We start from the raw sequence: 57,671 nt of genomic DNA, 5'->3' as shown, positions 1-57,671 counted from the left end.
GTTTTGATATTCATCAACGAGTGCCCACACAGATTGATAGGTTTAAATTATTAAAGAGCGCTAGCGTTTTGTGATTCACATCTCAGTCGCTAGGGGTGCGTACTATACCTGCACCACTTAGAGAGTCAAGGGTTATTTTCAACTCCTTTTTCTCTACCGATTTCGCTGTGTGACTTTCGTCTCACTCCGTGTCGGTGAGGCGGCATTATAGAGAGATCGACATAGAGCACAAGGGCTTTTTTGAATAAAAGTTTTGTTCGCCTAAAAAGCCACCAGATCCGCATTTTTCGAATAAAAACTAAACATTTGAGACGTATCACAGCAATACATTGGCAAAATGGAAACCATGAACGTAAGATTCATGTATCTATTTTGTTAAGAGTAGATGCGTCTATTTCGTTTATTAATATGTAGTATTCCGATATGAACTCAAAAAAATCGATGTTGTTAATTGTCGCACTAGCTGTTCTAGGTGGCATTGTTTTCTCTCAGGTAGATATATCGCCTGCAATTACCTTTATCCTTGGTGTCTTGGCTTCCGCTTTTGTTGTTAACTTTTCAAGCACCGACTCAAAATCAGATTCAGAACCTAAGGCATCAACAAAAACACTTTATGTAGGTAACCTTCCATACAAAGCGAATGAATCACACGTACGTGAATTATTCTCAGAGTATGGTGAAGTATTTGCTGTACGCTTAATGAAAGACAAACGTACTGGTAAAAGAAGAGGCTTTGGATTTGTCGTAATGGCTAGCAATGATGTGAATCATGCTATTTCAGAACTTAACGATAAAGATTACATGCAACGAACTTTAAAAGTGCGAGTTGCAAATGATCCTAAACATCCAGAAACGGACGAAGCTGAACTGAGCTAAATCCTAACTGCTTTAACATGCTATTTAGTGCACTTTCTTTCTTAGGAAGTGCACTACAAAAAACCTCGCGCACTCCCCCTTCTCTATTACCACTTTCCAAATCCAATAAATCTTGAACTCGCTTCGCAATCGCTTTACCGGAATCAACCAATAAAACACTCTTACCTAAGACTTGTTGAATCTCAGATTTTATCAGCGGGAAATGTGTGCATCCTAAAACGGCCACATCAATTGTATTGATCATCGGTTGAAGGATTTGCTGCAACTCTTCAAGGTTAATCGCCTCACCTCTGAGTTTATCTTCGGCCATATCCACCAGCCGAGTAGAACCTAAAAGCTCGACTCTTTTATTACTCGAGAAGTTTTTGATGAGCTCGTGTGTGTATTCACGAGTAATCGTTGCAGGTGTTGCAATAAGACCAACGGCTTTATTGGCAAGTAGGGATGCAGGCTTGATTGCCGGAACAACCCCGACAATTGGGACTAGATTATTAGCACGAAGTGTAGGCAAGACTATCGTACTGGCCGTATTACAAGCTATCACCACAATATCAATAGCGTGGCTAGCAACAAAACTGGTGACGATGCTTTGAACTCTGTGGATAAGGACTTGCTGGTCGAGCTCACCGTATGGGTAAGCCTCGTTATCGAATACATAAGTATAGTTATGATTCGGTAGTAACTGGCTTATCTCTTTATATACGGATAGACCACCCACCCCAGAATCAAAGACCAATATGTTTTTTTGTAGACTATCCGACACAACGATTACCTGTAATAAGTTTCGCTGCAATGATACCCCTTCGCTTAGTTTTCGCCAATCCTCACTCTATATAATGCAAGCTTGATAACGTTGATGCACAAAGCGCTCACCTTGCTCTACATTTTCTAGATCTACCTTGAGCTTTCCTTTAAAGCATGGCGCTGACGTTACTAAGGTATGGAACTCACCATCTTCGCCACATGGATCGACATGATTCGGTAAGCTGTCTATTAGGTCAAGCGTGTATTCTTTCCCGCAATAGCTCATGTCTAATGCATCGCTATCGACTGTGACGAGAAAGGTTTCAATTCCTCTGTCTATTATTTCACTCGCAAGTGCCTGACTACTCTCTCCCATTAGAGGGAACACACACTCCCAACCGGCTGGTTCTATATAGCTTCTTCGATAATCTGCAATGCCATTACAAAACATGTCTCCAAACGCGACCGCATCAATTGATAAGCCAGAACCTTTAAGTACGGAGACAATAGTACTTTGATAAATCTCATTACTAGGGAACACTTCTGGAAGCTCAATCGTAACTAATGGCAACCCGACTAACTTAGCTTGCATAGCAACCACATCAATCGGAGTCACTTGGAAAGGAACTTCATCTCCAACATACGTCGTATAGAGAGCTACAACTTCATATTCGGAGCTTTCAAGTAGACGCTCCAGCGTTAATGTCGAATCTTTGCCTGATGACCAACTTATGATGACTTTCTTTTTCATTGATATACCCAATAAGAAAAAACCGCCCGAAGGCGGTTTAGATGTAAATTAGAATTGGTAAGCTAGATTAGCAAAGTACCTGCGTTCAGGAGCGTTATATCCTAGCGTTGTTTGGTATTTCTCGTTAGTTAAGTTATCAACTCGACCACGAACAACTAGCTCAGGGGAAATCCAATACCCCACAGAAACATCCCACAAGCTCACTGATGGCAAAATATTATCTGGATCGGTTGTTTCTTTTGGATTACCCGCTCTATCACCCGTGTATGTATAAGTAAGGTTCACATCAAAATCTTCATATGAAGCATCCATCAACCACTTGTAGTTTTCATCAGCACGCTTCGCTAATTTGTTGCCCGCAGAGTCTTTATGATCTTTAAACTCAGCAACAACCGTGTGATGGATAAACCACGTGTCAAAATTACCTGTGATTTCTAAACCTTTAAGTTTTGCATCTACGTTTTGAGGATACCAAAATGGGCTACCTTCATACCAAATAATTAAGTTATCGACTTCATTATCGTATGCAGTCACATCCAGCTTGAATAAATCGAATTCACCGGTGTATCCAATTTCGCGATTTTCGGCCTCTTCAGGCTTTAGGTCTGAGTTTGTTGTTAGATCAGAATAGCTCGGAGCTTTAAATGATGTACCTGCGGCAGCTCTTAACGAGTGTTTCTCCGTTAGGTAATAGCGAGTCCCTAAAGACCAAGTCGTATGATTATCGTATGTATCGTGTTTATCGTTACGCACACTACCTACGATTTGAACATCACCGAATCTAAGTTCAGAAGAAGCGTAAACACCCGTCGTATCGCGAGACTCACCAGCTAGAGCATCAGGAGATCCATATGACAAAGCATCATCATCAAGCTTTTCTCTACGCCAATCTGCGCCAGCACCAACAGAAACGTTCTCGTTGATGTAATACTGATTTAAGAACTGTAAGTTCGTTAGGTCTATTTTCTTTTTAGTACCAGCATTATCTTTACCCTGAGCTTGAGAATAGTCTAGGTTCTCGATCGCTTGTTGATTAGCCCTAAGAGTCGAGCTTAAGTTATCACCTTTATAATCAAGAGCAGCTGTAACACTCAGATTCTCAGAGTAGCCATAGTTCTTACCACCAGAATCGTACTCAGTTAAACTATCGAACCAGCGAACTGAAGCACTACCTGAAAAGACCTCATTAATAGGTTGAGAATACGATGCAAAAAGATTTTGGCTTTCATACCCATAATTAAGTCCAGTAGCAGGATCTTTGATATCGTAACCTTCAGTCTCATCAAAACCACCAGCGAGCTTTAATGTTCCGCCATTAGACAAATTACGGGTCGTTGAAAAGTTAGCTTCCTTTTGAGCGTCGCTACCAGCTCCAACGGAAATCATTGTCGATTCAGTTGAACTACCAGAGGCTGTAATAACATTAATTACACCCGCTACAGCATCAGAACCATAAAGAGCTCCGCCAGAACCACGAATCACTTCAACTCTCTCAATAATGCCTACTGGGATATGATTAAAATTAATACCGCCAGCAGCAGAGTCAATACGGACACCATCAACTAGAAACAATACTTGATCACTATTATAGCCGCGCATAAAAACAGATGCGCTATGTCCACGTCCGCCACTTTGAGAAACTTCAACGCCAGGTACTCGTTTCAATACATCCACTAGAGATTTAGCTTGGGTTTCTTCGATTTCTTGTTTAGAAACAACCGTTGTTGATGCAATAACATCACTTAAAGGCTGTTCAAAACGGTTAGCCGTAACCACCATGGTTTCGTCAGTAGATACTTCTTGTGCGTGTAAATTGGAGATAGGTGAAAGTAGCGATGCTACAGCAACCGCTAAAAGGGATTTGTTCATGTTGTGATCCTAAATCGCGTAAAGTCCTACCAAGCCACATTGTATGGCTTAGCCGCTGGCAGGTATTCGGACTCAAGAGCACAACCTTATGGTTTACCTCATATTCGACTTCCCACAAAAAGCTATTTGCAGTGTCTTTGAATACTCGTTCTCTCTTACCGCTGCGCGTCAGTTCTGGATTTACACCAGATTCCCTCTTCAGCCATCTATACATCCAAATGGCACCAGCTTGCGGGAGATAGTATTAACCTATAAATCATTTGTCTAGTCTAAGATAGTTATAAGCTATAGTTTTCATGCTCGATTTACATTGAATAGCTCTCAACACTGGACAAGCGCCTGTGATTGAATAAAATCTGCGCTCTTGATTTAAAAGCACGACAGCAAAAAGGCATAACAATGGCGAATTTAGATGTAAACCCGCAACGCTACCAAGAACAACTAGCAGAAAAGACTGAACGTCTTACTGAGATGTTCTCACAATACGATGTGCCTGAGTTGGAAGTGTATGAATCTCCAGAACAACACTACCGCATGCGTGCTGAATTTCGCGTGTGGCATGAAGGTGACGATATGTATTACGTCATGTTCAATCAAGAGACCAAAGAAAAATACCGTGTAGACCAGTTCCCAGCGGCTAGTCGTCTTATCAACGACTTAATGCCTCTACTAACAGATGCAATGAAAGACAACCACTCTCTACGCCATAAGCTATTCCAAGTAGATTTTCTTTCTACGTTGAGTGGTGATATTTTGGTATCACTGCTTTACCACCGTCAATTGGGTGAGCAATGGATTCAAGATGCTAAAGCACTGAAGCAGCAATTGAATGATGAAGGTTTTAACCTAAACCTGATTGGCCGTGCGCGTAAGATGAAAATCGTCCTTGATCGCGACTACGTAATTGAAAAGCTAGATGTGAATGGTGATAGCTATATATACCAGCAAGTAGAGAACAGCTTTACTCAACCAAACGGCAAAGTAGCAGAGAAAATGCTGGAATGGGCTGTCGACTGCACTCAAGACAGCAAAGGTGACTTATTAGAGCTTTACTGTGGCAACGGTAACTTCTCATTAGCTCTGGCACAAAACTTTGAGCGTGTACTTGCAACTGAGCTAGCGAAGCCATCTGTTGAGTCTGCTCAATACAACATTGCGGCGAACAAGATTGATAATGTTCAGATTATCCGTATGTCTGCGGAAGATTTTACCGTAGCAATGGAAGGTAAGCGTGAATTCCGCCGCCTACAACAAGCAAACATCGATCTGAAGAGCTACAACTGCAACACTATCTTTGTTGATCCACCGCGTTCAGGTATGGACGTTGATACTTGTAAGATGGTTCAAGGCTACGAGCGTATCATGTACATCTCTTGTAACCCTGAGACATTGAAAGAGAACCTAGACATTCTAAGCGAAACACACGACATCACTCGTTTTGCTCTATTTGACCAGTTCCCTTATACGCACCACATGGAAGCCGGTGTATTCCTAGAGCGTAAAGCGTAAGTCTCGCTATCTAGGTCGAAGTCGAAGCTAAACAGCAGATACAAAAAAACGAGCCAATTGGCTCGTTTTTTTATTTATACGTTGGTTTAAGCGGTTTTACCGATAAAGCCTAGTTTCTTACCTACCCAAGCGAGCAGTAGCATCGCGACGATAATCGCGAAGAAGTTTGATCCTGCATCAGGGTGTTGTGCTTTCACAAAAGCCGAATGGCCAAATGCACCTACAAAGAAACAAGCTAAACCCACTAATGGAATATCTTCAGATACTGGATTAGTTAGGTATTCTTGGTAAAGCGCTTGTACAGCCAAAACTAAAGCAATCAATGGGAAAATAGAGAAGCCCACTTCGCTCATTGTTACCCAAGATAACAGTGCATCACCACACACACCTGCAACAACAGCAAGTACGAGTGTCTTTCTTTCAGAACCACGGTTTACAGTATTATTTTCATTCGACATTATTCAATCCCGCCTTTTAATCGGTTACGTTCACGTTCTTTACGATACCAAAAAGCACCTTTGGCCATCATTCGCAATTGCATGATCAAGCGATCAGCCAATTCATCTCGCTGACGTCGATCTAAATCTAATGCTTCTGCCCCTGAGTTGAAGACCAAAATGACGGAGGCTTCAGCTTGAGTAAAAGCTTCATCTCGTGTCATGCCAGTCGTTATCAAATATTCGGTTAACTCAGCAGAGAAGTGCTGTATCTCACGAGCTACCGCAGCACGAAACTCAAAAGAGGTTCCTGAGCGCTCTCGCAATAACAGTCTGAATACGTTTGGGCTGCTTTCAATGAATTCCATAAAGGTTTCAACCGAGGTACGAATCACACTGCCTTCTTTTACTATGCGTTGCCTAGCTTGACGCATTAGCTGACGCAACAGTAAGCCACCTTCATCAACCATGGTTAAGCCAAGCTCATCCATGTCTTTGAAATGACGATAAAAGGAAGTCGGCGCTATTCCAGCCTCACGAGCAACTTCTCTCAAGCTTAAGTTGGAAAAGCTACGATCGGCACTGAGCTGGCTAAATGCTGCGTCGATTAAGCTGCGACGAGTTTTTTCTTTTTGCTGCGCGCGAATGCCCATTGGTTTCATACTTTATCAAACTCTTCTTTTACAGCCTAAACAGGCATGCCTAATACTCTGTTCAATATAACGCGAATCACATATTTATATAAGGCACTCTGGTTATATAAGACACTAAACACACCTCTTTGTTCACGTACCGAAGTAAATACGTTCGAAGAAAAAATTTCAATATCCACACTGTCATTTGGAGACATACGACATACCAAATATTATTTTTTCGATAACACTGCGTGATCCCACCGACTCTCTGATGCCCTTTTCATGTACCCAAGAACAGAATCAGTTAAAATCTCGCTAAAGCAATGTTAATCAAATATAACAAGGAAGATATCTATGCCGCACTCCAACCACTTTGATGTAATCGTAATTGGTAGTGGCCCCGGAGGAGAAGGGGCAGCGATGGGATTAACCAAAGCCGGGTTGAACGTTGCAATCATTGAAAAAGAGAGCAGCGTTGGTGGTGGTTGTACCCACTGGGGAACGATTCCTTCAAAAGCACTGCGTCATGCAGTAAGCCGCATCATTGAATTCAATAGCAACCCGCTGTTTTGTCAGAACAATAAAAGCATTCACTCAACCTTCTCCAACATTCTGGGTCATGCTAAATCAGTCATCGACAAACAAACTCGATTGCGCCAAGGCTTCTACGACCGTAACCAGTGCACATTGGTGTTTGGTACTGCGCGTTTTATCGATACTAACACTATCTCTGTCATGCAGAGCGATGGTACTGAAGAACATTACAGCGCAGACAAATTTGTTATCGCGACAGGTTCTCGCCCTTATCAGCCAGACAACGTCGACTTTCTGCATGAACGTATCTACGACAGCGACTCGATCCTTTCTCTTAAACACGACCCTCAACACATCATCATCTATGGTGCTGGCGTTATTGGTTGTGAATACGCTTCAATCTTCCGTGGTTTAGGCGTTAAAACCGATCTTATTAATACTCGCGATCGCCTGTTGTCATTCTTAGACAATGAAACCTCGGATGCTCTGTCTTATCACTTCTGGAACAGCGGCGTTGTTATTCGTAACGATGAAACCTTTGAGAAAATTGAAGGTACTGACGATGGCGTGATCATTCACTTAGAGTCTGGTAAGAAAATGCGTGCCGACTGTCTACTGTATGCCAATGGCCGAACGGGTAATACTGACAAGCTGAATCTTGGTGCCGTTGGCTTAGAAGCGGACTCTCGAGGACAAGTATCAGTCAACAGCAACTACCAAACCAGTGTTGAACATGTTTACGCTGTTGGTGATGTGATTGGTTATCCTAGCCTAGCAAGTGCTGCTTATGACCAAGGTCGATTCGTAGCCCAAGCAGTGGTGAAAGGTGAAGCAGAACGACACCTTATCGAAGATATCCCAACAGGTATCTATACCATTCCTGAGATCAGCTCTGTCGGTAAAACAGAACAAGAGCTTACCGCTGCTAAAGTACCTTATGAAGTGGGACGATCTTCATTCAAGCACTTAGCTCGTGCTCAAATCGCAGGTAAAGATATTGGTAGCTTGAAGATACTTTTCCATCGTGAAACTAAAGAGATTTTAGGTATCCACGTTTTTGGTGAGCGTGCTGCTGAGATCATCCACATCGGTCAGGCGATCATGGAACAGAAAGGCGAAGCCAATACCATCGAGTACTTTGTGAATACGACCTTCAACTATCCAACAATGGCCGAAGCGTATCGCGTCGCAGCGCTGAACGGACTTAACCGTTTGTTCTAAACAAAGAACCAATAGGACTATTTGACCACCTGTAGGCCAAATACATAAACAGCAAGCCATGAGCTTGCTGTTTTCATTTAAACTACTGATTTATATAGTTATGCAGGCAATTAGATCATGATGTTCTAAATGCTAATTTACCTGCACAGATTCTCTTTTTCGCTCCCTGAACTAATCTATCTAATCTAAGCTAAGCGAGAAACTCCCCTTTCTTCCACTGAGAGATAAATAGAACACCAAGACCAATGCCGCGCATTGCCATAAAGCTCAACATTGCTAGCCACAGCGCATGGTTCTCTAAACCTGATGCTAAGTAGAAAATCGCAAAGAAACTGCAGGTGGCCACAAACATACTGTTACGCATATCTTTGCCTTTGGTAGCGCCCACGAAAATCCCGTCTAGCAAGAAGCACCACATAGAAATGAGCGGCATCGCAATCAGCCATGGCAGATACACCTCAGCCTGACTCTTAACCTCTGGAATTGTAGTAATCATATTAATCAAACTAGACCCAGCAATCGCGAACGCTATGGTCAGTACCAAACAAATATTGAAGCTCCAGAAGAAAGTGCCAATCAAAGACTGATTTAACTCTTCTTTATCTTTCGCGCCAATCGCCTTTCCGACCATAGCTTCCATTGCATAAGCAAAACCATCCATCCCATAAGAGATGATCATCAAGAAGCTCATCAATACCGCATTGGCCGCCACCACATCATCACCAAAGCTTGCACCTTGGAAGGTCATAAAAGTGAAAGTCGCTTGCAGACAAAGCGAGCGCAGAAAGATATCGCGATTCAGTTTTACGAAACGACTCAAACCTTGGCTGGTTTTCTTAAGCAGCTCCCATGGAGATGGCAGTTGCCTCTTCATCCAGATTCGATAAACACAAATTAAGCCAAACGTTAGACCCGCATAGTCCGCTATCACCGATGCCAATGCCGCACCTTCAACTTGCCAGCCGAGGCCAATCACAAATACGATATCTAAAACAATGTTGGTGATATTAGTGATAATCACCATCCACATTGGCGCTTTAGCATTTTGGGTTCCGAGCAACCAACCTAAAATTACAAAGTTAGTTAGCGCAGCAGGCGCACTCCAGGCACGGATAGAGAAGTACTGCAGGCCATAATGTTTGACTTGCTCGCTGGCACTGCTCAATGAGAAAACCGCATCCGCAACAAAGCTGTGTAAAAGCAAAAAGACACCAGCAAACCCTAAGGCCATAGTCACGCCTTGCACAAAGACTAAACCAAGCTGCTTACCATCATTCGCACCATAAGATTGCGCGGCCAATCCAGTCGTCGACATACGCAGGAAACCAAGCAACCAGAAGGTCACACTGATCATGGTGCCGCCTAAGGCCACACCACCTAAATACCAAGAATGCTCTAGGTGACCGATAACCGCAGCATCGACTAAGCCCAGCAGTGGAACCGTAATATTAGAGAGAACCATCGGGATAGCGAGCAATAGCACTTTTTTGTGCATCGCCTGATTGGATAGCGTTTGAAAAATAGTTTGGGGATTAAATAGCTTCACGATCACCTCTTTAATTAGAGGCGATAGTTTAACCTAGTGGGTGGGCTTTCACTATGTTGTGGGGTTTTACTTATCTTGATACGTCTATTCAGCTACCTGCAAACAAAGTCGCTAGCACTACCACTTAACAAGCACTAACTGTGGCGTTAAGCGCTTTTTGACCTGAGAGATCTTACACAGTAATCGCTGCCACAATTTCCAACGATTGCATTGTTGATCAAGTGGAGAAAACGCTTTTACCCATTGCGCCCATGGCAGCCAATTAAGAACACTGTCTACTGGGGAAGATAAGCCATGTGCATATTTCCCTGAACCAAGCTTTTGCCCCAGAGCACTAGAGCTTTTGTCTCCAGCTAACACTAAACACGCGTGTGCATGAGTAAAGTAACGACTCAATGACTGAATAAAATATGCGGTTTGTTGTTCATTGCAATCAAGCAAAGCATGTTCGCACACCACCATCACTGAGGCTTGTTCTGGGATGTTGAGCTCATCCAACCAAGTCAGATCATCAACCGAACCACACTCCAAACGGTAGCGTTCATTCTTGTGGAACAGGCGTTGGCGCCAAACTAGATTTTCAGTTACATCCAATTCAACCCAATGACAGCGGCCATTATCTAAACGGTAGAAACGAGTATCGAGGCCTGCCCCAACATTGATAATCCAAGCATCTGGGTTATGAGATAGAAATTGTTGAACTTGAGAGTCACAAAGCTGAGTCAATGTTGCGTAGAGAAGTTGTTGTTGGTCGAGTTCACCAGTAAGACATTCTGGTGCTAATTGGCAGCGCTTGCAGGCTTGAGCTGCGATAGGGTCATAGACTAGGCCGTCATCGGCAAGGCTTTCGCGGCTGCGAAACCAAAGATGTTGAACGAGATCCGTCGGAACTTGGAATTCCTGATGTGCAGACCCTTGATCAAAAGGAGCCTTTTGAACAGAAGAGCGCGGCTTAGGAATAAGCGGCTTTATTTGAGGTTTGGTTGGATTTGGCATCATCATCTTCCTTGTATCTCGACAAAGAAGATGATAATGAATATCAATTATAATAACAAGTTATTGAGAATAAATATCAATAAGCTGTTTGTACTGATTACATCCAGTCAGTGTTGCGGATAATACCAACAGCCAGTCCTTCAATAGACAAGTGTTGAGATTCTAGATCGACATGGATTGGAGAAAACTCTTCATTTTCAGCGTGTAACAGCACCGTTGAACCTTTACGTTCTAGGCGTTTTACCGTTACATCATCATCGACACGGGCCACGACAACCTGACCATCGCGGACATCTTGTGTTTTATGAACAGCTAATAGATCACCGTCCATAATGCCGATGTCTTTCATACTTTCGCCATTTACACGAAGTAAGAAGTCAGCTTGTGGTTTAAACATGCCTGGATCAACTTGATAATGCATTTCTACATGCTCTTGAGCCAAAATAGGCTCACCAGCGGCAACCTGACCGATTAGTGGTAAACCTTGCTCTTCATTCGCTGCATCTTCAAGCAAAATACGAATACCACGAGACGCACCCGGGATAATCTCAATCGCTTCTTTACGAGCAAGAGCTTTTAAATGTTCTTCTGCAGCATTAGCAGAACGGAAACCAAGTTCGCGCGCGATTTCTGCACGTGTCGGTGGCATACCGAAATCTTCGATCTTACTTTTGATAAGGTCAAAAACTTGTTGCTGGCGGGGCGTTAACGGCTTCATGATTCACCTGTCTTTTTATACAGTTGACTGTGAGTATATCCAGTAACTGAACAAAAGCAAAGCAATTGGTTGTTTTTAGTTCATTTTTAGCGAATTACAAAAACAAGATCTCTAGCCACACGTAACCCGCTAATACTAAACAGATAAAAACTGCAGCTGAGCCAACATCTTTCGCCATCCCAGAAAGCTCATGATGTTCACTACCGATTCGGTCAACGACCGCTTCAATCGCGGTATTGATCAACTCGACAACCATCACCAACACAACGGCTGAAATCATCAAGATTCTCTCAACTTGGCTTACATCTAAGTAAAACGCCAACGGAATAAGCACTGCGGCCATGAATACTTCTTGTCGAAATGCCGCCTCGTTTTTAAACGAGCTCGTGATGCCTTGCCATGAAAAGCCCGCCGCTTTCACGATACGTTTGAATCCAGTGTTTGATTTTTTGGTCATTTTTAACCCTATACTCAATCAGTCGATGAATGATTTTCCACAAACTTAACGGCAATATGACTATTTCCATTAAAAGGTTAGACCAGTTTCTGGTATTCTTGCATCGACTAAATTTACGCCTAGGCTTATCCCTATTTCACTCACAGGATTTATCCTTTTCATCATAGAAATAGAGATACGCTTGAGCACATTGAAATAACTATTGAGGCAGTGAACCTATATGTCTTCTGGACAATCTTTTTCACGTTCATTAATGAAGCTACCTTTATCCGTATTGGTAAAGGGCACATCAATTCCTTCAAACCCTGTTGAGGAATTGAACATTGATTTGAGCAAACCGATTGTATACGCCTTACCGTTTCGCTCAAGTGTAGACATTCTTACATTGCAAAAACATGCACTTGAATTAGGGTTACCTGATCCGTTGAGCAAGCTTGAAATCAATGGCAAATCACTGCAACGCTACGTTTTTATCTCTTCTCGCAAAACTCTACTGCAAGACGATGATTATGTACCAAGCTCATCAATTGAAGTCTTCTCTGAGCTGCTTTCACTGCATGCTGAAGACTCTGAGCTCGACGTTCAAGTTATCCCTGCCACTGTATTGTGGGGGCGTAAGCCTGGTAAAGAGAATAACCAGAAACCTTACCTACAAGCAATGAACGGCTTAGAGAAATCAAAAGCAGTATTACTGGCAGGTCGTGACTGCTTGGTTCGCTTTAGTCCTGTGGTTTCTCTGCGTTACATGGCTAACTCACACGGCACAGACAACACCATCGCACACAAACTGGCGCGCGTGGCACGTATTCACTTTTCTCGCCAAAAACTGGCAGCATCAGGTCCTAACCTGCCAAGTCGCCAAGCTCTGTTTGACCGCCTACTAAAATCTGAAGCGATCAAGAAAGCGATTGAAGATGAAGCACAAGCAAAGAACATCTCGATCGAGAAAGCGAGCAAAGAAGCTCAAGACATCATGGACGAGATTGCTGCGAACTTCTCTTACTCGCTAATCAAACGCGGTGAGAAGATTCTTGGTTGGTTGTGGAATAAGTTGTACCAAGGCCTGCATATCAGCAACGCTTCAACCGTTCGTAAGCTGGCTCAAGATGGTCACGAGATTGTTTATGTGCCTTGTCATCGTAGTCACATGGATTACTTACTGCTTTCTTACGTGCTTTACCACGAAGGCATGGTGCCGCCGCATATCGCTGCGGGTATCAATCTGAATTTCTTCCCTGCCGGTCCTATTTTCCGTCATGGTGGTGCGTTCTTTATTCGTCGTAGCTTCAAAGGCAACAAGCTGTACTCAACTATTTTCCGTGAATATCTGGCGGAATTGTTCGCCAAAGGTTACTCGGTCGAGTATTTCAGTGAAGGTGGTCGCTCTCGTACGGGTCGCCTGCTGCAAGCTAAAACCGGCATGTTGGCGATGACTATTCAGGCTATGCTGCGTGGCATGAACCGTCCAGTGACGTTAGTACCTGTGTACATCGGCTATGAGCACGTAATGGAAGTGGCGACCTACGCAAAAGAACTTCGTGGTAAGCGCAAAGAAAAAGAAAATGCGAGCCTAGTGATTCGTACGCTCCGTAAACTGCGCAATTTTGGTAAAGGCTACGTGAACTTTGGTGAGCCGATTCAGCTTAACCAATATCTGAACGAGCACGCTCCAGAGTGGACTAAAGATATCGATCCAATGGGAACCAGCAAGCCACAATGGATGAATCCAGTGGTCAATGATCTGGCAACCAAAATGATGACACACATTAACGATGCGGCAGCGACCAACGCACTAACACTTTGTGCAACGGCGTTACTGGCTTCAAGACAACGTGCATTGTCTCGTGATTCTTTGGTTTCTCAGATCAACTGTTACCTATCTCTGCTTAAGAACGTACCTTACTCTGATACATTTACGGTACCAAAAGACAGTGCTGAAGATCTGGTAAAACACGCTGAATCGCTGAACAAGTTCCTAATTGAATCAGACTCAATGGGCGACATCATTTCGCTAGACCGTCACCAGTCAATTCTGATGACCTACTACCGTAATAACATCATTCATTTGTTTGCTCTACCATCATTAATTGCTCAGATGACCATTCGTCAGCACGGCCTAACCATTGACACGATTCAAGAGAACGTTGCTGCTATCTACCCGTTATTGAAGAAAGAGTTGTTCTTAAGCTACGACGAAGATCAGCTTGAAAGCGTGGTGGCGAACATCATTGAAGAGCTTGTTGGCCAAGGTATGCTTGTGGTGTCGGACAACCAAGTCACCATCAACCAGTCAAACAGCCAAGCACTGATGCTGTTAGGCCGTACGATTTCAGAAACGCTACAGCGCTACTCTATTGCTCTGAACCTATTGGCAGAGAACCCTGATCTGGATAAATCTGATCTTGAGCAGAAGAGCCAAGACATCGCACAACGACTGGGGCGTCTACAAGGCATTAATGCACCAGAGTTCTTCGATAAAGGTGTGTTTGCGTCGATGTTCGCAACTTTGAAACAGCAGCAATATTTGGATAACGATGGTAACTGCGATTTAGAAAAGACTCAGCAATTCGCTAAGCTTCTTTACTCAATGCTTTACCCAGAGGTCCGTCTGACGATTCAAGAGAGTATCCACCAAGCAGAGTAATCGCTTGGTTAGCAATTGCTTTAATCACTAGACTGAACACGATCAAAAAAGGCACCCATTGGGTGCCTTTTTATTGAGCGTTCGTTTAGCAAAAAACTCATGCTTACCAGAAGGTAATGAATAAGCCAGCTGTCACTGCCATTCCAACATAATTGTTGTTTAGGAAAGCTTGGAAACATAAGTCTCGATCACGGTGGCGCATCAGATGTTGTTGATACACAAACAAGCCTCCCGCAACCAGCAGTGCCCAATAAAAGGTATCTCCTAATTGGTAATGCATGCCTAACGCTATTAACATCGCCAGTGTCACTAGCTGTAAGAAGCCAACGATAAGCTTATCGAAACGACCAAATAGAATAGCCGTCGATTTGATGCCAATTTTTAAATCGTCATCTCGGTCAACCATTGCATATTGTGTGTCGTAGGCAATCGTCCACAGCGCATTGATAATGAAAATAAACCAGACCACACTAGGTAGCTCATTAGTTTGCGCCGCCCAAGCCATTGGAATTGCCCAACTAAACGCTAAGCCGAGGAACAACTGTGGAAGGTGCGTAAAACGCTTCATAAAAGGATAAATGAAAGCTAAGCCAACACCGATAACAGAAAGCTTAATCGTCAGCGAATTCATGGTTAGCACCAGTAAGAACGAAACCATGGCTAGCATTAAAAAGAGCAGAATAGCTTCCTTACTGGAAACCAAACCGGAAGGTAATGGACGCTGCTTGGTGCGTTTTACATGACCATCCACTTTACGGTCAGCAAAATCATTGATCACACAGCCAGCTGAACGCATCAATACCACGCCGAGTACGAAAACAACCAAGACATCAAAATCAGGCATGCCTTGCGCGGCGATAATCAACGACCATAAGGTCGGCCAAAGGAGTAACAGGGTACCAATCGGGCGATTCATTCGCGTTAATTGCCAATACGCCTTCGCTTTGGTGGCAAACATTTACACACTCTCCTTAGAGTAAATGGGTGATGTTGGCAAAAATAGTTCTGCCACAAGCATCGGTTTATGGTTCATCCATAATCGAGAACGACGCGCGAGCAGTCGCTCATCGCCAGCGATAACCCAACCGACTTGCAGCGCATCTCGCTCCACGTTCTCAGCGCTGAACACGGTTAAACCAAGTGGGACATTACCTTGTTGAGAAAGGTCAGAGTGCTGATGATCTTCTAATGTGACTCGAGGAATCAAGGTTCGCCCTAACACCCACGGCTCATCATCACCCTTCAAAATCACTTTACGCAGTAAGCAATCAAACGATGATAAAAGAAGTTCCTCGTCCTGTTGTAGCATTGAGCGCTCTACAACTTGATTATGAAGCAACTCAACAGACAGGTGCTGACAGCTCTTGCCCAACTTGCGGGAAAGAGAACCTTGCTCCAAAAGCCACTCTCTGGTGATTTTATTAGGAAAATCAAATGTTTCTGTACTTTGCCAATCTACATTCATTAACGAATTAAGATACAGCGATATTGGCTGATTCATACTAGTATTCAATAGGTGACTTTACACGTACAATAAAGCTTCAACTTTCGAACAAAATTAAAGCGTTCTTCGAATTGTAAACGTATTTAGATTTAGACCGCTCATTGTAACAAGACTAATGCGTTTCGAATATCGCGAATAAACTAAAGAAAAGTCACAAATATGCACAAACGTTATGTAGCCCAAATATTTCTTGCGATTACCCTACTCTTTTCAGCATCAAGTTTCGCTGAAGAGGAATCGGCACCCAAACTAGCCTACTTCACGCTAGAGCCTGACCTGACCACCAATTTTTACACTAAAGGTAAAAAACTGGGCTACATTCAGGTTCGCCTCGATATTATGGTTGCGAATAGTAACGACTTGGCAGCCATTGAGCACCACCAACCACTGATTCGTGATGCTGTGATTGAATTGCTCGGTAAACAAAACGAAGAAACCATTAAGTCTCTATCTGGTCGTGAAGATTTAAGAAAAACCTTAGTTGAACATCTCAACAAGGTATTGCTTCCTGAAACAGGCAAAACCCTCATTGCTGACCTACTGTTTACCAAATACCTTTATCAGTAATAATGATGTAAAAACGAATCCAAATAAAAAAGCGGCTCATCTGGCCGCTTTTTTGTCTCTATTATTTAACTACTGCCAAAAAGCATCTACTCGCTTCGTGCTGAACTCGGTGCTTTCATAGCATCAATCCAACCAATAATGACACCAGCGGCTAAGCCGGCCAAATGCGCGGTGTTTGCAATGGCCATGAATGGTTGCATGTACCCAAGCACTAGCCACACCAACATAAAGCCGACGATCTGTCTTGGAATACCTAAACCAAGCTGAGGGGCTTTTGCACCCACCACCCATAGATAGCCAACCAAGGCATACACAACACCAGACAAACCACCGAAATTCGCCCCTTCAACCCAGTACTGCCCTGCACCTGAAAGCGCAGAAGAGACAGCAAAGATCTGAAGTAGCTTGAGGCTACCTAGTTTTTTCTCAATATCCCCACCTAACTGCCACCACCACAAAATATTAAATGCGATATGCATAACAGAGAAGTGCAGAACAGCATGGCTTAACCAACGCCACAATTGCCATTGTTGTCCGTCAACCGCAGGGAAATGTAGGGCGTTGAAAATAGCTTGACCAAAACCGACTTGCTGCAGTGCAAAAATCACCACACACACCAACATCAGGCTGAGTGTCACGGGGCCCGCTTTGGCTTTTATCATGCCCATAAAACTTGGCGTGTGATAATGAAAGTTGCTCTTTCTGGTCTCTGCCATGTCCCAAGATGCTGCTTGATAGCGCTTATGATTGGGTTCCGACAGGAAACGATTGAGCTCGGCCTCGGTTTCGACCTGATATTGACCATCAAGAAGCCAAAGAGCAAAACGCCCTTCTCCCTCAGGTGACATCTGAATAGGGATCTGACGAGAGGCCATATAATCAATAAACGCTTGAGCAAGACGTGGATTGTCTAACACCATCAATCTAATCATTGTTACTTCCTATTCATGCTATGAAAGATGCTTGAAGCTGTTCAAGTGATAAAGGCTATTAACCCGCGATCACTGGAAGTTCAGCACGATGCCAAGCTTCAAATCCACCATCAACACTATATACCTCTTCAAAGCCTTGGTTCACTAAATATTGTGCCGCACCTTGGCTACTAATACCGTGATAACACATCACTAAGATTGGCTGTTCGAACTCAACCTCATCCATGAACGACACCATGGTATCGTTAGTAAGATGGTAAGCGGTTTTTGAGTGAGCTACCGCAAAAGACTGCGGGTCACGTATATCGACAAGTCGAGCTTCGCCTTGTTCAATAAGGGCTTGAGCACCTTTAACATCGATATGTTTAAACTGGTCCATGACTTTCTCTTTTATACTGATTTACTTTGCTGCCATTGTAACCTATCCCAAGGCTAACAATCACATCCACTTAATAAGGTTATCCACCAGCGATCACTTTTACACCATTTGTGGATAAACCTGTGAATTGCGTGAATAAAGTGCTTTTTTAAAAATAGATCCACAACATGTAGTAATGATCCTGATCTAACTGTGGGTTAACTGAAACATATCCCCACTCGAAAAACCCCTTCAAAGCCTTACTACACCCTGCTTTTAGACAGCTGACGAATAAACTTCTCACAGAGTTATCCACAAAATCACTTTGCAAATTTCGATCGCAAAAATTGAGAAATCGATCCAAAACAAAAAGGCCGAGATCTCTCGATCTCGGCCTTTTCAAAAATTCAGCTATTTGTTAGCTCTACTATTAGATAGAAACTAGATGCTATTAGAAATCGCCAACGGCTTGTTTCAATTTCTTCATCGCATTCTTTTCTAACTGGCGAACACGTTCTGCAGAAATGCTGTAGGTATCCGCTAAGTCTTGCAGTGTCGACTTGTTATCATCCAACCAACGTGAGCGAACAATGTGTTGGCTGCGTTCGTCTAAGCTCTTCAATGCGAGTCCTAAGCGATTATTGGTATGAGATTCCCAGTTAGCCGCTTCAACCGTTTCAGCAACGTCTGATGCTTTGTCTTCTAGGTAGTAAACTGGAGCCGTGTAAGCAGAACCACCGTCATCGTCATCCATCGGGGCTTCAAACGTAGCGTCTTGTGCCGCTAAGCGAGATTCCATTTCACGAACTTCTGAAGGCTCAACACCCAACTCACGTGCAACCGTCTCAACTTCGCCGTTATTGAACCAACCTAAACGCTTTTTAGACTTACGAAGGTTAAAGAACAATTTACGTTGTGCTTTCGTTGTTGCGATCTTAACGATACGCCAGTTACGCAAAACGTACTCATGAATCTCAGCTTTGATCCAGTGAACAGCAAAAGAAACTAGACGAACACCAACTTCTGGATTGAAGCGCTTAACAGCCTTCATCAAGCCGATGTTACCTTCTTGGACGAGATCAGCCATTGGTAGCCCGTAGCCAGAGTAGCCTCTTGCAACGTGTACCACGAATCTTAGGTGGGAAAGGATCAAGCCTTTCGCAGCGTCGATCTCACCTTTGTAATGTAATCGCTCTGCAAGTCCACGTTCCTCTTCAGGAGTCAGCATAGGGTAGCTGTTCGCTGAGCGGATATAGCTATCTAAACTATCTTGTGTGACTAAAGCCATTTGATACGCTTGGTTTGCCATTCGGTTCCTCATCAATCTCTGATCTGGAGTAATACATCTATTAAAACCCGACAATCTTGAACCTAAAATGAACAGGTTTCAAGGAGGGGGAAGTAATTATGCATAATCAATTCTTCTATACAAGGCAAAAACTGGTTAAGAACTGCCTATTTTTCGTATAAATATGACTCTATTCACCTAAACTGGTTCAATTTCTTTTAGATGACGCTGTGCAGAAAGCTTCGCAGCCACACTACCAAGCAGGGTTCCGACGATCAAAAGTAATAAAGATTCATCCCAACTCAGGCCAATTAAGCGAAAATGACTATCATAAAGCTGAGCCAAATCATCCACTGCACTGTTGAGCAATACGGTAATCAATGCCGTCATTACCCAAGCACTAATCGAACCTAAAACGCCAAACCACATCCCAGCATAAAGGTATGGTCGAAGAATATAGCTGTCGGTAGCACCAATCAGCTTCATGGTTTGAATCTCGTCTTTATGCGCCAGCACATTAAAGCGTAATGTATTGCCAATAATCAAAAATACCGCGCCCAACATCAATACCGTTAGGGTAATAACGATGACCGCTGCTAATGCTTTGATCGCATCCAATCGAGCTAACCAATCTTCGTCTAAACGAACATCGGTCACTAGCTCTTGCTTTTTAACGTTGCTTGCTAATTCTTTGATTAAGACATCACTGTGCACGCTTGGCGTAATCACCAACACACCTGGCAATGAATAATCGTCTAGGATAGTCAGGGCATCTTCAAAACCAGAATACTGGCTTAGATCCGCAAGCCCTTGTTGCGGTGAAATGTATTCCACCAGCTCGACTTGATCCCAACTTTCAATTTCATCCTTAAGCACCATTACTCTCGGCTCAGGAATACCATCCTCTACATAAGCACTTATTTGTGACGGGCTGGTGACATCTTGAGCCACTTCACCAACGTTCTTACCCAGTAGGTACAAACAAGCTGGCATCGCCAAAGCCATTGAGATCACCGCAAGGGTCAACAAGTTGCCCAACGGACGTTGCCACATTTGCGAGAACGATGACTTAGCTTGTTTCCAATGAACAACAAAGAAGCCGTCGCTTGAAGCCCGGTTTGCTGCTCGATTGGATTGAGGTTTCTTGATGCGCTTATTCGAGGCCATAGTCTTCAACCTCACTCAAAAAGCCTTGGTTTAATTCAAGATGACGGTACTGAGGGCGAGTGTTCACTAACCCGATATCGTGCGTCGCTAGGATGATCGTGACACCTGCGCGGTTGAACTCTTCAAACAAACGTAATACACGGTTAGATAATTCAGGATCGAGGTTACCGGTCGGCTCATCCGCTAAAAGCAGAGTTGGACGGTTAACCACAGCGCGAGCGATACCCACGCGTTGCTGCTCACCACCAGAAAGCTGGCTTGGCAAACAACGGGCTTTGTCGAGTAAGCCGGTTTTATCCAACGCAGCACTGACTCGGCGTTTTATTTCATTTTCAGAAATAGATTCAATACGCATAGGCAGTGCGACGTTATCAAAAATCGAGCGATCCATCAGTAGGCGATGGTCTTGAAAGACAATCCCGATGTTACGACGTAAGAAGGGAATATCTTTAGCTGGAATACGAGTGATATCGTGATCGTTAAACCAAACACGTCCGTCAGTTGGACGCTCGATGGCGCAGATCAACTTCAGTAAGGTACTTTTACCAGCGCCAGAGTGCCCACCCAAAAAAGCCATCTCTCCACGTTTAAGGTGAAAGTCCACTTTTTGGAGCGCTTGTCGTCCGCCTCGGTAGGCTTTGCTCACTTGCTGAAATTTGATCACCGAAAATTCCTCTTACGATCACTCATATCAAATTTAAAACGGTAGCAGGTTAAGGATAAACCACTTTGCTACTCGCGTTACTCTTCGCGGCTAAATAGTGCTTCAATAAAGTCTTTAGACTCAAATGGACGCAGGTCATCAATGCCTTCACCCACACCAATGTAGCGGATTGGAATCTGGAACTGATCAGCAATTGAGAAAATCACGCCGCCTTTCGCCGTACCATCTAGCTTAGTGAGCGTAATACCCGTTACTGGTGCCACGTCACTGAACAGCTTCGCTTGGCTGATAGCATTCTGACCGGTACCTGCATCTAGCGTTAACATGATTTCGTGCGGTGCAGAGTCATCAATCTTCTTCATTACACGAACAATCTTACGCAGCTCTTCCATCAAGTTGCTCTTGTTCTGCAAACGACCTGCAGTATCGGCAATCACAACATCAACACCACGCGCTTTCGCCGCTTCAATGGCATCGTAGATAACAGACGCGCTATCGGCACCTGTGTGCTGAGCGATCACAGGAACATTATTACGTTGGCCCCAAACCTGAAGTTGTTCAACCGCTGCCGCACGGAAGGTATCACCCGCCGCCAACATCACTTTCTTGCCTTCACTTTGGAATTGTTTAGCCAGCTTACCGATGGTGGTTGTCTTACCGACACCGTTCACACCAACCATTAAAATAACGTAAGGTGTTTTAGTGGTATCAACAACCAATGGCTGTTCCACTTGGCTTAAGATATCCGCCATCTCTTCTTTGAGCAGACCATATAAAGCTTCACCGTCTTTTAGGTCATTACGAGATGCTTTTTCTGTCAGATTTTCAATGATCTTAACCGTGGTATTCATACCCACGTCTGCAATCAGAAGTTGCTCTTCTAGTTCTTCAAACAGATCTTCATCGATTTGTTTACCCTTGAACAAGCCAAAGAAGCCAGCACCGATGTTTGCTTTAGTGCGGCTAAGGCTACGCTTAAGGCGCGCAAAGAAGCTTTCTGTCGGCTTATCTTGAACTTCTTCAACCTGAGCTTGAGGAACAGCAACTTCTTCCTGTTCTGCTTCTGCTTCTGCTGCGACAGGTTGCTGATCTTGTTGAGCTTCTTCAAGCGCTTGCTCAGATTCAACCGACTTAGATTCAGTTGGCTTAGCTTGTTCAGCTTCAGGCGCGACCGGTTCAGCCTCGACTTGTGATTCAACTTCAGTTTGATCTTCAACGTTTTCTACGTTCGCTTCATTCTGAGTTTTTGGGCTTTGTTCTTCGTCACCAAAACCAAGCCACGATAATAATCCGCGCTTCTTTTTTTCCGTCATCAGAGGAGTTTCCTAGATCTACTAATTAGCTGTATTGACTTAATACACGTCGACTCTTTGCTATTGTTATACAATACAAGCTTGTACAAACGAATAGTAAAGAAAAATGACAAAGCAGTGATAAGTTTGCTTTTAGCTTGATACACTTTGTCATTGCAAATTTATTTAATACTCGAACCCACTTAAATTGGGCTCGGTATAGTATCACTTTATTAGCGGTCAAAAAATCTATGGTAAGACGTCGCCAGCAAAACACATCACAAAAAAAGCCATCCGGAGGCTTTGTTCGAATTATTAGTGGCTCGTGGAGAGGTAGAAAGCTACCTGTTCATGATTTAGAAGGATTACGCCCAACCATTGACCGAGTAAAAGAGACACTCTTTAACTGGGTGGCTCAAGATATCCCATATTCAACTTGCTTGGATGTATTTGCCGGTTCTGGCGGTCTAGGTTTTGAAGCAGCTTCTCGCCAAGCAAAAATGGTGACACTGCTCGAAATGAATCAAAAGGCGGCCAAACAGCTTTCTGATAACGCGAAAGAGCTTAAGGCAGACAACATCAATGTCGTGAATACTGATGCTATCTCTTTCCTTAAGAAGCCAGGTACTCCTTACGATATGGTTTTCCTTGATCCACCATTTCGTAAAGGCTTACTTGCAGAAACTGTACAACTGCTTGAGAGCAATGGCTGGTTGGCAGACAACGCCATCATTTACGTCGAGACAGAAAAAGAGCTGCAGCTTGAGGCTATGCCAGAGAACTGGGAATTGCATCGCGATAAGACCACTGGCCAGTCTAGCTACCGACTGTTTAATCGAACCACTGAAGAATAGGAGTTATTAAATGAAGTTCTTACTTCCACTAGCAAAAGTAGCCATCGCCTTTGTTTGGTTTATCTTAATCGTAAATATTTTCTACCCATTCCCGGGTAATGCTGCGATTGCGCTTTATATCATGACAGCGTTCTTGTTCTTCATGCACGGCCTGCAGATGCTGATTTTTATCGGTGCATTCGGCGATAAGATCGAAATGTCACGTTGGGAGAAGTGGTCAATATTGATTTTCGGAGTCTTTGCCCTCCTCGATATCCGACGCAAGCACATGATGTAATCAAGCTTAAGCTCAGATATAAAACGCTTAGCTACAGAAAACATCATGACAGAAACATTAAATACAAGAACGCCGCTCATTTGAGCGGCGTTTTTTTTATTCAGCAATGATACTGATGTTAGCCCATGTAGCCTTTTACACCATCTAGGAACATTTGCGTCGACAACATAACCAACAACAAGCCCATCAAGCGTTCGATGGCTTTAAGGCCTCGCTCACCCAGCACTCGCAGGAAGAAACCATTAAACATCAGAATAAAGAAGGTCGCGCCCCAAGCCAGCATCACTGCGCCTGAAAGCTCTAACATGTTGTCAGGGTGCTGTGTCGACAACAGAATCAATGCAGCAATCACCGACGGTCCTGCAATCATAGGGATCGCCATCGGCACGATAAACGGTTCTTCACCCGCCGCTAGGCCGGTAATACTGCCCGCACTTGGGAAAATCATCTTAATCGCGATGATGAACAGAATAATACCGCCAGAAATGCTCAAGGTTTCAGGCTGCACGTGCAGGAAGTTCATGATGCTTTGACCGGCAAACAAGAACAACAGCAGGATAATCAGCGCAAACATCAGTTCACGAACAAGAACAATACGGCGACGCTTCGGATCAATATGCTTAAGGATAGAGAGCACGATTGGTAGATTGCCAAGCGGGTCCATAATAAGAAACAGCATGGTTGCTGCAGATAAAATTTCCATAAGTTTGTCTCGAAAAGCGTAAGTGCGCGGAGTATAGCAGCCTCAACATTGATTTTCGAACGCAGTAATAAAAGGATTAACTTATGTAATTAGAAGGGAATTTTTCGAGAGCAAATAGAAAGGAGAAAAGTAAAAAGATAATTTAAGAGTGAAGCCGAAACGTCGCATCCACTCTTCTTATCTATAAAAGCCAAAAGGCTCAAAAAACCAGTTGTTACTCAAGATTAGTGGTTACACACACGTTCGCGATTGGTGCAAAGTTTGTCATCAATAACCACGACCTTTTCCATCTTCAGGAAAAATTTCAGCAAGCTATCCAAATCCAGACCATTTAGCTTACACGTATGGAAGCGAGCTTCTGCGCCGTAAGTTTGAGCGAGCTCTTGCGTCAACTCTTCACGAGTCAGGGGATTTTCACTCAGTAGGTTTAAAACGTTGTGTGCATGAATTTCGGTAGTCATAACTCTATCTCATGTTTAATGAAGTAGACGTAGAGTACCTACTTTCATCTTAGCTGCCTTGATGTAGCTCAGAATTAAGCTGGCTCTACCCTAAATGGTAAGGGAAGCAACAATGAGAGCGTGCGCGAGAAAGTAACTGCCCGTCACCCAAAAATAGGCACCTTTGATTGGGCTACGATAGAAATTTAGCGCATACGCCAGTGCCGAAAGTAGTAAAACGCTACAGCCAGCAAAACCAACCGCATGTGACAATTGAGGATCAAGCAACCAGAGCTCACCAGAAGCCCATGCAAGCTGAATAAGCACGATACCCATGATAACCACAGGAAAGACGAGTTTGTCTAAACGAGGCAGAAGTAAGAAGAAAGCAACGACACAAGCCGCTAATAGGAGCGCGAACAACCACCAGACCATTTCTCCTGATAGCTGTAACCAAAATGCTTTGCTGTAACAGAGCTGAGCCAATAAGAAGCACACAAAATGCAGAGGACGTTTTTGAGTAACCGTATGAAGGACATCTGCGATTGCAGAGATCGCCAACCCAGCGACTATCCAATAGGTAAAGTCAGCAACGACAGATTGAGTTAAAGCAATGGTCGCCAATAATACAAAGGTAAATACCTTATACGACAAGGCCTGACCGATATGTCCATGTTTCGTTCCTGCTATTGCTCCGATACCAGATAAGGAAACCGCCAACCAACTCCACATACCATTTGCCCCATTGCTTTAAATCGTCGCCAGTCTAGGCACACGAGTGTTGATGTAAAGCCTCAGCCCCTCAAAATTGGATCTTGATTACGCTTCCACTAAAAAGAGCCTCTTTAGATTGAAGTCGTAACAATTACTATGATGACTATGGCTATTCTTTTAAAACTAGAGCGATTCATCGACAAACTTATTTAAATTGGCATTAGAGCGTCCAGACTTGAATTTTAGTCATTTCTAACCTACAGACTCCTTATAAAACCCCCATATATCATCAAATACCACACTTAAAAATTTAAAAACACTGCATTTAAGATCAATTATAACAATAAGTTAAACAAACAAATCCAGAGTTAACAGGGAAATGAAAACACCACATCACTCTAGACTTATAAAGTAAGTGGCTTGCTTTCTTAAAACCCAACTTTGTCAGGTTTTTTCAAGTCCTCTGTAAAAATCCCTACAAAAATCAATCCGAAAAATTTAAAACAGAACAAAATCAAAGCCAGAAACCACCAACCCCTATTAATACAGTTTAACAACCTTTAACAATATAAATTACACAAAATGACCCTTATAAAACAACAACTTAAATCAAAAATGGATAAACATGAAGCACAACGTATAAAATAAGAACACACCAAAAGACACAGTTAAACACACCCAAATAAGCCAAAAACCAATAGTTTTCTACTACTTTTAAAGCTTTCGAAAGTAATTCTTGATCTAAACCTATAAGTAGTGCTATTCTTTAAAACATAGCGAGAGACAACCAAATTTAGGAGTAGTGTTATGATTTCATCTTCGCAAAGACAAGGACTTGTAATGATCGCGGTAGTTGTAGGTCTAATGACACTACCGATGATGTACTAAGCAAGTTACAAATAAAAAAAGGGACGCCATGAGCGTCCCTTTTTTTTGTTCAATTTTTTCACTTCGAAAACAGATGCAGTGTTAGCACATCCCAGTTCGCATAATAGAAACCCGCGGCTGCTAAAGTCATTGCCATCATCAGTAAGATCGCAACTCGCCAGATAAAACGACCACTACGTGGAGTCAGCTCCTTCTCACAGTCGTTACACATCATGATGAACTTATGTTGGTCTTCCAACTTAGCCTCATGTTCATTGACTACCTTATTACGACACGTTGCGATATAACGCAGCTTGCTCACCATATCGTGCGGTAGCCTTTCTTCACAGCTTGTTACAAGCTCATGCAATCCTTCGCCTTCGGCATGATATTGAAGCCTCAATAACTTCTCTATATTGCGAGTTCTTGTCACCACTTTTTCAATATCGGTCATCTTGGCCCTCCCACTCCACACTATAATTCTAGTCGAGCATTCCCTTATTTTTATACAAATTTACTGATATTTACGTGAGAAAGAGACAATAAATAACAATGCTTTATCCCAAACAAGCCACTAAATGTGATGTCTGCCGAAAAATAATCAGCTTGGCTTACAACAGTTCACGAATAACAGCTTTAAACACATATCCCTATTGCTTGAAAGACTAGAATAACCATCACGACTACATGGAGGTTATATGCCTAATTCACTCTTTTTTGCCATCTTTGCACTTGCTGGTCTAGCGGCTTGGGTATTTATTGGTTTCTATCGAAAACACTCGCAAGGTGAAAATGCGCCAGAAAAGAAAGTGAATGTCACGGTGTTAGACAAACAATCCATCGACCTTCCTGACGCAGAACCTGGCCAAGAAGATCAAGAGTACTGGATTTACGTTCAACGTGGTGTGGTTGGTCCGAAGCGAGAATTCCAAGTCGGCATCCACTACTTCCACGCCCTTAACCCTGGCGACAAAGGAACCTTAACCTACCAAGGCGATAAGTTCTTACACTTTGCGTTGAAGCGCTAACCCTAGCCGCCTCAACTTTCTCTTCTAAGCAATCCATCAGAAAGCCTTAGCACCCACCGCTAAGGCAATAACCAACGCGTTCTCTCTGACTTAGAGACCAACCAGCTCATCCATAACGCGCCTGCTCCGCTGATCACGATCCATAATGGAATAACCCAAGCAGGGTGTCCTTGGTACCAACCGAACTCTTTCATTGGCCACAAGAAAATCGGGTGCAGCAGATAAATACCTAAGCTGTGTTTACTGATAAAACCAACCACTTGATTGCTCTTCTCAGACAAACCTTCACCATAGTAACGGCACACCATGAACACCATGCTCGCCGCTAATACGGTATTCAACGTCTTGTAAGATAACCAACGCCCTACTGTGTACTCTTCTGCTACCAAGCTTGCATCAACCACCATGTAAACCGTGGTCATTAACGCTAACCCACCCAGTAATACACTCACGCCGACAGTCATCTTATTAAGTGGAACAATCTTATACAGCAGGTAACCCAACGGTAAGTACCCGGTGTACAACCACAACTCATGACTCCAAGGGCCATCGATTTTTAGTAAGAACAGCAATGTTGTGAACAACCATACCGCCGTAAAGGCATAGACAGATCTATCACCGTACTTTCTGACCATGATCTGTAAAAAAGGAATCACAAAGTAGAGCGGGATAAAGTAATAAAAGAAGCCAAGGTGATAGTAGGTATAGTGATGATAGCTATTGAGTAGCACATCCCAACTGACGTCAGCATCGAAGCCCATTACCGACCAACCCGATAGGTAGGTATAGAACAGCGACCAGACAATGAAAGGGATCAGCACCTTACCCAGACGACGCTTGAGGTAGTACTTGGCGTCAAACGGGCGCTGATCACTCAGCATCAGAGCACCAGTAATCAAGATGAACACCGGCACCGCCCAACGACTGAAACCGTTCACCGTAATGGCGGTCAGCCACTCACCGAAAGGAATGGTGCCTAATTCATTCCGATAAGGCGCCAAAACATGAATCGCGATAACTGCTATGGCCGCGACACATCGTGCTAAATCAAAAAAGAGAATTCGCTGCTTCATGTAAATGCCTGATTAATATTCAATCATTCTACTATAGCAATAAAAAAGCTGACCGGAATAAATACCAAGTCAGCTTAGTGTTAAAGGAGAGGCTTATCGCGAATTTAGCTCATGCGGCTGAAGCTTATGCCGCTGAAATTTGCGGCACTTTAGGTAAACGCAGAGAGATCACCGTCGTTATCGCTAAGAACGCAAAAGATACCCACAGACACGCAGACAAACCGGCCATTTGGAATACCAACCCTGACAAGATAGTGCCAATCAAACGGCCCATTGCATTTGCCATGTAATAGAAACCGACATCAAGAGAAACGCCATCGCCTTTCGCATAACTCACAATAAGGTATGAGTGCAGCGATGAATTCACCGCAAAGATGGCACCAAACACCATCAAGCCACCGATAATAACGAACTCGGGTTGCCAGCCAATTTGCACCGCATAGGCAATACCTGCAGTCACGATAGCCAACGCCCCCGCCCATAATAGCGCTGCATGTCCATCAGGCACCTTGCCTTGTGCTTTACCAGTAATCTTGGGTGCAATGCCCTGCACAAAGCCATATGCGATGGTCCAAACCGCTAAGAAGCCACCCACCCATGAGTGATCCCATCCAAACACGCTGCCTAGGTAAATCGGCAAAGCAATCACAAACCACACATCACGAGCACCAAACAGGAACATACGCGCAGCAGATAGGATGTTGATGGATTCAGACTTAGAGAAGATCTGTTTGAATTTAGGTTTGGTTTTAGCTTTACCCATGTCCGCTTCTAAGCTCACCAAGCTGCCGATGAACACTAATGTCAGTACAGCAGCCATCGCAAGCACTGCATATTGGAAACCAATTGTTGAAAGCAGCAAACCACCAATAAAGAACCCTGCGCCTTTAAGCGCATTCTTAGAGCCGGTCAGAATCGCTATCCACTTATAAAGCGCACCCTGCTGTTCATCAGGTACCAGAGTCTTAATCGAGCTCTTGGCACTCATCTTATTGAGGTCTTTAGCAATACCAGACAAAGCCTGCGCCGCCATTACCCAAGGAATGGTCAACATGGCTGATGGCACCGCGAGCATACCCAAGGCGACGACTTGCATCCCTAACCCGATGTTCATGGTCTTGTTGAGGCCAAGACGCGCCCCTAACCAGCCACCGATTAGGTTGGTCACCACACCAAAGAATTCATAGAAAAGGAACAGTGAGGCGATTTCTAGTGAACTGTAACCAAGGTCGTAAAAATACAGAACCACCAGCATACGAAGTGCACCATCAGTAATGGTGAAGTTCCAGTAGTTGAAAGTCACCAACATATATTGGCGAACGCTCTTACTTAGATTTGAAAACATAACGCTATCTCTGCAATCTAAACAAAAAGAGCTTTTGGATCATGATAAGTTCAACACTCCAGATACCAAAAGCTCCTTGTATTCCAACAATGGCTTATTAGCTGTTCGCTACGCCATTAATGTATTCAACCTGAATGGGCTTAGTGAATGCGCCCGGACGCAGTGCCTGCACCTCTTGAACAATCTTGCTCATGTCCCAGCTCTTCTCTAACAGCAGGTGTGCAGCCAGCAAGCCAGTACGGCCAGAACCGCCCATACAGTGCATTGCTACCTTGCCGCCGTTATCAACCACTTGATGCAACGCAGGGCTAGCCGCTTGCCATTTCGCAGCAAAATCAGCACCCGGTGCACAGTCGTCTTCAATTTCGATCTGGAACCATTGCATGCCTAGCGCACGTGTTTTTTCGCCAAGTGCCGCCACGTCTTTACTTGCAAGCTCATGGTCATCAAGTGCTGTCACGATAGCTTCAACGCCTTGCTCTTTTAGCTGAGCCAGTGATGCATCAAGCGTTGCTTCTTTTGTACCTGGGCATGGAGTCAGGATTAGCGCGCCTTGCTCTAGGTCTAGTTGCCATGTTGGATGTGTCATTGTGTAACCTCTTAAAATTCTTATAGAACCAATACTCAAAATAATTGGAGTTGCAGGTAGGCAACCTTTTCCCTAAAAAGGAATGAAGTTCAGCCCTATGAGCATAGTGGGTCTATGTGATTAGGGCGGCCGGCGTTCCGGTGAACTTACGCAGTTAACAACGCTGCAGCTTCAAGTATGAAGAGTATTATGCTAACCCGACAGTGCGAACTAGCTCAGCGGTACGTGTCGCGTAGCCCATCTCGTTGTCGTACCAAGCGTAGATCTTAACCATGCGCTTACCGACCAACATCGTTGATAGTGCATCCACGATTGTTGAGCGTTGGTCGCCTTTGTAATCGATAGAAACCAGTGGACGCTCTTCAAAGCCAAGAATGCCTTTCAGTTCATTCTCAGACGCTTCTTTCAGCATCGCATTGACTTCTTCTGCTGTGGTGTCTTGCTTCACTTCGAAGATGATGTCTGTCAGAGAAGCATTCGCTAGTGGTACACGAACCGCGTGGCCGTTGATACGGTTTTCAAGCTCTGGGAAGATCTCAACAATCGCTTTAGCGCTGCCCGTTGTTGTTGGGATAAGGCTCATGCCACATGCTCGTGCACGGCGTAAGTCTTTGTGGGGCGCATCAAGAATCGTTTGCGTGTTAGTTAGATCATGAATAGTGGTGAAAGCTGCGTTCTCGATACCAAGCTTCTCGTTGATCACCTTAACCACTGGCGCGAGACAGTTCGTTGTACAAGACGCTGCCGTTACGATTTTATGTACCGCAGGATCGAAGATATTGTCGTTCACACCGACAACAATGTTTGCGATGCCTTCTTCTTTCACAGGAGCCGATACCACAACGCGCTTCACACCTTGCTCTAGGTATTTGTTTAGGAAAGAGGTCTTACGGTGAACACCTGTCGCTTCGATAACCACATCACAACCAGACCAATCGATCGCATCAATGTCGCGCTCTTTTGTGGTTTTGATGCGTTGACCATTGATGATCATCTCGTCGCCTTCAACAGCCACTTCGTGATTCCAACGACCTTGAACCGAATCGAACTCAAGAAGGTGAGCCAATGTTGCTGTGTCGCCAGCCACATCGTTAATTTGAACAAATTCTAGCTCATCCCAATCGAATGCTGCGCGAAGTGCTAGACGGCCGATACGACCAAAACCATTAATACCTACTTTGACTGTCATTTTCTGTTCTCTCAGTTAATTGCCTTCATATTTGAAGCCGCAGCGTTGTTGACTACGTTCACTTACCGGATCGCCGGCCTCCCTAATCACATAGAGCCACTATGCTCACAGGGATAAGTTCACTTGTCGCCTAGCTGCAACTCCAACTATTTCGGCATTAAGTTTTAATGTATTTAAACGCAACATACTGGGCGTGAGTTCATCGACTCTAAGCGCTCAATATCTTGCTGGTATTCAGTTTTCAAACAGTTCGATGCGATAAGGTCGTCAATTAACTTTAGCATCCAACCTGGTAAATCTTGTGACAGGCGGTAAAACACCCACTGCCCTTGGCGAACATCAGTCAAAATGCCGTTTGAACGCAACTGCGCAAGATGGCGTGAAACCTTTGGCTGACTTTCTTGCAATGCCTGAGTCAACTCACCAACCGATAAGCACTCATTGCGAACTATCAACATTAAGCAACGCACTCGCGTTTCATCGGACAGTAATTTAAAAAATTGGTGAGGAAGCATAAATACATACTCATATATGGATATGCATATATATTAGATATAAAAAAACGCACGTCAAGGCGTGCGTTATAATTGTCATAAAAGTTTAACGAAGATAAATCAGAGCTGATTGGTTACGTTATGACTCCAGCGTCGAGCTTCGGTGAGCTCAGTTTTAACCTGTTCCACACTCAATCCTAAATGAGCACAGTGCTCATCCATCTGCTGCCAATCGGCATGCTCAAAGCTCTCTTCAAGGGCCAGCAAGGTTCCATATGGCCCTTCTCTACGTAGCAGAGCCACCTTGATACTTTTACACAAGGGCAGTTGCTCAACTAAATTCTCTAACGACAAGTCGAGCAGCGCATCAAGCAACGAGAACAAACCAATCATAAAGGCTTGCTCGGCATGCCCTTCAAATGCCTGATAACGAGACATACGTTGGCAGAACTGAGCTCGCTGAAGCGATAAGCCATATAGCTCTTTTGGCTTCTTATCAGAGACATAAGACGCCACCGCCAACGAGACAAACATTTTCAGCTTCTCTTGCCCCAGATAAACCAAAGCCTGGCGGAACGAAGAGATGGTGACCTCAAGGCGAGATGACATGGTATTCACAAAACGCAGTAACTTATACGACAAGGCGACATCTTTCGCGACGATGCTTTCGATACGTTGAAAGTTAACTTCCGGCTTACACACTTCTTGGAACAACTCCATAGCAATCACTTGCTCAGGGCTAATGTACTTGGTCTTGATGATTTCAGGTTTGCTGAAGAAGTACCCTTGGAAGAACTTAAAACCCGCCTCTTTCGCTTGCTTAAACTCTTGCTCAGTTTCGACTCTTTCAGCCAGAAAGCTAAACTTCTTCCCTTGATGAGCTCTTACCAAATCACACGCTTCATTCAAGCCCATTTGCATGATATCGAGCTTAACAATATGCGTGTATTTAAGGAATCGTTCCCATTCTGGCGTAGAGGTAAAATCATCTAGGGCAATCATGTACCCCGCTTGATAGAGCTCTTTGACCGCTTCTAACAGCTCATCCGTCGGTTGGCAGGTTTCAAGAATCTCGACCACCACCTTGTCTTTCGGCAAGCCTAAAGGAAGTCGACGAATCAAGCTTTGATGAGGGAAATTAATAAAACAGCGCGAAGATGGAATCGAAGGGTTATGCCCAACCGATAAGAAGTTCTCAACAATCAGACGATACGTTGCTCGATTAGACTCAATATGCGCTGGGTAGGCATTCCTTTCTCCGTCGCGAAACAACAGCTCATAACCAAGCGTGTTCTTGTTACGGTTTAAGATAGGTTGGCGAGCAACGTAGGTAGCGGTCATTTATCTATAACTCTATTGATTTATCTATAACTGTATTGCTTTACTAAGCTTTAGCGGCAGCAAGCAAGGCACCGCAACCCATGAACATACCACCAAATATTTTATTTATCTTACTCATTATACGATCAGAACGAATAAAACGTCCCATTTGTGAAGCTAATGAGGTGTAGCCCAACATAACAACACTATCAATGAATACTGTTGTAACTCCTAGCACTAATAACTGCGGTGCTTGCGGTTGTGTAGGATCGATAAATTGAGGAAACAAAGCCACCAAAAACACGATAGATTTTGGGTTAGTTAGATTGATAAGCACGGCATTTCTAAGCAGCTTACCACTCGATAGCGTTGAGCTCTCTTCTGAAGCCACCAAGCTAGAATTATCACGCCATTTTTGAATACCCAACCAAACAAGGTAAACCACGCCTACCCATTTGATGATGGTGAACGCCAACGCAGATTGAGCCACCAATGCACCAATACCTGCACCCACCAGCATGATGTGAAATGCAAGACCGAGCTGTAAGCCGGCGATCGACGCAAGTGACTTCTTGGTGCCATAACTTAGCCCATTGCTGATTGAGTTAACGGTACCTGAGCCCGGAGCCAAACTAAACAATATCGCCGTGACGACATAAGCAAGCCAAACATGAGTATCCATTTGCATTTCCTTACTAGTTCTTTAATCTAACAACATTAGTAGCGATAAAGCTCTCACATGCATCAGTTCAGGTAATTTCCCATGGAAAACCACAGTGCCGCCCCATTTTCGTACACGCAAGAACCTGAGTTCGAGCAAGCGATTAAACACCCGATCCCTGCCCTTTGGCAACAACGTAAAGATGGGTATGTCACATCATCAGGTAAAAAGAAGCTGTACTGGTGTAGCCTAACCTCACCAACGCACACCAAAGCCATTGTTATTTCAAATGGCCGCATTGAGTGTTGTTTGAAATACCAAGAACTCTTTTATGATTTTTATCAGCAAGGCTATGACGTTTATTCATTTGACCACCAAGGTCAAGGCCAGTCGGAACGTATGGTAACAGACTCTGACATTGGTCACATTCATGAGTTTGATGATTACGCCTCAGACATGTCTGACGTCATTGCCAGTTTTGACCTAAGCCGATACGCCAATCGCTACCTACTGGCACACTCAATGGGCTGCACCATAGCCACTCGCTATCTACAAACTCACCCCGATCACCCGTTTGACAAAGTTACTCTGTGCGCTCCGATGTTTGGGATTAAGACTGAATGGTACTTCAAGCCCATCGCGATGGTTGTTGGACAAGTACTCACCGCTTTCTATGCTAAGCCGACTTATGCCCCGGGGCAGCAAGCGTACTACTCTAAGCCCTTCGAAAATAACTTACTCAGCCACAGCAAGGTACGCTATCACTGGTTCCGTTGCTTGTATGACGGCTCCCCTTCTTTGCAGGTTGGCGGACCAAGCACTCGCTGGGTATGGCAAGGGTTAATGGCAGCCAAGCAGGCGATACAACAAACTCGTCAAATCAAGATCCCACTGCTATTGATTCAAGCTGGAGAGGAGAAGATTGTCAGCAACAGCGCTCAAGTGAAGTTCATCAATAAACTGAAGAAAACCAACTCAGCCTGCCAGTTTAAGGCCATTGAAGGGTCTAAGCATGAGGTGTTGTTTGAGAAAGACGAATATCGCAATCAAACACTGAATGCTATCAATCAGTTTTTTGCCTAGAGCGAATAAGCTAATAAGCTGAGTAACCGACCAAGAACATAAGCGCTAAAGAGGAAGAGAAGTAAGTGAGCTTTGCCCTCTTTTCTTGCATGAAATTGGCATACAATTTCTACCTAGAGATATTGTAGTTAAAACGATTCTAGCGTTGGCTAGCGTCGATATTGGTTAAGCATTTTTGCAATGAGGGTTAAATGAGTATTCCTGCACTAAAAGATTCCGTGAAAATTGTTGCTTCTGATTTAGATGGTACGCTTTTGGCTCCCAACCATCAGCTAAGCGACTTTACCAAGCTAACACTTAAGAAATTACACGACCAAGGTTATACCTTTATCTTCGCTACGGGTCGTCACCACGTCGATGTGGCGGGTATTCGTCAGATCGCAGGTATTCCGGCGTACATGATCACTTCAAACGGTGCACGCGTGCATGACCAGAACGATCAACTGATGTATAGCCAGAACGTGCCTCAGGAACTCGTTCAACCTGTTATCGATATTGTTCGCCAAGATCCAAACCTCTTTATTCACATGTACCAGAATGAAGATTGGCTACTGGACCGTGAAGACGAAATGCTGGCAAAATTCCACAGTGAGTCTGGCTTTAGCTACAAGCGCTTTGAAGCAGAAAATGCACCAAGCGAAGGTATTGCGAAAGTCTTTTTCACTCACCCAGAACAGGACCACGAATATCTGGTCACGTTTGAACAAAAGCTAAGAGATGCTTTTGGCGACAAGCTGAACATCGCCTTTTCAACGCCTTGGTGTTTAGAAGTGATGGCCGCTGAAGTTTCTAAAGGCCATGCCTTAGACGCTGTTGCGAAGTCACTGAACCTGACACTGGATAACTGTATTGCCTTTGGTGACGGAATGAACGATGCCGAGATGCTGGCTATGGCAGGCAAAGGCTTAGTGATGGGTACATCGCATGAGAAAGTATTTAAAGCTTTGCCAGACAATGAAGTGATTGGCAGCAGCGCAGACGACGCCGTTGCTCACTACCTAGAAAAGCACTTGCTCTAACCTCTTCTCGTCGAAGAGATCTGAATAAATAAAAAGGCAGCCAATGGCTGCCTTTTTTGAACCTTACGTAAAAAGCTCTCTCTAACGCTAACGAGAACCTAGCACTTCTTTGCTTAAGATCGCCTGCCACTCTTGCCCTGTAACTGGCATGATGGATAAGCGATTGCCCCGTTTAACCAACGGCATTTCTGCTAGCTCAGGCATCGCTTTAAGCGTTGCCAAAGGAATTAAGCGCTCAGTCACTCGCACAAACTCGACATCCACCATTATCCAGCGCGGGTTGTCTGGCGAAGACTTGGCATCGTAGTAATCACTTTCTGGATCGAATTGAAAATGGTCTGGGTAGGCTTCTCTGGTTACTTTAGCGATCCCCGCTACGCCAACTTTCTTACATGATGAATGGTATATCATCACCAGGTCTCCAAGCTTAACGTCATCGCGCATCATGTTTCGAGCCTGATAGTTGCGTACACCCTCCCAACAAGAGTTTTTTTGTACTCTCAGAGTCTGAATAGAGAAGGTGTCGGGTTCTGTTTTAAATAACCAATATGCCATAATAAATCCAATTAACGGTTGCTCCGAGGAAGATATAACATGAAGGTAATGAAAAACCCAGTGACATGGCTAGTCGCATTCGCTCTACAAGGCTGTGTCACAGCGCCAGATGCCCCCCAAAAGCCAGAACTACCACCAGCAACCTTGGATGAGCCACTGAGCATTCAACCGCAAACCTTCATCATGCGTGGTCAGGTTGTGGTTGGCCACGAAAGCCGAACCTTCACTCCTTGCGGTAGCCAACAACAATACTGGTTAGATTTAACGCCAGAACTCGCATTAGAAGCACAAGGGCTCTCAACGAGACCTTACCAAGCCTTATACGGCGAGCTGATTGGTCATCTAACCGTACCGAGCCAAACAGGTTATAACGCAGATTTCACGGCACGTTTCGTGGTTGATCAAGTGAATATCCTCACCGCAGAAAACCCTGATCGTTGTGACCAACCCCTGCGTTCAACACGTGTATTCGGCAATGAACCCTTCTGGTCAGCAAGCTTCGATAAAGACCAGCTCAAATACACTAAGATGGGCGAACAGCCACAGATCCTCGATATTGAATCAAGTCGCACCACACCAAGCAGTCGTGATTACCAATTAGAAGGTAAAGCAGCGCAAGGCAAACTCAACCTTACAAAAGAGAGTTGCAGCGACGGCATGAGCGATTCTATCTATGGATGGCATGCCAAGCTTAACCTCAATGACAGTAACTATAATGGCTGTGCAACGGTTTCTAACCAAGATCCAACATTGGACTGGAGCGGGCTCTACTTCGCTAGCTCAACGCAGAACACTGGATTCTCTATCAACCTTGAGCTCAACGATGACCACAGCGCCATTACGACATACTCGTACAGCAATGGAGACCCTTCTATTGTTGAACAAGGCTTCTGGCAGCAACTGAACCAAAATCAGGTACAAGTGGTTATGACTCGCCACCAGCAACAGTATTTGATCTCTGAGCGTATCTTCACGCTCGATAACGGCAAACTGGTCGCTCAAAAAGAGAAAGTGGGCAACGTTGTCTACCCGATTGCCAATGGCGGTCTGGTGCTATTCGAAGCTAAGAGTGCACAAGCGCAAGTCAACACCACCGCTAACGTTGATCTAACCGCAAAGCAGGTGAACTCCAGTGATCAACTTGATCAAAAAGTCGACCAAGCGATCCGCGAATACTTTAAGATCAATAACACCTCACCAGACAATACTAAGTACCGCTGGTTAACCTACGACTTAAATGGCGATGGTAAAGAAGAACTGTTTGCCCAGCTCGATTGGTGTGGTTCTGGTGGCTGTACACTGCTAATTTTCGAAAACCATCAAGATAACTGGCGCTTCAATAGCCGAGTGACACTGGTTAAGGGCGACATACGCTTAGGTAAATCGCAAAACCACGGCTGGCAGGATCTGATCTTCAATGTCAGTGGCGGCGGTGCAACACCTGCAAAACACACACTGTCATACTCTGGAGTGAGCTACCCACTTAACCCAAGTGTTGCTCCAGTTGCAGATGATGCTGATATCAGCGACGTGGTTTTGTTTGCTGATGGTGTATCACCTGCACAAAGTGGAGTTAAGCTGTAAAGATGAGTAACCAACAAGCTTGCCATGGTTGTGGCTTCACTCACCAGTGCGTTTGTCATCTAATACCGACGGTTGAAAGCCAAACCGATCTTGTCCTACTGACTCATGAGAATGAACTGTCGCGAGACACCAATACCGGAAAGTTGCTTGAGCAATCTATTCAGCAATGTCAGTCCTTCGTGTGGCAACGAAAAACACCACCAGAAGAGTTGATTGCCTTACTCGAAGACAAAGCATTGCAGCCTTTTTTGCTGTTTCCAAGTGGCAACAGTATTGAGTGCCAGCAAGCCGTGTCATCTGTAGCTGGAAATCGTAAGCCGTTATTCATCATCTTGGATGGCACATGGCAAGAAGCGAAGAAAATGCTCAACAAGAGCGCGTGGTTAAACACCATTCCTCAAGTCCATCTCGATATCACGACTGAATCGTCTTACACCTTGCGCCGCAATCAAGACAGTGGCCATCTGTGTACTTGCGAAGTGGGTATTGAGTTACTCAAATCTTTAGGTGAAGGCGAACCTGCCAAACTGATTGATGACTACTACCAACAGTATCTAAAAGTATTCCACGCCGACAAATGTGGCCACGCCCTCAAATAGATCAAGCAGGTGCGCGGGAAAGTAATATGCACATTTCAGGACGGGACCGATACTAAAAACAAAAAGGGTGAGCAATAAGCTCACCCTTTTCACATCGTACTTTAATCTATTGAACCATTTAGTGTTTCACGTGAAACGCACACTCTAGCTGTTCGTTGAAAAGAGATTTTACTCTCCCTATCAGAATAAGCGTTGAGGTTGACCAAAGTAATACCCTTGCAGGTAATCGACGCCCATGTCTTCTGCAATACGACACACCTGTTCATTATGTACGAACTCCGCCACCGTCTTAGCATTCAGAATCTGACATAAGCTCACCAGCTGTTGCGCTATCTTGCGTTGCTTTTTATCCTTATCGATATTGCGAATTAAACTGCCATCAAGCTTTATCACTTGTGGTTCCAGTTTCAATATCTCATCAATGTTCGAGTAGCCCGAACCAAAGTCATCGACAATAATATTCACACCAAGATCGCGGAAGTGATTACACACCTCGATCAAGCGGCCGTAATCCTGAATTTGCTCGGTTTCCAACACCTCTAAACCAATACGCTGTGGGTGACTGATTTTTTTGATGGCTTGTTCAAGGTGAAGAATGGTTTTCTCATTGCTGAAATCTTGTGGCGCCAAGTTAATTGAGAACGAATCGGTTCTCTGGCTCATAAAATCAAAGGTGCGCGTTATCATCTGGCGACTTAAACGCGTATAGAGATGAGTTCCCTCAATGATCGGCAAGAACTTACCCGGCGCAATCAACTGACCGTCCTCTTCAATTCGAACTAAGCACTCATAGCTTTCTACCTGGTGGCTATGCGCCGATACAATAGGTTGAGAGCACGCAACAATATTTTGATTGAGCACTGCGCGGCTCACACACGACAGCCAGCCGAGTTGCTCTTGGCGATGCTTCTCCAATTGAATTAACGTCTTGGCACTCACCAGATGTTTATTCTGGCTCACCGCACTGCGTCGAGCTTCAATCGCTTTCAGTAACAAGTCATCAATCGAGGTCGCAGGAAAATCTCGACGACTCGCGACACCCGCACAGATTGAAACCGAAAGATAATCGATATCGGGTAGCCCCATCGGCTCAAAATTGACATGCTCGGTTTGGTCTGAAAATTCAGAGAAACGCTGATGAATGTGTTCTTGGCTGGCCCAACTATCAAACACCACCGCCCACTCACCAATACCAATACTGTAGAGCTGGCAACCCTCATCAAAAAACTGCCACAGCGCTTTCTGAAAGTAATCACTCAGATCATGCAGAAGTTTGTCACCTACTCGATAACCATACTTCTCATTGATTTGACCAAATGTGGTGACCTTCAAAGCCAACAAATGACTGTCAGAGCTCATTTGTGACAGCTTCTCACGCAGTACACTTCTATTGGGTAGCCCAGTGCGACGATCAATTCGGTAGCTCGCCGTTAATGCGGTCGCTTGTTGCTGAATCTTACTCGCCATGCTGTTGTTCATGTCATCAACATCAAGCAGTGCATTTCGAATCAATGAAAACAGAGGCGATATATTGGTCGCGGGTTGTGTCTCTAATGGCTGTATGGCCTTGCCTTCACCTTCTCTAAGCGCGAGATAAGTGAGGCTATGATGCAGGATTCGTTGTTGGCCACGCTCTTGATAGAGTTCTCCCATGCAGTACACACCATAGGTGTCTGCGAGCTTCTGGAAGACCTCTACTTCTTGGTTACCATCAATAAAATCGATACGAGAGGTGCAGTTGTAGATAAAAAACTGCTCCGGTTTATGAGAGGCAATCTGTTGAACACCGAGTCGGATCTGCTCCAAGGTCAGTGAAGGATGGTCGTAACAAAACCTGACCTCATCACCAATCTGAAAATGACCACTAAATTCTATCTCTCCACAATCTCTCACCTTGAGTGGCAAGTGAATGTTTTGTTCTTTCGGGTCACCGACCATCAAGGGGAAATTATGCAGTTGCTCGAAAGGTACTTCGAGGCCATCTGCAAGGTAGCGATTATAAAGATCGCGAACAGGCATACCATCCAATTCAGCTAACCGGTTATCTTGAGCACCAGTAACACGGAAGGTGCGGCCAATAGGGTTCCACTCGGTGTAATAACCCTTGGTGGTTGCGAGCTCGACACTGTGCAACGCCAACATCACATAAGCATTCTCATAGCAAATGCCGTCTAGCATTACCCATCGCCCATTATCTGTGATGGTCGATGCACCGCCACAAATAGGCAATGAATATCTCGATTGTTCAAACGCTGAAAATAAGTCGCGGTTGTTTATCTGCAAGCGATCCGCGAAACAGATGATACTTTGAGTATTGGTATTGCACTCAAGCTGCTGCCACATCGATTGACTATCTAATAGTGGTTGCTTGCTGTATTCGACAACGCCACAAGTATAAGAGGTCGCATCGAAGCGAGTGACAATAATATAGAGACCTTGATGCAGGATGACACCTTGGCTGATGTAGTGGTTTGCACTACAGCCAATCAGCCTAGCATTAGGGAAAGTCGCTTGAATCACTTGGCAGGCAGCCAAAACCGAACCTTTCTCGAAAGAAGAAAACACCTGAATCAGTAGGTCTTCATGTTGATGAAAATCTATCTTTTGCAATTCACGCTGGGTTTGCTCTATATCTTGTATCAGGAGAGAGGTCGATTGCATATTCACATTAATCGTTACGTTAATGATTGGTTATTGTGCTTATTATAGATAAGGCTTGCACGGAATACTTACGATCGTCTTATAAATATTGTGACGTTAGTTAGACATCATTGATTCCACTTAAAACAGTCACCAATAGCGGCAGAACACTTTTTAAAGCAAGTCACAATAGGATACGGAAAGCTTTAACAACTAAAACAGTCGCTTAGGCTCACCAAAGTAATAACCTTGCAGATAATCGACACCCATTTGCTCTGCTATCTCACAAACCTGTTGGTTATGGACAAATTCAGCAACGGTTTGTGCATTAAACACCTGGCATAAGCGAACCAACTGAGAGGCGATGTTTCTTTGCTTTTGGTCTTTGTCGATGTTGCGGATCAGACTACCGTCGAGCTTGATAATCTGCGGCTCAAGCTTAATGATCTCATCAATATTGGAATAGCCAGACCCAAAGTCATCAACAATGATTCTCGCCCCGAGAGCACGGAAGTGATCACACACCTCAATCATGCGACCGTAATCTTTAATCTGCTCAGACTCGAGAACCTCTAGGCCAAGTCGAGTGGGATCGTTCATAGCACTGATGGCGGTCTCGAGCACCTCAAGCGTCTTGTCGCTCAACAAATCTTGCGGGGATAGGTTGATAGAAAATGGGCTTTGCTTATCCGCCATATAACCTATTGTGTTCTTAATCATGTGTCGGCTGAGGCGAGTGTAAAGGTGCGTGTCGGCAATGATAGGTAAGAACTTACCTGGTGGCACAATGGTACCGTCTGACTCCATGATTCTGACCAAGCACTCTTGGCCAATCATTTCGTGAGTACCGGACGCGACAATTGGCTGGGAATAAGTGATGATGTTCTGATCTAAAATCGCACGACTTACACAGCTCAGCCAGCCTAGTTGCTCTTTGCGATCTTCTTCACTCACCTGAATGTCTTTAGCATTGGTGATGTGAGTGTTATTCCTGACCCCATAACGTCGAGCTTCGATCGCTTTCAATAAGATCTCATCACCACTATCGGTTAGGAAATCGCAACGACTAGCGAAGCCGCCACACAGAGAAACTGACAGATAATCAATATCAGCCAAGCCATACGGCTCAAAATTGATGTGCTCAATATCGTCAGCAAACTCAACGAAACGTTGCTCTATCTTCTCGCAGCCAACATTGGCGTTAAAAATGATCGCCCATTCGCCGACACCAATGCTGAACAGCTCTACTTTCACCTGAGATTCCTTAGCCACACTAAGGTGTAATCGCTCGACAAAATGATTAGATAAATCAAGTAACAACTGGTCACCCACTTGGTAACCATACTTCTCGTTAACTTGATGGAAATTAGTCAGCTTTAACGTCAGTAAGTGCTCACTGAAGAGAATCGTATTGAGGCGCTCTTTTAATACGATACGGTTGGGCAGCCCGGTGCGAGAATCAATACGGTAGCTTTCGGTTAAACGACGCGCCTGTTGATGAAGTTTTTTCTCCATCTGCGTGTTCATACTGTCGAGATCAGCCACCGCATTTCTGACGAGATTAAGCAGTGGCGATACCGTTGAGTCACGCTGGAAATCTTCACAACGAAACTCATTAATCTCATCCGACTCTCTCATCGCAATATAGGTGAGACTGTGATGCAGTATCTCTTGGCGATCGTCGTTGCGGTATAGCTCACCCATGCAGTATGCGCCGCACGCATTTACTATCCCCTCAAATGGCTTGAGTTCAAGTTTACTGTCGATGAATTCAAGTCGAGAGACGCAGTTATAGATGATCACCGATTCCGGTTGATGCATGGCAAGCATCTCAGCGCCGTGACGCACTTTTTCTGCGGTCAAAGAAGGATGGTTATAACAAAACTGTGCCTCTTCGCCGACATGCCAAGGACTATCAAACTCGATACTGCCATCATCATTAATGCGCAGCGGTGTCGATATGCCCTTCTTTCTGCCAAGCTCTCGATAAAGCGGAAAGCTCATCAACTGACTGAAAGGGAGATCTTTACCATCCGCAAGGTAATGTTTGAATACTTCAATAGCCGGCTTGTCGTTCAACGCGTATAAGCGATTTCCGACTGCGTGAGTCACTCGCAGCTTCATCCCGATCGGGTTCCACTCAGAATAGGCATCTGACCAAACCTTCAATCTGGGGTTAGTCAGAGCCACCGCCACACAAGCGTGTTGGTAGGTCTGTTCGTTATGCATAACCCAACGCCCGTATTCATTCTCATGACACAAGCCACCAGCAACAGGCAATGTGTAGGGTAGGTTTTCAAAGGCGCTATAGATAGGATAATCACGACCTTCAACCTGATCGCATAGGCTGATGACCGTTTTAGCATCTTTCGAGAGGTCTAGTTGAGAAGCGAGCTCTTGGCTGTCTTGGTTTGGGTTGCCTGTAAAAGGCTGAACCGCGGAGGTTAAACGGGTTTCATTAAACTCACTGATAATGATTAAGGTACAACTACTCTCAAGACAATTGTCACAGATAACATGACGAGCACTCTGGCCAATTAGGGTGGCATTGCTTAGGCGATTGAGAGCAACACTCGCGATTCGACGAGCCACATCAGAAGATTGGGCAGAGAAAAGTTGAATAAGATATTGTTTGCTGTCACACCACTCTCGCTGATCAAATTGAGATTTAAATAGCTCCTCAGTATTTGCGAGAAATGTAAATGTTTGCATGCCAACCCTTGATCGAAATAGAGTGAAGTGAAGAACCCGCAACCACTGCTATGACTGAAATGAATCGATAAAAAGTAGTCGCCAATTATCCTAGCCTAAACAGGCATTTAATTGCGACTAATGTAACAATTCAATATCATAAATGCGACACAATAAGCTTACAGAAGTCTTTAAATTAGTCGCATAAGATCGCTAAGTTGCTCTATTTCAACATCAGGCAGCACACTCGCCTTCGAAGAGAGGTATAAATTGGAACCAATGTCATTAAACCAGCATGCTTGGAAGCCATTTTGCTTAGCTCCGTAAACATCCGTTCTAAGATGATCGCCGACATGAAGAATGTTGATGGCATCAACATCTAAGTATTGCTGCGCTTTATCAAACATATCTGGGTAGGGTTTTGCTCTACCGTTTGGGCCAGCTTTAAGAATTCGTTGAAAATACTGCCCTAAACCAATTTTATGTGGATCGACATTGCCATTGGTAATCGCAACCAAAGGAATGCGTTGGCTAAGTTCTGCCATCACTCGATGCGTTTCTTGAGGAACATCGACTTGATTGCGCAACCACAAAGCATGTTCTATCCCCTCACGAGCCGCCTGTTCAGCTTGCTGCTGAGAATAGCCCAACTGCAGTAAGCCACTCTTAATCTGTGTTTCACGCCAAACGGTAACATCATGCTTTAAAGCTGGGTTTTCAGAGGCGACTTGCTGCTTAATGCCCTGCCACTCTTCGAGCGATAAAGAAGCCGACACTGGGTGCTTTTGGTAAAGCCACTGCGCCATCTCTTTTTCTACCTTCATGATCACAGGCCAGTTGTCATACAGGGTGTCATCCAAGTCAAAGGTCATGGCTTTGATGGGCTTCAACCCTCGATAAATTCGCATAGTAAAACCTTTAATCTAATCTTTATTCTTCTTACGTGCTCGAGGGTGAGCCTCATCGTACGCTTGAGCTAAGTGTTGGAAGTCCAAGTGAGTATAAATTTGGGTTGTCGAGATATTTTCATGCCCCAACAACTCTTGGACAGCACGAAGATTCTGGCTCGATTCAAGCACGTGAGTTGCAAAGGAGTGACGCAGTTTATGCGGGCTAATATGACTCGCGACGGATTGCTTCTTACCCCACTCTTCCATACGCTTTTGCACACTACGATGAGAGATCCGGGTCCCTAACTTGGACACAAACAGGGCCTTTTCTCCCGGAGAAGCAAGATCACCGCGCACTTTGAGCCATTTATCGACCCACTCTTTAGCCAGTCCTGAAAACGGTGCTTTGCGTTCTTTGTCGCCCTTACCAATCACTCGGATTTCGCCTTGCCGGCCCAGCACATCTTTAAGATTGATGCCAACCAGTTCAGCGAGACGTAAACCTGCACCATACATCACCTCCATCATCGCTCGATCACGAATCGATAATGGGTCGTCTTCATTCACGTCAAGCAACTGTCCGACTTCATCGACATCGAGATTTTTAGGTAAAGGACGTTGTTTGCGAGGTGCAGAAACCCCTTTGGCTGGGTTTGCGGTCATTTCGCCACGTAACACAAGGAAATCAAAGAAGCTGCGTAATGAAGATAAGCGCGTCGCAATACTGCTCGCTTTCATTCCTTCACGCATGCCTTTACTGGCAAGTTGTCTTACCCACGCCGCGTCTACTTGGCCCCAATCTTTCAGTCCAAGTGTGACCAAATGAGCGGCCATAGTTTCAAGTTGTTGTTTGTAATTACGTTGGGTGTGTAGGCTGAGTCCCTTCTCGCTTCTGAGATATTCATAGAAGCGAGAAAGTGGCTTTTGAAGGCTGTTAGGAAGAGGTACTTTGGGCTCTAGGCTCATTATTTATCTGCCAAGGTAAGGTGTCCGCCAAATGAGACACAACAAGTGCTAAATGGCGTAAAAATAGCGTATCCATATGAGGTTGGAAATGTCCGCCATCTTCACTAGAAAAGGCAAGCAAACCCAATGGAGACTGCTTAGCAAGTGGTAGTACTACATAAGAGCCTAGCTCTGGAACGTGGAAATCACCAAACAAATCGTGTCTGTCGGCTTTTCTCAAGCGCCCTAGATAAGCATCTTTACCATTGAAATGGTTGAGCGAAAACTTCGAATAGCGCTCTTCACTCAGCTTATAAAAGCCAGGTTGCGAGAGAATTCGTACATGGGCCTTCAACCCTAAATCTAACGCTTTTTGTTCAACAGCTTTGATCACCTGCATAAAGTCACTGCATTTCAGCACGTGAGCTTGCAGATCCATAAATTCATAGAAGGTTTTATCGTTATTCGCTGCCAACGACATCAAGCCAGTGATTTCTTCCTCTAGCTCTTCGATTCGATGGCGTTGGCGTTTAAGCTGAACCTCCACCAGAGAAACAGCGCCCTGCTCAACATTATTGATAGCAAGGCGATCAACCAAACCTTTCCTGTCTTGGAAAAAATCTGGGTTATCACGTAAATATTCCGCGACCACTTCTGCGGTGAGTGCGTCGGCTTCAACGTAAGACAAAACCTATCCTTTATTTTATGAATCTATTGGTTATGAATGTTTATTAGCAAGAAAGTTGACCATCAAACACATGGGTTGCAGGGCCAGTCATAAACAGAGGTTTACCCGGACCTTGCCAACTAATCTGCAAATCACCACCAGGTAGACGAACTTTCACGTTCTCAGCCAGTAAACCTTGATTGATACCAACCGCAACCGCGCCACATGCACCGCTGCCACACGCCTGAGTTTCACCCGCACCGCGTTCATAAACACGCAAGCGAACCTCTTCACGGTTAATCACTTGCATAAAGCCAGCATTAACACGCTCAGGGAAGCGTTCATGTGATTCAAGAAGCGGACCTAAGGTCTCCACATCTGCAGTGTCGACATCATCAACAACGGTAACCACATGCGGGTTACCCATGCTTACGGCACCACAGAACAAGGTATGTACATCCGTTCTTAAGATATACGTCTTCTCAGGCTGCTTTGCCTTGAATGGGATTTTGCCAGGTTCAAACTCAGGAATGCCCATGTTGACAGTGATCTGGTCATTGTCTTCAATCTTGAGAACCATTTTACCTTTCTTGGTGCTCACGTTGATGCTGTACTTATTCGTTAAGCCTTTCATGCGAACGAATCGAGCAAAACAACGCGCACCATTACCACACTGCTCCACCTCACTGCCATCCGCATTGAATATGCGGTAATGGAAGTCGGTTTCTGGATCATAGGGAGCCTCGACCACAAGTAGCTGATCAAAGCCCACACCAGTGTGACGATCCGCCAAACGACGGATCAAATCTGGAGAAAAGAAAATATTTTGAGTAATGCAGTCCACGACCATGAAATCATTGCCCAAACCATGCATTTTAGAAAAGTGGAAGTGCATAACGCTTAAAATTACTCCGGAAGAATGTTTTCAAGTTCCCACAGACTCGTAAGCTCTTCACGCTGACGAACCAAATGAGTTTTATCGCCATCAACCATCACTTCAGCCGCACGCGAACGAGTGTTGTAGTTAGATGACATAGCAAAGCCATAAGCACCTGCAGAACGAACAGCCAGTAGATCGCCTTCTTCAAGAACAAGGTCACGGTCTTTACCTAGGAAGTCACCCGTCTCACAGATAGGGCCAACCAAGTCGTAAGTCACCGCTTCACCCTGACGCGGGCTCACTGGCACAATATCCTGCCAAGCTTGGTAAAGTGCCGGGCGCATCAGATCGTTCATTGCCGCATCGATGATGGCAAAGTTTTTATGCTCTGTTGGCTTCAGGAACTCAACTTTCGTTAATAATACACCAGCGTTCGCAGCAATCGCTCTTCCAGGCTCGAAAATCAACTCTAGATCAGAATGATTGTCTAAACGAGCCAACAAAGCCTTCGCGTAATCTGAAGGTTGTGGTGGTAATTCATCTCGGTAAACCACGCCCAAACCGCCACCAACATCAAGATGCTTGATGTTGATATCATTGGCACGTAGTTGGTCGATCAGTGCAAGCAGACGATCAGTGGCATCGATAAAAGGTTCGATATCCGTTAATTGGGAACCGATGTGGCAATCAATACCGTGGATAGACAAGTTATCGAGTGTTTTTGCAAACGCATAAACTGCAGGAGCACGGTCGAAGGCAATGCCGAACTTGTTATCACGCAGACCCGTAGAAATGTAAGGGTGAGTGTTCGCATCAACATCTGGGTTGATACGCAGTGAAATCGGCGCTTTAACACCAAGCTCACCAGCCACTTTATTCAGTCGCTCCAGTTCTGGCTCAGACTCTACGTTGAAGCATTTTATGTTCAACTCAAGCGCACGCTTCATTTCAGCGGCTGTTTTGCCGACACCAGAAAACACAACTTTAGCCGGATCGCCACCTGCAGCAACCACACGCTCTAGCTCACCGCCAGAAACGATGTCGAAACCTGAGCCCATGCGAGCCAAAGTATTCAACACGCCAAGGTTCGAGTTAGCTTTAACGGCATAACACACCAAGTGTGGATGCTCACCAACCGATGAATCAAACGCATTCCAGTGGCGTTCTAATGTTGCACGAGAATATACGTACAACGGAGTACCATATTGCTCTGCTAGTTGTGAAAGTGCGACGTCCTCAGCCCAAAGCTGGCCATCTTCCTGATAGTTGAAGTAATCCAAAGTTCTTATCCCTTATAAATAACGATTTCTGCGTGTTTCACTTATTGTGATTGTTCAGTCTGCTGAACTTCATCAGGATCGTACAACGGACCCGTTTGACCACAACCAGAAAGTCCAATAACGGACACCATAAACAGAGCGGTAATTAATTTTTTCATTTTGCATATCGTGATTATTAACTCAATGCCCCCTATAATCGCACCACACTCAAGAAAAGCAATAGGATAGAAAGGATGAACGATACTGAATTTCATCAGCTAGTCGATATACAGATGCAAAACATCGAAGAAGCTATCGATGAATCAGAGGCAGATGTTGATTACGAAGTGACTGGTAACGTGATGACGCTGGAGTTTGAAAACCGCAGCCAAATTATCATCAACCGCCAAGAACCAATGCGTGAGATCTGGCTAGCGTCTAAATCTGGTGGCTTTCACTTCAAGCTAATTGATGACAAGTGGACATGCTCAAAGACGGGCATGGAATTGTTTGAGATGGTAAAAGAAGAATGCGTAAAGCACGCAGGTGAAGAGATCAATTGGGTCTAATTATTGGTAAAAAAACAAAAAGGAGTGAATCAATCACTCCTTTCTTAATATCAATTATCGAGAATAAGCCTAGATGTTGACTATCTTTGAGCTCCGAGAAGCTAAAGTCGCATCATTACGGTAAGGCACCACGTAAGAGTTACCTTCTTCAGGATGAACAATTTGGTAGTACTGAGGTAGATTGAAATTAATCAACTTAGATGACACCTTCGACTCATCTTTTACTGAAGTGTAGAAAGAATTCACGCTCGCGATCATCTCATCTTTTTCACCGCTGTATTGGTGATACACCTCAACTTGATTCGACTCGTCCAATACATAAATATTGAAACCTTTGTCGGTATCCTCAAAGAAAAACTGAATTAAACCTTCACTCGCAAAACCATCAACCACTTCTGGTAACTGATACTCTTGCTCTTTATCGAGCATCAGTAAAGGTGAGCCCTTCAGCTTATTCGTCGAGATACTACGATAGAAATCGACCGAGTTTTCCAGCATCTGCACCGAAACGCCACGACGTTCAAAGAACAGGCCAAACATCTTGTTTGCCAGACGAATAGCCTTGAAGCGGCGGCGCTTCTCCGGCTCAATCGGTTTCAAACGTAAGTCGATACATTCAGCAAGCAGTTGATACACCATATTACGCATCACACCACGCAGGTTTTTGCTGTAACAAAACACATCGACCGATTCTGGTGGTAAAGCATCTTGGTGCATTTTACCAAGTACCGTCTTCAACGCGTCGAGCATTGCAGTATCACCTTGGAAATGAAGCGTACGTACTTCATGCCAAGAGTTACGATAAACCAGATCAACACTGCCGACTAAACTCTTACCCTCTTCACCAAAACTGAAGATATCGGCGTTCTTAAGATCAACCTTCAACGCACGACCACTTAATTCAGAAGTTGGGTCACTTTCAAAGTTGATGAACATCGCCAGTTGGCTTATTTCACACGGGCTCGCCAGAGCTTGCATACTCGGGCGGCGCTTACGTAAAGAGAAGGTATTACGCAGGTCGCTCACCATTTGGTAGAACTTATCGATATCAATCTGAGCGTCACGTACCACAGAGTGCAAACGCGTCGACTCGGTAATCAAGCCATTAAAAAACGACCAAGCAACCAACTTACTCAAGTACTCATGGTGTTCCAGAGAAGGCTGACCAAGAATACGATGCGCTACCAGTGGCTGCTTATACAAGTACCAACCGGCTTTATTCGACTGACCCTGACGAACTTCGATGAAGCTCAAGTCTGGTTCGTGCAGATCAGGAGAGATTTGTGGGTTCAGTAGTGTCACTTTACCCGGCAACACCTCAAACGCAGCGTAAAGCTTACGAGCCAAGATACTGATATCTTGTGGGCTGATTGCCGAAGTGATGTCGTTACGACGCGCAAATTGAATCAGATTGCGGTAGCTCAGCATCAAGGCATCAAGTAATGCATGGTGTACCACTTTAACCTGCTCTACCTTCCAGTTACGGCGGTTATCGAGCTCAGCAATGGTTTCATGTCCCCAATTCCAAGACTTAGTCATCTCAGTTAAGGCTTCACGACGCCACGCAACAGAACCAATGCCCGCATCTCGTGACAACTTCTCGTGGGTCTTAAGGTAGAAACAGCGTCTCACCAAGTCCAATCGAGTGTGGTCGTTAATACGTTCTAGATAGCGCGTTACCTTCTCAAGCATCAGATAGTAGCTATCCATGCCATACAGATCCGGTTCATCCGCGAAGAAGCGACGCTTGGTATCAATACTAAGCAGTTGGGTGTTTGGGTATTCCCATGAATAAGCTTCTAACAGGATCGCCTTCAAAACCGATTTATACGGTGAGTCGATACTCTTATAGAGCTGCCATAGGTTTGAACCAAAGTACTCTTCAGCAGGGATGCGGTTCAGCTTGCCGAAATCGATCCACTGCGAGCAATCAAGATAACCATCCTGACACAGGCCTTGGACATACTCGTCGTAACACTCTTCCATTTCTGGCGGAATTATTTGCCACAACAAACGCTGGCCAGCCAAACGAACGGCAGAGCGATAGAACTCATCAAGCAGTAATAAGTGCTGTGAAGAACCACAGTTATCACCGGTCATCTCTTCAGAATGGTTTGAGCGGAAACGCTGTTCATCCATCAAGAAGAAGTTAGCTTCAACCCCTAAGGTTTCAGCCCAGTCGGTAATCAACAAACATTTGTTGGTCAGGCTGTCGCGAGATGCGCCATCCATATCTGGAGAAACACACACCCAGATATCGAGATCACTTGAAGTGCTTTGGCCAATAGAAGAAGTACTGCCCATGGTGTACAAGCCCAGGATCGCCGGTTCAGCAGCCTCAGTGAGTTTGCCACCCAGCGTTAATTCGGTATCAGAGACAAATTGTTTTTGGAATTCATTAGGCGTGAAGCTACGAATTCCAAAAGGAACTTGTTGGTCATAATAACCAGGCATCATGGGATGATTGAAGTGAAGTAGTGCAGGAATAAGATTGAAAACTCGCTGGCCTTGGACATTCATCAACGCCAACGCACGATCAATGCGCTGCTGATTAAGATTGTCTAATCGTTGAATCAAAGTCTGAGTGTAAGCCTGCAAGGTAAGTCCTTGGTTTGAGATTAAATGCACTTCTGTTTAGTTACTGAACGAAAGGAGCAACAAAACGTGATCAATTTAACACTTTTACCCTTAATGGTAAAGCAAAGGAACCTGTCATACTGGCCAATACCTTGATGACAAAAAGTTAAACTCACGGCGCCGTAGTGTCCTCTTTATTACCTATTTCTAATAATAGCCCATGTTTCAAATGAGATGCCAATCACACTATTTTGGTGAACTCATGAAAATCCCTCAGCTATCAAAGCATGGAATGATCAAACAGTAAGAATTTTCGCCTCACAATGGTAGGATTAGCCTATTACAGAACCTATATCGGAAACACCATGACAAATTCAGCACCAATCCGTATCGCGACCAGAAAAAGCCCTCTTGCCCTTTGGCAGGCATACTTTGTAAGGGATGCACTGCAAGCTGCTCACCCTGGTTTAGAGGTTGAGTTGGTAACTATGGTGACCAAAGGTGACATCATCCTAGATACACCGCTGGCTAAAGTGGGTGGTAAAGGGCTGTTCGTTAAAGAACTCGAAGTAGCCATGCTAGAAGGCCGTGCTGACCTAGCCGTTCACTCAATGAAAGATGTACCGGTCGACTTCCCTGAAGGTCTAGGTCTAGTAACTATCTGTGAACGCGAAGACCCTCGTGATGCTTTCGTTTCAAACACTTACAACAACATCGACGAGCTACCACAAGGTGCTGTCGTGGGTACGTGTAGCCTGCGTCGTCAATGTCAGTTGCTAGAATACCGCCCAGATCTGATCATCAAAGAACTGCGCGGCAATGTTGGTACTCGTCTAGGTAAACTCGATGATGGTCAATACGATGCGATCGTACTGGCTGCTGCAGGTCTTAAACGTCTAGAGCTAGAAGAGCGTATTCGTAGCTTCATCGAACCAGAGCAGTCTCTCCCTGCTGTTGGCCAAGGCGCTGTTGGTATTGAGTGTCGCCTTGATGACGAGCGTCTGATTAAACTCCTTGAACCACTGAATCATAAAGACACGGCTGATCGTGTCCTGTGCGAACGTGCAATGAACCTTACCTTAGAAGGTGGTTGTCAGGTTCCTATCGGCAGCTATTCATTATTAGATGGCGATAATATCTGGCTACGTGCATTAGTAGGCGAACCAGATGGTTCTAAAATGGTTCGTGGTGAGATCTCTGGCCTTCGCAAAGATGCAGAAGCGCTTGGCGTTACTCTGGCAAATCAATTGCTGGATGATGGCGCGAGAGAAATCTTAACCAAGCTCTACGCTGACCAAGAATAATCATGACAGTGTTGGTGACACGTCCCGGCTCAGAGGGACAATCGCTTTGCCAACAACTAGCGGATGAAGGGATTCAAGCAATCCATCATCCGCTTATTCGTATCGTTGATAATCCACACTCATCGGATTTAAGCACCCAGCTTAATAACAGCGATATCATTATTGCAGTCAGTCACCACGCTGTGACCGCTGCCCAAAGCATCCTTTCGAAAACTTCATCTATTTGGCCAACTTCGCCGCTTTATCTTGGCGTTGGTCAAAAAACTGCGCACGTTTTAAGCAAAGTTAGTAAACAAAAAGTAAACTATCCTCAAGTGAGTGATAGTGAACATCTTCTCAAACTTACTGAACTTAATGGCGTAGATAATAAATCCATTTTGATACTGCGTGGAAATGGTGGGCGTGAGCTCATTAGAGATTCTTTACTCAATCGAGGTGCACAAGTCTCTTATTGTGAGACCTACCGTAGAGAATATATTCCCATTAACGATCACAATATCTATCAAACATGGATAAACAAAAAAACGTCCAAAGTTGTCATCACTAGTCAGGAACAATTGGAGTATCTCTGCTCAATTACCCCTGATGAGTATTTGGCTTGGCTTTCAACGAGACAACTATTTGTCCCAAGCCAGCGCATAGTAGAACGAGCACAACAACTCGGTTTCTCGAACGTGACCAATACTCACAGTGCTACGAACCAAATATTACTGGCTGCTCTCCGGCCCTAGCTAGAAACAGGAAATAAGCATGACAAGCAAAAAAAATAATGAGCATATTGAACCTGAAAAGAAACCAGACACTCAGCCAGTAGTTGTTGAAAACGAAAAAGCTGAATCTACAGAGACAAAACAGCCTGAAAAAAAACTTGATGCCTCTGCGTCAAATATGGTTAAAAGTGAACAGCCTCAAGCTGAGCATAAAGAGCAAATCGAGAAAGCAGAAAAACAAGGTAAGCGCGGTGTCAAACTAGGCGCTATTGCGATCGCTATTTCTATTATTTTCAGTGGCGGCATCGCATTTCAAATGCAGCAAAAGAGCGCTGAGTACTCAACTCAAATCGCTGCTCTTCAAACACAACTGCAAAATACCCAATCTGCAGTAAATAAAGACCTGCAAACCATCAAGCAAGAGACTATCCAAGAAGCTTCTCACGCAGTGGAGAAAACTCAGGTCGTACAATCCCAGCAACAAAAGAGTATTCAAAGCCTGCAGTTAGCAGTAGCTGACGTTAAAGGCCGTCGACCAAATGACTGGTTGCTTGCTGAAGCCGATTACCTAGTAAAACTAGCAGGTCGTAAATTGTTCCTTGAGCATGATGCCGTTAGCGCAACCAAACTAATGGAAAGCGCCGATCAACGTATCGCCGCACTAAATGACCCAAGCTTAGTATCACTGCGCCAATCAATGGCCAATGACATTACTAAGCTTCGCACTATCCCTCTTGTCGACCGCGATGGCTTAGTTTTACGCATCACAAGCCTACAACAGCAAGTCGATACGCTACCGCTTGCCAATGCAATTCTTCCAGAAGCTGCAGTTGTTGAGAAAAAAGCGGTATCAAAAGATATTAATGATTGGCAGAACAACCTGATGACGTCGATGAAAGACTTCTCAGAAAACTTCATCACCTTCCGTAGCCGTGATGGTGAGGTCATCCCTTTACTATCTCCTGAGCAACACTTCTACCTACGTGAGAATATCAAGGGCAAATTAGAGACTGCAATTCGCGCTGTCTATAAAGAGCAAGGTGATGTCTACAGTGCAGCACTTAATACCGCTAGCGAGTGGTCGAAAGCGTACCTAAACCAAGATAACAACTCAGTGATTGAATTTGAGAAGGCGATTAAACAGTTAAGTGAGCAGAATATCTCTGTGAAATACCCTGTAAAACTTGAGTCTCAAAATGAGTTGTCAGATGTTATACGTGAGCGCCTACGTCGTGAAGTAACCGTTATGACCACGGAGGAGAAATAATGATTCGCTGGATTTTTCTTTTTCTCGTTCTAGGTGCCGGATTAGTTGTCGGTACCCAGTTCTCAGGTCAACAAGGTTATGTCCTGATCTCGATAGCAAATAAGACCATTGAGATGAGCGTGACAACACTGGTTATTTTTGTCATTGCTCTTCTAGCTGCTCTATTCGGCTTGGAGTACCTATTCAAAAAGCTTATGTACGCAAGCTCAACTACTTGGAACTGGTTCAGTGTTCGTAAACTAAAACGCTCTCGTCGTTATACCAATGAAGGCATCATCAAGCTTCTTGAAGGTGATTGGAAAGGCGCAGAGAGGAAAGTAACTCGTTGGGCTAATCATCACGACATGCCTCTACTTTGCTATTTAGTCGCTTCTCAAGCTGCTCATGAACAAGGCAATACGAGTGAGCGTGATAAGTACATCGAACTTGCTAGCCAACAAGAGGACTCTCTACTGGCCGTTGAGCTAACTAAAGCAAAACAACAGATCAGTGAGTCGAACTACGAAGCCGCATTCGATACACTTTCGACCTTAAAAGGTACGTACCCTAATAACACCGCTGTACTTGGCCTATTAAAAGCCACCTACATGCAACTTAAACTCTGGCAACCATTACTAGAGTTAACGCCTAAGCTAGCTAAAAACAAGCTTCTTACGGCTGATGAGCAAGTTGAGTTAGAACAAAAAGCACAATGCGGCTTGCTTCACGATGTGGCACAGCAGCAAGGTAGCGAAGGTTTAATCAGCCATTGGAACAAGCTTTCAAGAAAGCAGAAACAAAGCTCTCACCTTGTTTCCTGCTTTGTGAAGCAACTGATCGCTCGTAAAGCTGACTCAGAAGCCTTCACTGTGATCAAAGAGAACATTGCGAAGAGTGGTTCAAATGAGCTCTACATGTTGCTTCCAGAGCTTAACCTTGCCGATCACCACCCAGTCGTTGTGATGCTAGAGCGCGCCATCAGTAAAGATGGTGACAATGCCGAAGCACACAGCGCATTGGCTCAGTTCTACCTAAGAGAACAGAAGTGGTCAGAAGCACAAACCCACTTCGAGAAAGCACTAGCACTTCGCTCAAACGTATCAGATTACGGATACCTATCTGATGCACTAGAAAAGCAAAACTTAACGAAGGCAGCTCACGAAGTTTCTCGTAAGGCACTCGCTCTCGTTCAACCAGCTTAAACTGTTACAACTATCATGAAGCCGATGCCAAGCATCGGCTTTTTTGTATCTACTGTTTACCTTAGATAACTTGCTAAGTACTAATAAGCAAACACTAGAGATGATAGTAAAAGTCTTCCATCCAAATCCCTTCTTCACACCCAGCTTATTGCTGACCGAAGCACCGTCCATTTTTAATAAGACCTACCTAGTTCGTAACAATCCATAAGTCATCATCTTGATCATGGGTTTTGAAATGCTATTAATGCTTTATAAGTACTGATTTTAAGTCATGAGGTTAAATCTTCATGGAATCCCCCGCAAGGTTTCCTAAAAAACACTGAGGGATACTTTAGATCTATCCGTATGTAGTTTTTGCCAATTATAAAACAAGTTGTTTAGAATCCATTTGAGCTGACTGACAACCTTTATATAGATTTTTGAAGGAATAACGATCAGATAGCTTAGTTTAAGATTGAAGAAGTGAATGTATAGTAGCGGAGTTTCAGACTCTAGACGAAATCAATGCTGAGACACAACAAAACTCCGAAGTTTAAAGCGCGGCTTAATTACTCAACAGAAGTAATTAAGAAGCCACAGCCACTTAGAGAACTCCTGCTAACTTATTAATTAATATCAATTTGTCATGTTAGAGCGCAAAGCCCTGCTATTGCTTAGCATAGCTTTCTAATCAATCGTCGATTCAACGATTACTAGCCAAAACAACCTTTTACGGAAGCCAAAGCCAAGAGTTAAAACACATACCCCAGAAACGACGAAAGCCTAGTCGTCAGACTAGGCTTTCTAATAAGTAGCGGAATGGACGGGATTGTGGACTTCTGGCAAACCCTTTGTAGGACTCACTCGGCCGAAGGACAAAACACTTTTCTTGAGATGTAAAAAAGCCCTGCTATTTCTAGCAGGGATTTTCTAATAAGTGGCGGAGTGGACGGGACTCGAACCCGCGACCCCCGGCGTGACAGGCCGGTATTCTAACCAACTGAACTAC

General features: G+C 44.5%; 55 protein-coding genes and 1 riboswitch. Of the genes, 17 read left to right on the top strand and 38 right to left on the bottom strand.

Annotated elements, in window-relative coordinates:
* Positions 1 to 423: 423 nt before the first annotated feature.
* Positions 424 to 876, top strand: a complete 453-nt coding sequence (locus tag NX845_RS21595) for an RNA-binding protein (protein ID WP_004736687.1) — start codon at positions 424 to 426, stop codon at positions 874 to 876.
* Here the strand turns inward: NX845_RS21595 and murI are convergent.
* Genes murI through NX845_RS21580 form a run of 3 tightly spaced genes read right to left on the bottom strand, consistent with a single transcriptional unit; the run spans position 839 to position 4,240 of the window.
* A complete protein-coding gene (gene murI, locus NX845_RS21590) occupies positions 839 to 1,645 on the bottom strand; it encodes a glutamate racemase (RefSeq protein ID WP_102497628.1) in 807 nt (268 codons plus the stop codon). The two genes, NX845_RS21595 and murI, sit on opposite strands and share 38 nt — an antisense overlap.
* Before the next feature lie 60 nt (positions 1,646 to 1,705).
* Complete coding sequence (locus tag NX845_RS21585; protein WP_029404912.1) at positions 1,706 to 2,371, bottom strand: ATPase; 666 nt, start codon at positions 2,369 to 2,371, stop codon at positions 1,706 to 1,708.
* Positions 2,372 to 2,419: 48 nt separating this feature from the next.
* On the bottom strand, positions 2,420 to 4,240 hold the full coding sequence (locus NX845_RS21580) for a TonB-dependent receptor domain-containing protein (RefSeq protein ID WP_102463282.1): 1,821 nt from the start codon (positions 4,238 to 4,240) through the stop codon (positions 2,420 to 2,422).
* Positions 4,241 to 4,279: 39 nt separating this feature from the next.
* Positions 4,280 to 4,484, bottom strand: a riboswitch (cobalamin riboswitch).
* Positions 4,485 to 4,639: 155 nt separating this feature from the next.
* Here NX845_RS21580 and trmA point away from each other — a divergent pair.
* A complete protein-coding gene (trmA, locus tag NX845_RS21575; protein WP_102463281.1) occupies positions 4,640 to 5,749 on the top strand; it encodes a tRNA (uridine(54)-C5)-methyltransferase TrmA in 1,110 nt (369 codons plus the stop codon).
* An 86-nt stretch (positions 5,750 to 5,835) separates the two neighbouring features.
* Here trmA and NX845_RS21570 read toward each other — a convergent pair whose 3' ends face one another.
* Together NX845_RS21570 and fabR are read right to left on the bottom strand one after the other, a co-directional pair.
* Positions 5,836 to 6,207 carry a YijD family membrane protein gene (locus NX845_RS21570; RefSeq protein WP_004736696.1) on the bottom strand — a complete coding sequence of 124 codons (372 nt, stop codon included), beginning with the start codon at positions 6,205 to 6,207 and terminating at the stop codon, positions 5,836 to 5,838.
* Complete coding sequence (gene fabR, locus NX845_RS21565; protein ID WP_004736697.1) at positions 6,207 to 6,848, bottom strand: HTH-type transcriptional repressor FabR; 642 nt, start codon at positions 6,846 to 6,848, stop codon at positions 6,207 to 6,209. The genes NX845_RS21570 and fabR overlap by 1 nt, the downstream gene beginning before the upstream one ends.
* Before the next feature lie 327 nt (positions 6,849 to 7,175).
* Here fabR and sthA point away from each other — a divergent pair, with 327 nt between their 5' ends.
* Complete coding sequence (sthA, locus tag NX845_RS21560) at positions 7,176 to 8,576, top strand: Si-specific NAD(P)(+) transhydrogenase (RefSeq protein WP_004736699.1); 1,401 nt, start codon at positions 7,176 to 7,178, stop codon at positions 8,574 to 8,576.
* Between the two features lie 190 nt (positions 8,577 to 8,766).
* Here sthA and dinF read toward each other — a convergent pair whose 3' ends face one another.
* The 4 genes from dinF to NX845_RS21540 form a co-directional block, all read right to left on the bottom strand.
* Positions 8,767 to 10,122, bottom strand: a complete 1,356-nt coding sequence (dinF, locus tag NX845_RS21555) for an MATE family efflux transporter DinF (RefSeq protein ID WP_029404911.1) — start codon at positions 10,120 to 10,122, stop codon at positions 8,767 to 8,769.
* A gap of 117 nt (positions 10,123 to 10,239) precedes the next feature.
* Positions 10,240 to 11,118, bottom strand: a complete 879-nt coding sequence (locus NX845_RS21550; protein WP_029404910.1) for a class I SAM-dependent methyltransferase — start codon at positions 11,116 to 11,118, stop codon at positions 10,240 to 10,242.
* Between the two features lie 97 nt (positions 11,119 to 11,215).
* The gene (gene lexA / locus NX845_RS21545) at positions 11,216 to 11,836 is read right to left on the bottom strand and encodes a transcriptional repressor LexA (RefSeq protein WP_004736702.1); all 621 of its coding nucleotides are present in this window, start codon (positions 11,834 to 11,836) and stop codon (positions 11,216 to 11,218) included.
* Between the two features lie 94 nt (positions 11,837 to 11,930).
* Complete coding sequence (locus NX845_RS21540; RefSeq protein ID WP_004736703.1) at positions 11,931 to 12,293, bottom strand: diacylglycerol kinase; 363 nt, start codon at positions 12,291 to 12,293, stop codon at positions 11,931 to 11,933.
* 220 nt (positions 12,294 to 12,513) lie between these two features.
* On the opposite strand from NX845_RS21540, the gene plsB reads away from it, so the two are divergent.
* Complete coding sequence (plsB, locus tag NX845_RS21535) at positions 12,514 to 14,937, top strand: glycerol-3-phosphate 1-O-acyltransferase PlsB (protein ID WP_260257134.1); 2,424 nt, start codon at positions 12,514 to 12,516, stop codon at positions 14,935 to 14,937.
* A 103-nt stretch (positions 14,938 to 15,040) separates the two neighbouring features.
* Here the strand turns inward: plsB and ubiA are convergent, their stop codons facing one another.
* Both ubiA and NX845_RS21525 read right to left on the bottom strand, forming a co-directional pair.
* Positions 15,041 to 15,895, bottom strand: a complete 855-nt coding sequence (ubiA, locus tag NX845_RS21530) for a 4-hydroxybenzoate octaprenyltransferase (RefSeq protein ID WP_017084866.1) — start codon at positions 15,893 to 15,895, stop codon at positions 15,041 to 15,043.
* Positions 15,896 to 16,438 (bottom strand): chorismate lyase, encoded by a 543-nt coding sequence (locus NX845_RS21525; protein ID WP_004736706.1) that lies wholly within the window; start codon positions 16,436 to 16,438, stop codon positions 15,896 to 15,898. It lies immediately after the preceding gene.
* 162 nt (positions 16,439 to 16,600) lie between these two features.
* Between NX845_RS21525 and NX845_RS21520 the strand changes: the two genes are divergently transcribed.
* A complete protein-coding gene (locus NX845_RS21520) occupies positions 16,601 to 17,008 on the top strand; it encodes a flagellar basal body-associated protein FliL (RefSeq protein ID WP_004736708.1) in 408 nt (135 codons plus the stop codon).
* 86 nt (positions 17,009 to 17,094) lie between these two features.
* Here NX845_RS21520 and glpG read toward each other — a convergent pair whose 3' ends face one another.
* The 6 genes from glpG to ftsY all read right to left on the bottom strand — a co-directional run bounded on the left by glpG (position 17,095) and on the right by ftsY (position 22,730).
* Positions 17,095 to 17,940: a rhomboid family intramembrane serine protease GlpG gene (gene glpG, locus NX845_RS21515; protein WP_004736710.1), complete on the bottom strand. Its 846-nt coding sequence runs from the start codon at positions 17,938 to 17,940 to the stop codon at positions 17,095 to 17,097.
* 58 nt (positions 17,941 to 17,998) lie between these two features.
* Positions 17,999 to 18,319 (bottom strand): thiosulfate sulfurtransferase GlpE, encoded by a 321-nt coding sequence (glpE, locus tag NX845_RS21510; RefSeq protein ID WP_004736711.1) that lies wholly within the window; start codon positions 18,317 to 18,319, stop codon positions 17,999 to 18,001.
* Positions 18,320 to 18,749: 430 nt separating this feature from the next.
* Positions 18,750 to 19,607: an RNA polymerase sigma factor RpoH gene (gene rpoH / locus NX845_RS21505; RefSeq protein WP_026012297.1), complete on the bottom strand. Its 858-nt coding sequence runs from the start codon at positions 19,605 to 19,607 to the stop codon at positions 18,750 to 18,752.
* A gap of 177 nt (positions 19,608 to 19,784) precedes the next feature.
* Positions 19,785 to 20,753: a permease-like cell division protein FtsX gene (gene ftsX, locus NX845_RS21500; RefSeq protein WP_260257133.1), complete on the bottom strand. Its 969-nt coding sequence runs from the start codon at positions 20,751 to 20,753 to the stop codon at positions 19,785 to 19,787.
* The gene (gene ftsE, locus NX845_RS21495) at positions 20,740 to 21,417 is read right to left on the bottom strand and encodes a cell division ATP-binding protein FtsE (RefSeq protein WP_260257132.1); all 678 of its coding nucleotides are present in this window, start codon (positions 21,415 to 21,417) and stop codon (positions 20,740 to 20,742) included. The genes ftsX and ftsE overlap by 14 nt, the downstream gene beginning before the upstream one ends.
* Before the next feature lie 77 nt (positions 21,418 to 21,494).
* On the bottom strand, positions 21,495 to 22,730 hold the full coding sequence (gene ftsY / locus NX845_RS21490) for a signal recognition particle-docking protein FtsY (protein ID WP_260257131.1): 1,236 nt from the start codon (positions 22,728 to 22,730) through the stop codon (positions 21,495 to 21,497).
* A gap of 230 nt (positions 22,731 to 22,960) precedes the next feature.
* Between ftsY and rsmD the strand changes: the two genes are divergently transcribed.
* Together rsmD and NX845_RS21480 are read left to right on the top strand one after the other, a co-directional pair.
* The gene (rsmD, locus tag NX845_RS21485) at positions 22,961 to 23,563 is read left to right on the top strand and encodes a 16S rRNA (guanine(966)-N(2))-methyltransferase RsmD (protein ID WP_065682861.1); all 603 of its coding nucleotides are present in this window, start codon (positions 22,961 to 22,963) and stop codon (positions 23,561 to 23,563) included.
* 10 nt (positions 23,564 to 23,573) lie between these two features.
* Positions 23,574 to 23,840: a DUF1145 domain-containing protein gene (locus NX845_RS21480; RefSeq protein WP_004736590.1), complete on the top strand. Its 267-nt coding sequence runs from the start codon at positions 23,574 to 23,576 to the stop codon at positions 23,838 to 23,840.
* Positions 23,841 to 23,958: 118 nt separating this feature from the next.
* Here the strand turns inward: NX845_RS21480 and NX845_RS21475 are convergent, their stop codons facing one another.
* The 4 genes from NX845_RS21475 to NX845_RS21460 form a co-directional block, all read right to left on the bottom strand.
* Positions 23,959 to 24,543 (bottom strand): YhgN family NAAT transporter, encoded by a 585-nt coding sequence (locus NX845_RS21475; RefSeq protein WP_009848232.1) that lies wholly within the window; start codon positions 24,541 to 24,543, stop codon positions 23,959 to 23,961.
* Between the two features lie 224 nt (positions 24,544 to 24,767).
* A complete protein-coding gene (locus NX845_RS21470; protein WP_065682860.1) occupies positions 24,768 to 25,004 on the bottom strand; it encodes a YecH family metal-binding protein in 237 nt (78 codons plus the stop codon).
* 90 nt (positions 25,005 to 25,094) lie between these two features.
* Positions 25,095 to 25,715 (bottom strand): lysoplasmalogenase, encoded by a 621-nt coding sequence (locus NX845_RS21465; RefSeq protein WP_004736594.1) that lies wholly within the window; start codon positions 25,713 to 25,715, stop codon positions 25,095 to 25,097.
* A 928-nt stretch (positions 25,716 to 26,643) separates the two neighbouring features.
* Positions 26,644 to 27,018 carry a hypothetical protein gene (locus tag NX845_RS21460; protein ID WP_004736595.1) on the bottom strand — a complete coding sequence of 125 codons (375 nt, stop codon included), beginning with the start codon at positions 27,016 to 27,018 and terminating at the stop codon, positions 26,644 to 26,646.
* Positions 27,019 to 27,262: 244 nt separating this feature from the next.
* Between NX845_RS21460 and NX845_RS21455 the strand changes: the two genes are divergently transcribed.
* A complete protein-coding gene (locus NX845_RS21455; protein WP_004736596.1) occupies positions 27,263 to 27,592 on the top strand; it encodes a DUF2500 domain-containing protein in 330 nt (109 codons plus the stop codon).
* Between the two features lie 59 nt (positions 27,593 to 27,651).
* On the opposite strand, the gene NX845_RS21450 is transcribed toward NX845_RS21455, so the two are convergent.
* The 7 genes from NX845_RS21450 to rhtB all read right to left on the bottom strand — a co-directional run bounded on the left by NX845_RS21450 (position 27,652) and on the right by rhtB (position 34,284).
* Complete coding sequence (locus tag NX845_RS21450; RefSeq protein ID WP_065682859.1) at positions 27,652 to 28,665, bottom strand: acyltransferase; 1,014 nt, start codon at positions 28,663 to 28,665, stop codon at positions 27,652 to 27,654.
* A gap of 124 nt (positions 28,666 to 28,789) precedes the next feature.
* Positions 28,790 to 30,010, bottom strand: a complete 1,221-nt coding sequence (gene arsJ, locus NX845_RS21445) for an organoarsenical effux MFS transporter ArsJ (RefSeq protein ID WP_065682858.1) — start codon at positions 30,008 to 30,010, stop codon at positions 28,790 to 28,792.
* A gap of 97 nt (positions 30,011 to 30,107) precedes the next feature.
* Entirely contained in the window at positions 30,108 to 30,599 is a 492-nt protein-coding gene (locus NX845_RS21440) for a cyclin-dependent kinase inhibitor 3 family protein (protein ID WP_065682857.1), read from the bottom strand.
* A gap of 187 nt (positions 30,600 to 30,786) precedes the next feature.
* Positions 30,787 to 31,788, bottom strand: a complete 1,002-nt coding sequence (locus NX845_RS21435) for an ArsJ-associated glyceraldehyde-3-phosphate dehydrogenase (protein WP_004736601.1) — start codon at positions 31,786 to 31,788, stop codon at positions 30,787 to 30,789.
* Between the two features lie 173 nt (positions 31,789 to 31,961).
* Positions 31,962 to 32,303: a metalloregulator ArsR/SmtB family transcription factor gene (locus NX845_RS21430; protein ID WP_004736602.1), complete on the bottom strand. Its 342-nt coding sequence runs from the start codon at positions 32,301 to 32,303 to the stop codon at positions 31,962 to 31,964.
* A 99-nt stretch (positions 32,304 to 32,402) separates the two neighbouring features.
* A complete protein-coding gene (locus tag NX845_RS21425; RefSeq protein WP_260257130.1) occupies positions 32,403 to 33,623 on the bottom strand; it encodes an EAL and HDOD domain-containing protein in 1,221 nt (406 codons plus the stop codon).
* Between the two features lie 43 nt (positions 33,624 to 33,666).
* Positions 33,667 to 34,284 (bottom strand): homoserine/homoserine lactone efflux protein, encoded by a 618-nt coding sequence (gene rhtB, locus NX845_RS21420; RefSeq protein ID WP_004736604.1) that lies wholly within the window; start codon positions 34,282 to 34,284, stop codon positions 33,667 to 33,669.
* 81 nt (positions 34,285 to 34,365) lie between these two features.
* Here rhtB and NX845_RS21415 point away from each other — a divergent pair, with 81 nt between their 5' ends.
* Together NX845_RS21415 and NX845_RS21410 are read left to right on the top strand one after the other, a co-directional pair.
* Positions 34,366 to 35,346, top strand: a complete 981-nt coding sequence (locus NX845_RS21415) for an alpha/beta fold hydrolase (RefSeq protein WP_065682855.1) — start codon at positions 34,366 to 34,368, stop codon at positions 35,344 to 35,346.
* Between the two features lie 191 nt (positions 35,347 to 35,537).
* Positions 35,538 to 36,365 carry a Cof-type HAD-IIB family hydrolase gene (locus NX845_RS21410; RefSeq protein WP_017084857.1) on the top strand — a complete coding sequence of 276 codons (828 nt, stop codon included), beginning with the start codon at positions 35,538 to 35,540 and terminating at the stop codon, positions 36,363 to 36,365.
* An 87-nt stretch (positions 36,366 to 36,452) separates the two neighbouring features.
* Here the strand turns inward: NX845_RS21410 and NX845_RS21405 are convergent, their stop codons facing one another.
* A complete protein-coding gene (locus tag NX845_RS21405; RefSeq protein ID WP_065682854.1) occupies positions 36,453 to 36,920 on the bottom strand; it encodes an EVE domain-containing protein in 468 nt (155 codons plus the stop codon).
* Positions 36,921 to 36,959: 39 nt separating this feature from the next.
* Here NX845_RS21405 and NX845_RS21400 point away from each other — a divergent pair, with 39 nt between their 5' ends.
* The gene (locus NX845_RS21400; protein WP_065682853.1) at positions 36,960 to 38,504 is read left to right on the top strand and encodes a COG3650 family protein; all 1,545 of its coding nucleotides are present in this window, start codon (positions 36,960 to 36,962) and stop codon (positions 38,502 to 38,504) included.
* A 2-nt stretch (positions 38,505 to 38,506) separates the two neighbouring features.
* The gene (locus NX845_RS21395) at positions 38,507 to 39,103 is read left to right on the top strand and encodes a tRNA-uridine aminocarboxypropyltransferase (RefSeq protein WP_065682852.1); all 597 of its coding nucleotides are present in this window, start codon (positions 38,507 to 38,509) and stop codon (positions 39,101 to 39,103) included.
* Between the two features lie 180 nt (positions 39,104 to 39,283).
* Here NX845_RS21395 and NX845_RS21390 read toward each other — a convergent pair whose 3' ends face one another.
* The 8 genes from NX845_RS21390 to NX845_RS21355 all read right to left on the bottom strand — a co-directional run bounded on the left by NX845_RS21390 (position 39,284) and on the right by NX845_RS21355 (position 49,350).
* Positions 39,284 to 41,764 carry an EAL domain-containing protein gene (locus tag NX845_RS21390; protein ID WP_065682851.1) on the bottom strand — a complete coding sequence of 827 codons (2,481 nt, stop codon included), beginning with the start codon at positions 41,762 to 41,764 and terminating at the stop codon, positions 39,284 to 39,286.
* A gap of 192 nt (positions 41,765 to 41,956) precedes the next feature.
* Positions 41,957 to 44,455, bottom strand: a complete 2,499-nt coding sequence (locus tag NX845_RS21385) for an EAL domain-containing protein (protein ID WP_065682850.1) — start codon at positions 44,453 to 44,455, stop codon at positions 41,957 to 41,959.
* A gap of 170 nt (positions 44,456 to 44,625) precedes the next feature.
* Positions 44,626 to 45,342 carry a 5-amino-6-(5-phospho-D-ribitylamino)uracil phosphatase YigB gene (gene yigB / locus NX845_RS21380; RefSeq protein ID WP_017090345.1) on the bottom strand — a complete coding sequence of 239 codons (717 nt, stop codon included), beginning with the start codon at positions 45,340 to 45,342 and terminating at the stop codon, positions 44,626 to 44,628.
* Between the two features lie 15 nt (positions 45,343 to 45,357).
* A complete protein-coding gene (gene xerC / locus NX845_RS21375; protein WP_017079841.1) occupies positions 45,358 to 46,290 on the bottom strand; it encodes a tyrosine recombinase XerC in 933 nt (310 codons plus the stop codon).
* Positions 46,259 to 46,957, bottom strand: coding sequence for a DUF484 family protein (locus NX845_RS21370; RefSeq protein ID WP_102566586.1), 699 nt, complete (start codon positions 46,955 to 46,957; stop codon positions 46,259 to 46,261). The genes xerC and NX845_RS21370 overlap by 32 nt, the downstream gene beginning before the upstream one ends.
* Before the next feature lie 43 nt (positions 46,958 to 47,000).
* Positions 47,001 to 47,831, bottom strand: coding sequence for a diaminopimelate epimerase (dapF, locus tag NX845_RS21365; protein ID WP_004736615.1), 831 nt, complete (start codon positions 47,829 to 47,831; stop codon positions 47,001 to 47,003).
* Between the two features lie 11 nt (positions 47,832 to 47,842).
* Positions 47,843 to 49,096: a diaminopimelate decarboxylase gene (lysA, locus tag NX845_RS21360; RefSeq protein WP_004736616.1), complete on the bottom strand. Its 1,254-nt coding sequence runs from the start codon at positions 49,094 to 49,096 to the stop codon at positions 47,843 to 47,845.
* A 41-nt stretch (positions 49,097 to 49,137) separates the two neighbouring features.
* Complete coding sequence (locus NX845_RS21355) at positions 49,138 to 49,350, bottom strand: LPS translocon maturation chaperone LptM (RefSeq protein ID WP_017084848.1); 213 nt, start codon at positions 49,348 to 49,350, stop codon at positions 49,138 to 49,140.
* Between NX845_RS21355 and cyaY the strand changes: the two genes are divergently transcribed.
* A complete protein-coding gene (gene cyaY, locus NX845_RS21350; protein ID WP_010438796.1) occupies positions 49,330 to 49,644 on the top strand; it encodes an iron donor protein CyaY in 315 nt (104 codons plus the stop codon). The two genes, NX845_RS21355 and cyaY, sit on opposite strands and share 21 nt — an antisense overlap.
* 69 nt (positions 49,645 to 49,713) lie before the next feature.
* Here the strand turns inward: cyaY and NX845_RS21345 are convergent, their stop codons facing one another.
* On the bottom strand, positions 49,714 to 52,242 hold the full coding sequence (locus tag NX845_RS21345; RefSeq protein WP_017084846.1) for a class I adenylate cyclase: 2,529 nt from the start codon (positions 52,240 to 52,242) through the stop codon (positions 49,714 to 49,716).
* Between the two features lie 344 nt (positions 52,243 to 52,586).
* Between NX845_RS21345 and hemC the strand changes: the two genes are divergently transcribed.
* The 4 genes from hemC to NX845_RS21325 are packed head-to-tail and all read left to right on the top strand — an operon-like array spanning position 52,587 to position 56,683.
* Positions 52,587 to 53,525, top strand: a complete 939-nt coding sequence (hemC, locus tag NX845_RS21340; protein ID WP_009848205.1) for a hydroxymethylbilane synthase — start codon at positions 52,587 to 52,589, stop codon at positions 53,523 to 53,525.
* Positions 53,526 to 53,527: 2 nt separating this feature from the next.
* Positions 53,528 to 54,256, top strand: coding sequence for a uroporphyrinogen-III synthase (locus NX845_RS21335; RefSeq protein ID WP_054548359.1), 729 nt, complete (start codon positions 53,528 to 53,530; stop codon positions 54,254 to 54,256).
* A 19-nt stretch (positions 54,257 to 54,275) separates the two neighbouring features.
* Entirely contained in the window at positions 54,276 to 55,502 is a 1,227-nt protein-coding gene (locus NX845_RS21330; RefSeq protein ID WP_102575113.1) for a uroporphyrinogen-III C-methyltransferase, read from the top strand.
* A complete protein-coding gene (locus NX845_RS21325; RefSeq protein ID WP_102575112.1) occupies positions 55,502 to 56,683 on the top strand; it encodes a heme biosynthesis protein HemY in 1,182 nt (393 codons plus the stop codon). The genes NX845_RS21330 and NX845_RS21325 overlap by 1 nt, the downstream gene beginning before the upstream one ends.
* Positions 56,684 to 57,671: the final 988 nt, after the last annotated feature.

The organism is Vibrio sp. NC2, from assembly GCF_025195005.1.
Lineage (GTDB): Bacteria > Pseudomonadota > Gammaproteobacteria > Enterobacterales > Vibrionaceae > Vibrio > Vibrio splendidus.
This window is presented reverse-complemented; position numbering and strand designations above follow the sequence as displayed.

Excerpts from the sequence above, each read along its gene's own strand:
- NX845_RS21595 (WP_004736687.1), top strand. The coding sequence starts at position 424 with ATGAACTCAAAAAAATCGATGTTGTTAATTGTCGCACTAGCTGTTCTA.
- NX845_RS21585 (WP_029404912.1), bottom strand. The coding sequence starts at position 2,371 with ATGAAAAAGAAAGTCATCATAAGTTGGTCATCAGGCAAAGATTCGACA.
- NX845_RS21580 (WP_102463282.1), bottom strand. The coding sequence starts at position 4,240 with ATGAACAAATCCCTTTTAGCGGTTGCTGTAGCATCGCTACTTTCACCT.
- trmA (WP_102463281.1), top strand. The coding sequence starts at position 4,640 with ATGGCGAATTTAGATGTAAACCCGCAACGCTACCAAGAACAACTAGCA.
- NX845_RS21570 (WP_004736696.1), bottom strand. The coding sequence starts at position 6,207 with ATGTCGAATGAAAATAATACTGTAAACCGTGGTTCTGAAAGAAAGACA.
- fabR (WP_004736697.1), bottom strand. The coding sequence starts at position 6,848 with ATGAAACCAATGGGCATTCGCGCGCAGCAAAAAGAAAAAACTCGTCGC.
- sthA (WP_004736699.1), top strand. The coding sequence starts at position 7,176 with ATGCCGCACTCCAACCACTTTGATGTAATCGTAATTGGTAGTGGCCCC.
- NX845_RS21550 (WP_029404910.1), bottom strand. The coding sequence starts at position 11,118 with ATGCCAAATCCAACCAAACCTCAAATAAAGCCGCTTATTCCTAAGCCG.
- lexA (WP_004736702.1), bottom strand. The coding sequence starts at position 11,836 with ATGAAGCCGTTAACGCCCCGCCAGCAACAAGTTTTTGACCTTATCAAA.
- NX845_RS21540 (WP_004736703.1), bottom strand. The coding sequence starts at position 12,293 with ATGACCAAAAAATCAAACACTGGATTCAAACGTATCGTGAAAGCGGCG.
- plsB (WP_260257134.1), top strand. The coding sequence starts at position 12,514 with ATGTCTTCTGGACAATCTTTTTCACGTTCATTAATGAAGCTACCTTTA.
- ubiA (WP_017084866.1), bottom strand. The coding sequence starts at position 15,895 with ATGTTTGCCACCAAAGCGAAGGCGTATTGGCAATTAACGCGAATGAAT.
- NX845_RS21525 (WP_004736706.1), bottom strand. The coding sequence starts at position 16,438 with ATGAATCAGCCAATATCGCTGTATCTTAATTCGTTAATGAATGTAGAT.
- NX845_RS21520 (WP_004736708.1), top strand. The coding sequence starts at position 16,601 with ATGCACAAACGTTATGTAGCCCAAATATTTCTTGCGATTACCCTACTC.
- glpG (WP_004736710.1), bottom strand. The coding sequence starts at position 17,940 with ATGATTAGATTGATGGTGTTAGACAATCCACGTCTTGCTCAAGCGTTT.
- glpE (WP_004736711.1), bottom strand. The coding sequence starts at position 18,319 with ATGGACCAGTTTAAACATATCGATGTTAAAGGTGCTCAAGCCCTTATT.
- rpoH (WP_026012297.1), bottom strand. The coding sequence starts at position 19,607 with ATGGCAAACCAAGCGTATCAAATGGCTTTAGTCACACAAGATAGTTTA.
- ftsX (WP_260257133.1), bottom strand. The coding sequence starts at position 20,753 with ATGGCCTCGAATAAGCGCATCAAGAAACCTCAATCCAATCGAGCAGCA.
- ftsY (WP_260257131.1), bottom strand. The coding sequence starts at position 22,730 with ATGACGGAAAAAAAGAAGCGCGGATTATTATCGTGGCTTGGTTTTGGT.
- rsmD (WP_065682861.1), top strand. The coding sequence starts at position 22,961 with ATGGTAAGACGTCGCCAGCAAAACACATCACAAAAAAAGCCATCCGGA.
- NX845_RS21480 (WP_004736590.1), top strand. The coding sequence starts at position 23,574 with ATGAAGTTCTTACTTCCACTAGCAAAAGTAGCCATCGCCTTTGTTTGG.
- NX845_RS21475 (WP_009848232.1), bottom strand. The coding sequence starts at position 24,543 with ATGGAAATTTTATCTGCAGCAACCATGCTGTTTCTTATTATGGACCCG.
- NX845_RS21470 (WP_065682860.1), bottom strand. The coding sequence starts at position 25,004 with ATGACTACCGAAATTCATGCACACAACGTTTTAAACCTACTGAGTGAA.
- NX845_RS21465 (WP_004736594.1), bottom strand. The coding sequence starts at position 25,715 with ATGTGGAGTTGGTTGGCGGTTTCCTTATCTGGTATCGGAGCAATAGCA.
- NX845_RS21460 (WP_004736595.1), bottom strand. The coding sequence starts at position 27,018 with ATGACCGATATTGAAAAAGTGGTGACAAGAACTCGCAATATAGAGAAG.
- NX845_RS21455 (WP_004736596.1), top strand. The coding sequence starts at position 27,263 with ATGCCTAATTCACTCTTTTTTGCCATCTTTGCACTTGCTGGTCTAGCG.
- NX845_RS21450 (WP_065682859.1), bottom strand. The coding sequence starts at position 28,665 with ATGAAGCAGCGAATTCTCTTTTTTGATTTAGCACGATGTGTCGCGGCC.
- arsJ (WP_065682858.1), bottom strand. The coding sequence starts at position 30,010 with ATGTTTTCAAATCTAAGTAAGAGCGTTCGCCAATATATGTTGGTGACT.
- NX845_RS21440 (WP_065682857.1), bottom strand. The coding sequence starts at position 30,599 with ATGACACATCCAACATGGCAACTAGACCTAGAGCAAGGCGCGCTAATC.
- NX845_RS21435 (WP_004736601.1), bottom strand. The coding sequence starts at position 31,788 with ATGACAGTCAAAGTAGGTATTAATGGTTTTGGTCGTATCGGCCGTCTA.
- NX845_RS21430 (WP_004736602.1), bottom strand. The coding sequence starts at position 32,303 with ATGCTTCCTCACCAATTTTTTAAATTACTGTCCGATGAAACGCGAGTG.
- NX845_RS21425 (WP_260257130.1), bottom strand. The coding sequence starts at position 33,623 with ATGACCGCTACCTACGTTGCTCGCCAACCTATCTTAAACCGTAACAAG.
- rhtB (WP_004736604.1), bottom strand. The coding sequence starts at position 34,284 with ATGGATACTCATGTTTGGCTTGCTTATGTCGTCACGGCGATATTGTTT.
- NX845_RS21415 (WP_065682855.1), top strand. The coding sequence starts at position 34,366 with ATGGAAAACCACAGTGCCGCCCCATTTTCGTACACGCAAGAACCTGAG.
- NX845_RS21410 (WP_017084857.1), top strand. The coding sequence starts at position 35,538 with ATGAGTATTCCTGCACTAAAAGATTCCGTGAAAATTGTTGCTTCTGAT.
- NX845_RS21405 (WP_065682854.1), bottom strand. The coding sequence starts at position 36,920 with ATGGCATATTGGTTATTTAAAACAGAACCCGACACCTTCTCTATTCAG.
- NX845_RS21400 (WP_065682853.1), top strand. The coding sequence starts at position 36,960 with ATGAAGGTAATGAAAAACCCAGTGACATGGCTAGTCGCATTCGCTCTA.
- NX845_RS21395 (WP_065682852.1), top strand. The coding sequence starts at position 38,507 with ATGAGTAACCAACAAGCTTGCCATGGTTGTGGCTTCACTCACCAGTGC.
- NX845_RS21390 (WP_065682851.1), bottom strand. The coding sequence starts at position 41,764 with ATGCAATCGACCTCTCTCCTGATACAAGATATAGAGCAAACCCAGCGT.
- NX845_RS21385 (WP_065682850.1), bottom strand. The coding sequence starts at position 44,455 with ATGCAAACATTTACATTTCTCGCAAATACTGAGGAGCTATTTAAATCT.
- yigB (WP_017090345.1), bottom strand. The coding sequence starts at position 45,342 with ATGCGAATTTATCGAGGGTTGAAGCCCATCAAAGCCATGACCTTTGAC.
- xerC (WP_017079841.1), bottom strand. The coding sequence starts at position 46,290 with ATGAGCCTAGAGCCCAAAGTACCTCTTCCTAACAGCCTTCAAAAGCCA.
- dapF (WP_004736615.1), bottom strand. The coding sequence starts at position 47,831 with ATGCACTTCCACTTTTCTAAAATGCATGGTTTGGGCAATGATTTCATG.
- cyaY (WP_010438796.1), top strand. The coding sequence starts at position 49,330 with ATGAACGATACTGAATTTCATCAGCTAGTCGATATACAGATGCAAAAC.
- NX845_RS21355 (WP_017084848.1), bottom strand. The coding sequence starts at position 49,350 with ATGAAATTCAGTATCGTTCATCCTTTCTATCCTATTGCTTTTCTTGAG.
- hemC (WP_009848205.1), top strand. The coding sequence starts at position 52,587 with ATGACAAATTCAGCACCAATCCGTATCGCGACCAGAAAAAGCCCTCTT.
- NX845_RS21335 (WP_054548359.1), top strand. The coding sequence starts at position 53,528 with ATGACAGTGTTGGTGACACGTCCCGGCTCAGAGGGACAATCGCTTTGC.
- NX845_RS21330 (WP_102575113.1), top strand. The coding sequence starts at position 54,276 with ATGACAAGCAAAAAAAATAATGAGCATATTGAACCTGAAAAGAAACCA.
- NX845_RS21325 (WP_102575112.1), top strand. The coding sequence starts at position 55,502 with ATGATTCGCTGGATTTTTCTTTTTCTCGTTCTAGGTGCCGGATTAGTT.